The 55,253-nt window shown below is 49.3% G+C and carries 43 protein-coding genes and 8 pseudogenes (1 of these 51 running past the window's edge); 25 read left to right on the top strand and 26 right to left on the bottom strand.

All coding sequences use genetic code 11. From position 1 onward, the window contains the following. Positions 1-48 precede the first annotated feature (48 nt). From FG166_RS09465 to FG166_RS09445, 5 genes and pseudogenes are all read right to left on the bottom strand, one after another. On the bottom strand, positions 49-957 hold the full coding sequence (locus FG166_RS09465) for an IS3 family transposase (RefSeq protein WP_137876776.1): 909 nt from the start codon (positions 955-957) through the stop codon (positions 49-51). Continuing rightward, positions 894-1,594: pseudogene (locus tag FG166_RS09460) on the bottom strand (helix-turn-helix domain-containing protein). Before FG166_RS09460 ends, FG166_RS09465 begins: the two are co-directional and overlap by 64 nt. A 20-nt stretch (positions 1,595-1,614) precedes the next feature. Beyond that, positions 1,615-2,421, bottom strand: a complete 807-nt coding sequence (locus FG166_RS09455) for an IS3 family transposase (protein ID WP_137876777.1) — start codon at positions 2,419-2,421, stop codon at positions 1,615-1,617. Beyond that, complete coding sequence (locus FG166_RS09450) at positions 2,418-3,032, bottom strand: helix-turn-helix domain-containing protein (protein WP_035431426.1); 615 nt, start codon at positions 3,030-3,032, stop codon at positions 2,418-2,420. The genes FG166_RS09455 and FG166_RS09450 overlap by 4 nt, the downstream gene beginning before the upstream one ends. Positions 3,033-3,270: 238 nt before the next feature. Next, positions 3,271-4,340: pseudogene (locus tag FG166_RS09445) on the bottom strand (IS3-like element IS1163 family transposase). Positions 4,341-4,423: 83 nt separating this feature from the next. On the opposite strand from FG166_RS09445, the pseudogene FG166_RS09440 reads away from it, so the two are divergent. After that, a pseudogene (locus FG166_RS09440) lies at positions 4,424-4,660 on the top strand (transposase); the annotation flags it as partial. An 84-nt stretch (positions 4,661-4,744) separates the two neighbouring features. Here FG166_RS09440 and FG166_RS09435 read toward each other — a convergent pair. Beyond that, positions 4,745-5,416, bottom strand: a complete 672-nt coding sequence (locus FG166_RS09435; protein ID WP_003681090.1) for a YczE/YyaS/YitT family protein — start codon at positions 5,414-5,416, stop codon at positions 4,745-4,747. A 247-nt stretch (positions 5,417-5,663) separates the two neighbouring features. Here FG166_RS09435 and FG166_RS09430 point away from each other — a divergent pair, with 247 nt between their 5' ends. Then, the gene (locus FG166_RS09430) at positions 5,664-6,956 is read left to right on the top strand and encodes a dicarboxylate/amino acid:cation symporter (RefSeq protein ID WP_003681091.1); all 1,293 of its coding nucleotides are present in this window, start codon (positions 5,664-5,666) and stop codon (positions 6,954-6,956) included. Between the two features lie 2 nt (positions 6,957-6,958). Further along, complete coding sequence (gene pepF / locus FG166_RS09425; protein ID WP_003681092.1) at positions 6,959-8,767, top strand: oligoendopeptidase F; 1,809 nt, start codon at positions 6,959-6,961, stop codon at positions 8,765-8,767. A 271-nt stretch (positions 8,768-9,038) separates the two neighbouring features. Here pepF and FG166_RS09420 read toward each other — a convergent pair whose 3' ends face one another. From FG166_RS09420 to FG166_RS09410, 3 genes and pseudogenes are all read right to left on the bottom strand, one after another. Then, the gene (locus tag FG166_RS09420; protein ID WP_024501235.1) at positions 9,039-10,040 is read right to left on the bottom strand and encodes a LacI family DNA-binding transcriptional regulator; all 1,002 of its coding nucleotides are present in this window, start codon (positions 10,038-10,040) and stop codon (positions 9,039-9,041) included. Positions 10,041-10,056: 16 nt separating this feature from the next. Continuing rightward, a pseudogene (locus FG166_RS09415) lies at positions 10,057-10,824 on the bottom strand (glucose 1-dehydrogenase). A gap of 158 nt (positions 10,825-10,982) precedes the next feature. Then, a complete protein-coding gene (locus FG166_RS09410; protein WP_021350128.1) occupies positions 10,983-11,438 on the bottom strand; it encodes an Lrp/AsnC family transcriptional regulator in 456 nt (151 codons plus the stop codon). 161 nt (positions 11,439-11,599) lie between these two features. Between FG166_RS09410 and FG166_RS09405 the strand changes: the two genes are divergently transcribed. After that, the gene (locus FG166_RS09405; RefSeq protein ID WP_035430686.1) at positions 11,600-12,073 is read left to right on the top strand and encodes a universal stress protein; all 474 of its coding nucleotides are present in this window, start codon (positions 11,600-11,602) and stop codon (positions 12,071-12,073) included. A gap of 365 nt (positions 12,074-12,438) precedes the next feature. Here the strand turns inward: FG166_RS09405 and gndA are convergent, their stop codons facing one another. The 3 genes from gndA to FG166_RS09390 all read right to left on the bottom strand — a co-directional run bounded on the left by gndA (position 12,439) and on the right by FG166_RS09390 (position 17,204). Continuing rightward, positions 12,439-13,878 carry an NADP-dependent phosphogluconate dehydrogenase gene (gndA, locus tag FG166_RS09400; protein WP_003681101.1) on the bottom strand — a complete coding sequence of 480 codons (1,440 nt, stop codon included), beginning with the start codon at positions 13,876-13,878 and terminating at the stop codon, positions 12,439-12,441. A 184-nt stretch (positions 13,879-14,062) separates the two neighbouring features. Next, positions 14,063-15,544, bottom strand: coding sequence for a glucose-6-phosphate dehydrogenase (zwf, locus tag FG166_RS09395; RefSeq protein WP_003685507.1), 1,482 nt, complete (start codon positions 15,542-15,544; stop codon positions 14,063-14,065). 490 nt (positions 15,545-16,034) lie between these two features. Continuing rightward, the gene (locus FG166_RS09390) at positions 16,035-17,204 is read right to left on the bottom strand and encodes a CynX/NimT family MFS transporter (protein WP_003681103.1); all 1,170 of its coding nucleotides are present in this window, start codon (positions 17,202-17,204) and stop codon (positions 16,035-16,037) included. Positions 17,205-17,396: 192 nt separating this feature from the next. Here FG166_RS09390 and FG166_RS09385 point away from each other — a divergent pair, with 192 nt between their 5' ends. After that, entirely contained in the window at positions 17,397-17,828 is a 432-nt protein-coding gene (locus tag FG166_RS09385; protein WP_035430687.1) for a VOC family protein, read from the top strand. 244 nt (positions 17,829-18,072) lie between these two features. On the opposite strand, the gene nrdI is transcribed toward FG166_RS09385, so the two are convergent. After that, positions 18,073-18,537 (bottom strand): class Ib ribonucleoside-diphosphate reductase assembly flavoprotein NrdI, encoded by a 465-nt coding sequence (gene nrdI / locus FG166_RS09380; protein WP_003681105.1) that lies wholly within the window; start codon positions 18,535-18,537, stop codon positions 18,073-18,075. Positions 18,538-18,623: 86 nt separating this feature from the next. After that, on the bottom strand, positions 18,624-20,009 hold the full coding sequence (locus tag FG166_RS09375; protein WP_003681106.1) for a hemolysin family protein: 1,386 nt from the start codon (positions 20,007-20,009) through the stop codon (positions 18,624-18,626). Positions 20,010-20,169: 160 nt separating this feature from the next. On the opposite strand from FG166_RS09375, the gene FG166_RS09370 reads away from it, so the two are divergent. Together FG166_RS09370 and FG166_RS09365 are read left to right on the top strand one after the other, a co-directional pair. After that, a complete protein-coding gene (locus FG166_RS09370) occupies positions 20,170-20,685 on the top strand; it encodes a hypothetical protein (protein ID WP_238137785.1) in 516 nt (171 codons plus the stop codon). A gap of 9 nt (positions 20,686-20,694) precedes the next feature. Next, a complete protein-coding gene (locus FG166_RS09365) occupies positions 20,695-21,210 on the top strand; it encodes a DUF1836 domain-containing protein (protein ID WP_003681109.1) in 516 nt (171 codons plus the stop codon). Positions 21,211-21,469: 259 nt separating this feature from the next. Here the strand turns inward: FG166_RS09365 and FG166_RS09360 are convergent, their stop codons facing one another. The 4 genes from FG166_RS09360 to ybaK all read right to left on the bottom strand — a co-directional run bounded on the left by FG166_RS09360 (position 21,470) and on the right by ybaK (position 25,261). Continuing rightward, the gene (locus tag FG166_RS09360) at positions 21,470-22,282 is read right to left on the bottom strand and encodes a sugar phosphate isomerase/epimerase family protein (protein ID WP_003681110.1); all 813 of its coding nucleotides are present in this window, start codon (positions 22,280-22,282) and stop codon (positions 21,470-21,472) included. 235 nt (positions 22,283-22,517) lie between these two features. Continuing rightward, the gene (locus tag FG166_RS09355) at positions 22,518-23,954 is read right to left on the bottom strand and encodes a C69 family dipeptidase (RefSeq protein ID WP_003681112.1); all 1,437 of its coding nucleotides are present in this window, start codon (positions 23,952-23,954) and stop codon (positions 22,518-22,520) included. 59 nt (positions 23,955-24,013) lie between these two features. Further along, complete coding sequence (locus FG166_RS09350; RefSeq protein ID WP_003681114.1) at positions 24,014-24,757, bottom strand: hypothetical protein; 744 nt, start codon at positions 24,755-24,757, stop codon at positions 24,014-24,016. Between the two features lie 3 nt (positions 24,758-24,760). After that, complete coding sequence (ybaK, locus tag FG166_RS09345; protein WP_003681115.1) at positions 24,761-25,261, bottom strand: Cys-tRNA(Pro) deacylase; 501 nt, start codon at positions 25,259-25,261, stop codon at positions 24,761-24,763. A gap of 143 nt (positions 25,262-25,404) precedes the next feature. Here ybaK and FG166_RS09340 point away from each other — a divergent pair. The 5 genes and pseudogenes from FG166_RS09340 (at position 25,405) to yjeM (ending at position 32,344) form a co-directional block, all read left to right on the top strand. Next, positions 25,405-26,134, top strand: a pseudogene (locus FG166_RS09340) (GntR family transcriptional regulator). A gap of 6 nt (positions 26,135-26,140) precedes the next feature. Then, on the top strand, positions 26,141-26,938 hold the full coding sequence (locus FG166_RS09335) for a Cof-type HAD-IIB family hydrolase (protein ID WP_003681117.1): 798 nt from the start codon (positions 26,141-26,143) through the stop codon (positions 26,936-26,938). Positions 26,939-27,143: 205 nt separating this feature from the next. Continuing rightward, complete coding sequence (locus FG166_RS09330; protein WP_003681119.1) at positions 27,144-29,543, top strand: phosphoketolase family protein; 2,400 nt, start codon at positions 27,144-27,146, stop codon at positions 29,541-29,543. A gap of 279 nt (positions 29,544-29,822) precedes the next feature. Then, complete coding sequence (locus FG166_RS09325) at positions 29,823-30,257, top strand: cupredoxin domain-containing protein (RefSeq protein ID WP_003681120.1); 435 nt, start codon at positions 29,823-29,825, stop codon at positions 30,255-30,257. A 581-nt stretch (positions 30,258-30,838) separates the two neighbouring features. Further along, positions 30,839-32,344, top strand: coding sequence for a glutamate/gamma-aminobutyrate family transporter YjeM (gene yjeM / locus FG166_RS09320; RefSeq protein WP_003681121.1), 1,506 nt, complete (start codon positions 30,839-30,841; stop codon positions 32,342-32,344). Between the two features lie 553 nt (positions 32,345-32,897). Here yjeM and FG166_RS09315 read toward each other — a convergent pair. Further along, positions 32,898-33,902, bottom strand: coding sequence for a LacI family DNA-binding transcriptional regulator (locus FG166_RS09315; RefSeq protein WP_003681122.1), 1,005 nt, complete (start codon positions 33,900-33,902; stop codon positions 32,898-32,900). A 197-nt stretch (positions 33,903-34,099) separates the two neighbouring features. Here FG166_RS09315 and FG166_RS09310 point away from each other — a divergent pair, with 197 nt between their 5' ends. Continuing rightward, positions 34,100-35,524, top strand: coding sequence for a PTS transporter subunit IIC (locus FG166_RS09310; protein ID WP_003681123.1), 1,425 nt, complete (start codon positions 34,100-34,102; stop codon positions 35,522-35,524). A 59-nt stretch (positions 35,525-35,583) separates the two neighbouring features. On the opposite strand, the gene rbsK (FG166_RS09305) is transcribed toward FG166_RS09310, so the two are convergent. From rbsK (FG166_RS09305) to deoC, 3 genes are read right to left on the bottom strand one after another with little or no spacing between them, the layout of a single operon-like run. Beyond that, positions 35,584-36,531, bottom strand: a complete 948-nt coding sequence (gene rbsK / locus FG166_RS09305; protein ID WP_003681124.1) for a ribokinase — start codon at positions 36,529-36,531, stop codon at positions 35,584-35,586. 33 nt (positions 36,532-36,564) lie between these two features. Further along, positions 36,565-37,581: an aldose 1-epimerase family protein gene (locus FG166_RS09300; protein ID WP_003681125.1), complete on the bottom strand. Its 1,017-nt coding sequence runs from the start codon at positions 37,579-37,581 to the stop codon at positions 36,565-36,567. Positions 37,582-37,594: 13 nt separating this feature from the next. Beyond that, positions 37,595-38,248, bottom strand: a complete 654-nt coding sequence (gene deoC / locus FG166_RS09295) for a deoxyribose-phosphate aldolase (protein WP_003681126.1) — start codon at positions 38,246-38,248, stop codon at positions 37,595-37,597. A 103-nt stretch (positions 38,249-38,351) separates the two neighbouring features. Between deoC and FG166_RS09290 the strand changes: the two genes are divergently transcribed. After that, positions 38,352-39,311, top strand: coding sequence for a sugar-binding transcriptional regulator (locus tag FG166_RS09290; RefSeq protein ID WP_003681127.1), 960 nt, complete (start codon positions 38,352-38,354; stop codon positions 39,309-39,311). A 78-nt stretch (positions 39,312-39,389) separates the two neighbouring features. Here the strand turns inward: FG166_RS09290 and FG166_RS09285 are convergent, their stop codons facing one another. Further along, the gene (locus FG166_RS09285) at positions 39,390-40,313 is read right to left on the bottom strand and encodes an IS30 family transposase (RefSeq protein ID WP_137876778.1); all 924 of its coding nucleotides are present in this window, start codon (positions 40,311-40,313) and stop codon (positions 39,390-39,392) included. 301 nt (positions 40,314-40,614) lie between these two features. On the opposite strand from FG166_RS09285, the gene rbsK (FG166_RS09280) reads away from it, so the two are divergent. The 4 genes from rbsK (FG166_RS09280) (at position 40,615) to ptsP (ending at position 45,203) form a co-directional block, all read left to right on the top strand. Beyond that, entirely contained in the window at positions 40,615-41,532 is a 918-nt protein-coding gene (gene rbsK, locus FG166_RS09280) for a ribokinase (RefSeq protein ID WP_003681133.1), read from the top strand. A 23-nt stretch (positions 41,533-41,555) separates the two neighbouring features. Beyond that, complete coding sequence (rbsD, locus tag FG166_RS09275; protein ID WP_003681135.1) at positions 41,556-41,951, top strand: D-ribose pyranase; 396 nt, start codon at positions 41,556-41,558, stop codon at positions 41,949-41,951. A gap of 14 nt (positions 41,952-41,965) precedes the next feature. Then, a complete protein-coding gene (gene fucP, locus FG166_RS09270; RefSeq protein ID WP_003681137.1) occupies positions 41,966-43,294 on the top strand; it encodes an L-fucose:H+ symporter permease in 1,329 nt (442 codons plus the stop codon). A gap of 187 nt (positions 43,295-43,481) precedes the next feature. Beyond that, on the top strand, positions 43,482-45,203 hold the full coding sequence (ptsP, locus tag FG166_RS09265) for a phosphoenolpyruvate--protein phosphotransferase (RefSeq protein ID WP_003681139.1): 1,722 nt from the start codon (positions 43,482-43,484) through the stop codon (positions 45,201-45,203). 278 nt (positions 45,204-45,481) lie between these two features. On the opposite strand, the pseudogene FG166_RS09260 reads toward ptsP, so the two are convergent. The 3 genes and pseudogenes from FG166_RS09260 to FG166_RS09245 all read right to left on the bottom strand — a co-directional run bounded on the left by FG166_RS09260 (position 45,482) and on the right by FG166_RS09245 (position 48,554). After that, a pseudogene (locus tag FG166_RS09260) lies at positions 45,482-46,171 on the bottom strand (IS1380 family transposase). A 315-nt stretch (positions 46,172-46,486) separates the two neighbouring features. After that, positions 46,487-47,725, bottom strand: a pseudogene (locus FG166_RS09250) (ISL3-like element IS1165 family transposase). Positions 47,726-47,867: 142 nt separating this feature from the next. Further along, positions 47,868-48,554, bottom strand: a complete 687-nt coding sequence (locus FG166_RS09245; RefSeq protein WP_035430688.1) for a Crp/Fnr family transcriptional regulator — start codon at positions 48,552-48,554, stop codon at positions 47,868-47,870. A 205-nt stretch (positions 48,555-48,759) separates the two neighbouring features. Here FG166_RS09245 and larA point away from each other — a divergent pair, with 205 nt between their 5' ends. From larA to FG166_RS09210, 7 genes and pseudogenes are all read left to right on the top strand, one after another. Beyond that, complete coding sequence (larA, locus tag FG166_RS09240) at positions 48,760-50,040, top strand: nickel-dependent lactate racemase (RefSeq protein WP_003681152.1); 1,281 nt, start codon at positions 48,760-48,762, stop codon at positions 50,038-50,040. A gap of 2 nt (positions 50,041-50,042) precedes the next feature. Further along, on the top strand, positions 50,043-50,804 hold the full coding sequence (gene larB / locus FG166_RS09235; RefSeq protein WP_003681154.1) for a nickel pincer cofactor biosynthesis protein LarB: 762 nt from the start codon (positions 50,043-50,045) through the stop codon (positions 50,802-50,804). Continuing rightward, a complete protein-coding gene (gene larC, locus FG166_RS09230) occupies positions 50,801-52,033 on the top strand; it encodes a nickel pincer cofactor biosynthesis protein LarC (protein WP_003681156.1) in 1,233 nt (410 codons plus the stop codon). The genes larB and larC overlap by 4 nt, the downstream gene beginning before the upstream one ends. Before the next feature lie 6 nt (positions 52,034-52,039). Beyond that, on the top strand, positions 52,040-52,876 hold the full coding sequence (gene larE, locus FG166_RS09225) for an ATP-dependent sacrificial sulfur transferase LarE (RefSeq protein ID WP_003681157.1): 837 nt from the start codon (positions 52,040-52,042) through the stop codon (positions 52,874-52,876). A 7-nt stretch (positions 52,877-52,883) separates the two neighbouring features. Then, complete coding sequence (locus FG166_RS09220; protein WP_003681159.1) at positions 52,884-53,606, top strand: MIP/aquaporin family protein; 723 nt, start codon at positions 52,884-52,886, stop codon at positions 53,604-53,606. A gap of 86 nt (positions 53,607-53,692) precedes the next feature. After that, positions 53,693-54,673, top strand: coding sequence for a HoxN/HupN/NixA family nickel/cobalt transporter (locus FG166_RS09215; protein ID WP_003681161.1), 981 nt, complete (start codon positions 53,693-53,695; stop codon positions 54,671-54,673). Positions 54,674-55,114: 441 nt separating this feature from the next. After that, positions 55,115-55,253 (top strand): annotated as a pseudogene (locus FG166_RS09210) (IS256 family transposase); its annotated part runs 827 nt beyond the window's last position; the annotation flags it as partial.

The following is a 55,253-nucleotide window of genomic DNA, read 5'->3' as shown; positions in this document are numbered from 1 at the left end:
CTATCCCCTGTCAAGTTGACACTTATAAAAACGAAAACACAATTTTTCTTATCCAACCAAATCGTGGTAATATTCCGCCACGGTTTGGTCATTTCTTTTAGCGGAAATGAACTGATTCGTGAAGTACATTATTCCAGCACGAACCTGTTCCTGTAACTCTGCTAGAGTTTGCGCCTTTGGACGATGCTCGAGCCAGATGCCTTTAAAATCTGCCCACAAGTGTTCCATTACGGCGTTATCCGCTGGTGTCCCAGGCGACGATAGGCTATGCCTTACCTTCTCCTGACGGAGAGCTTCGTTGTAATTGGTGGACGTATATGCCGCTCCACGATCCGTATGGATCATTTCTGGAGTGGTTCCACTAGCCTTAGCGGCTTGGTTAAAGACTTTGATTGCGGCTTCTCTGGTCTCCGTTGGTGAGATTAACCATGCTGCTGGCCGTTGTCCATATAGATCTAAGATGGCGTGTAGACGGACTTTATTAGCGGTCCCGTAAGTCAGTTCTGTTGTATCTGTTACCCAAACCTGATTCGGCTTTTCTTGCTTAAATTGCCGATTTAGTAGGTTTTCATCTTGATAGGTTTGTTTTGCTCCCTGGCGGTCCTTTTTTGGCTGCCGGTAATCCGCCCGAATTCCATTAATTTTCATAATCCTGCTAACCCGCTTAATCCCCACTCTGTAACTTAATCGGCCCTCTTTATTCAATAGACGAACCATCTTATCGTATCCAACACTATCTTGATGCCGTTTTTCGATTCGCTTGATCTCCTCCAGTACTTCCCGTTCCTGCTGTTCGCGTAGCGATAATCTACGATTTAACCATTTGTAATACGCTTGCCGACTGATTCCCGCAGCTCGGGCCGTTTCACTAACTGTGTACTCGCCACTGCTGGTCATTTCTTGAACCGCTTGATATCGTTTGGCCGCTTCACCTCCCGGTTGCTTATTTCGATCAATTTTTTTGAGAAGGCAATCTGAACCTCTCTTTCACGTAATTTAGCTTTGAGGCCCCGAATCTCTTTGAGTAACTGTTTCTCACGGTCGGCTGGTTGCCTACCCCTGGTCTTGCCACGCCGGTCCTTTAGGGCCGTCCAATCGTTTGCTTGCTCGTATTTCTGTGTCCAGGCATACGCTCTGGAATAGGTAATATCAAACTTTTGCGCTGCTTGCTTGTAGTCATAATTATGCTTCAAGACCCATTTAACGATTTCGATTTTCTCGTCATACGAGACCTTTCGTCCCATCTTCCGCACTCGCTTTCTTACTGGTTCTTTACCATTATTGTAAAGGATGACCCAGTTACGAAGTTGGGATAATCCACGGATATCATACTTTAATAGGATTTCTTTGGTAGGAAGACGGTGATTTCGATAATCACGGACGGCACGAAGCTTAAAAGCTTCTTAGGGTACCGGCGATTGTGTACTGGGCGCTCTAAATTAGCCAATCCGCCAGTTAGATACTGCTGGATCCAACGCTTTAAACTCCCTGCACCTACATTGTGATAATCAGCGAAAACCTTGAGTGACTCGTTAACGTTTTGAAATTGACTTAATAAGCGAAGCTTAGTAGTCGTTGAATAGGTGATTTTCATAAAAATAGCCTCAAAAGTCATCACTTTTTATTTCTTAAAGTGACAACTTTTAAGGCTATTGTACGGCCTTCTGTCACCAGCTGTTCTAAGTCTTCAAACGTTTGTGGTTGTGGTGAGTGTGCTAACCAGATAGATTTAAAATCAGCCCACCAGTGCTCCATCACCGCATTATCAGCTGGTGTTCCTGGGGCTGAGTAACTATGTTGGCTGTTATTACTAGCCAAGTAGTGGTTGAATGCTTTGGAAGTATATGCTGCTCCGCGATCAGTGTGGATTAGCGGTGCCAGACCTCCGGCTTTCTGCTTGGCCATTTGAAATACTTTAATAGCCCCAGTACTCGTTTCTGTAGGCGTAATAATCCAGCTAAGTGGGTATTGACCGTATAGATCCAGGACAACGTGTAGACGGACTTTGTACTTACGAATGTTGTAGGCAATTTCCGTCGTGTCCGTCACCCACACCTGATTTGCGGCAGCTTGTTCGAACTGGCGGTTCAGGGTATTCTGTGCTTCATAAGTTTCCTGCTCCTGCACACGTTTTCTCTTAGGCTGACGATAGTCCGCTTTAATACTGTGTTCCTTCATAATGCGCATGACGCGCTTCTTGTTAACTGTGTATGATAATCTTTCCTGCTTTATCAAACGGGTCATCTTGTCATAACCAACGCAGTGTTTATGTTGTGCTTCTAACTGTTTAACGAGCTTTAGAATTTCTTGATCTTGAATATCATGAACCGTCGGTTCATGGGTAAGCCACTTGTAGTAAGCCTGCCGACTTACCCCGGCTGCTTTAACTAGATCAGATACCTTATACCCACTTTGGCTCATTTCCTGAATCGCTTGATATCGTCCGGCCGTTCCACCTCCCGATTGTGTATTTCGACCAATTTTTTTGCGAAGGCAATCTGTACCTCCCGTTCCTTCGCTTTAGCTTTCAGCTGCCTTACTTCTTGTCGTAATCTTTCCACTTCATTGGTTGGTGTTTTGCCTTTATGGCGACCCCGGTTATCCTGAAGGGATTCCCAATCGTGAGTTCTTTGGTACTTTCGTACCCATGAATAGACCCGTTGATAGCTGACATTAAATTTCTTTGCCGCGGCTTGATAGTTATACTCGTGATCAATTGTCCATTGAGTAATTTGCCGTTTCTCCTCAAAAGTAACTTTTCGGCCCACTTTCCTAGCTCGCTTTCTTGTTGCGTAAGCAACACTTAATTGTCCACTATTGTACCGGACAATCCATTGATGTAGTTGGGAAAGACTACGAATTTGATATCTATTGAGAATTGCTTGGCCTGACAGGGTACCTGAAAGGTAAGCTTTAACGGCTGATCGCTTGGTTTGAAGTGTGTACCTGTGATTGTGTTCAGGGCGAATCAATCCAGCTAAACCAGCCGTTAAAAATTGTTTAATCCATCTGTTAAGGCTAGAGGTCCGCACCTGGTGATAATCCGCGTATACCCCGAGTGAGTAGTCTGAATCTTGGTAATTACTGAGTAACCTTAATTTTTCCGTCGTTGAATATGTTCCTATTCAAAACACCCCCTAGAGATGACACTTTTATTATTTAAAGTGTCAACCCTAAGGGGTATTGTACGAGGGCGTGATGAATTGCCTTTTTTTTGATGCGTATCTGTCTCAAATATTGCTCCTATGTCAATAAATGGCACATCTTTTTCTAAACACTCGTTCTAATTCTGTCGGAATTAAACCAACTGATGTAATTTGAGGTTCGGATTACCAAGTCCTCAAAATCGGAAAAAGTTGTTTGAAAGGCAAACTCTCTCTTCAACAATGAGTGAAAAGCTTCAATTGGCCCATTATCATAAGGATAACCTTGTTTTGAGTATGAGTGGCTAATCTGATGCCGTTCAAGTAAAGTTTCAACTTCGTTGCTGGTGTACTGTGAACCCATGTCAGAGTGAAAATATTGTGGCTTTTGATGACATTCAAGCGCCTGATTAATCGTTTCTACAACTAACGTCGCCTCCATCTGACGACCAATCTTGAAAGCAAGGACTTGATGAACCTTTGGTTCGTAAATAGAACTGAGATAAACCCAGGTTCCTGGACGTAATTCCAAATAAGTAATGTCAGCACGCCATATCCTTGCATTGGGCTGGTGCTTGATTAAATTGGGGCGTTGTGAATGATCCACATGAGTGCCAGGTTTTTTAAATCGCCGATTCATTAAAGAGTGAATCTCCATTTCCCTCATTAATCGTAAAATTCGTTTTGACCCAACACAGATGCCTGACTTGCGAAGCACCATCGTTATTCGTGGATAACCATAGGCACGATAATTATTTTCCCAAATCAATTTAATTTTTTCTTTGAGCTGATTATCAACACGTTCGTGTTGACTAGGCTGATATCTTTTCCAATGGTAATAGGTGCTGCGCGGTAATTTCAGTGCCGAAAGAATAATTGATAAGCGGTGTCGCAATAACTGATCTTCTATGAAGACAAGGCAATTAATTCGTCCTAATGCTTTCCCAGTAACACCGCCGCAACTTTTAAAATTTCAAGTTCCTCTTTTAATCGCTAATTTTCCTTTTGAAGTTGTTTGAATTCTTTGGACGTTACTTCAGTACCGTCTTCTAGCTCAACTGATTTAGCGCCTTTAACCCAGTTATGAATTGCGGCTGGAGAAACACCGTATTCCTCGGAAAGCGAGCGAATAGATCTTTTCTCTTCACGATGCATCTTCACAATGCTGGCTTTAAAATCATCTTGATATCGTTTCATTGGAATGCTCCTATCTTGTTTTATTAATTATGGCACAACTGTTCAGAAATTTATGTACCAAATACTAGGATAGGAGCAATTTGATTGAAGAACAGGCCGGTGTTCCGCTGTACTTTGCGCACGCTTATTCGCCACATGAACGAGGCAGTAATGAAAATCGCAACCGAGTACTACGCCGCTTCATTCCCAAAGGTCAACCGATTGATGAGATTACCGATGATGAATTGATTCAAATTAACTGGTATTAGAATTCCTGACCACTCAAATGTTTAAATTGGCGAACACCGATTGAGATCTTTTTACGTAATCTGCGTTACTAAATTTGTTCAAGTTATTTCTTGCAATCTGCCAAAAGTAAAAAAAGAGGCTGGCAATTGCCAGTCCCTGAGGTTGGGGAGCACTTCCTAATTCTTAAATTCCAAATGGTGGTGTAAGTTCTTGAAGACGTGGCGATCAGCCCAGCCAATCAGGTAACCCTGGGTGGCGATGTTGTAAAAGGTCCCAAAGTTAAAGGCGAATAATTGGCCGGTAAAGAGCCAGGAGAACAAGACGATCAACAGCGGCGGAACGTTGGAGGCCCACTGGGACCAAACTGGTGACCCGTGCATAAAGCGGAAGCGCAGGATGTAGGGAAGGTCGTCGTTGGGGTGCATGATCAAGTTGGCCCGCTGGTAGATTGAAACGGCCACGGCGACCCCAAAGAGGCCAACGACGTCTAAGATTAGCCGCCACCACAGGGGGAGGGTGCCAACCCCCAGGGAAATGAAGAAGTGTTCAAAGCCGGCTAGTAAATAGGAAAAGGGAGTGATGTAAAGGAGGTTGCGAATCAAACGGAAGTAGTCAAAACGCCCCAGTAAAAAGAGGTTGGCCACGGCGACCACGATCCCCTCCAAAAAAAGGGCGTTCCCTAAGGAGAGGTGGACCCAGTGGCTCAAGTTAACGGCCGAGGCGGTCCAGATCGCCGACCCCATGTTGGTGGAAACGGTCAGGGCGTTAGAAAAGGCGTTTAAGAAGATGGAAACGAATAAGAAGAAAAAGCGCCCGGACAGGGTATCGGCGCGGGTAGTGGTTATCATGGTGTAATTCCTTTCATGGCAAATCGATCATGTTTTATGATACAACTTCTAGGGAAATTTTAAAGATTGATTGGGAAAGTTCGGCTTTTAAAATCGGGGCGCCGCTGTTTTAACCGGCAAAGCCCGTCAAGTTAGTAAATCACGAAATTGGTTTATCACCTAATTTGCGGAAAAGCCGAAAGAAATCCTGAAATTGTGATAAAATAATGAGAGTGACTTTTAAGAGATATGAGATGGAGGATTCTTTATGAAGAAGTACCGCTTTTTCCGCCTGAGTCTCGGGTGGCAAATCGTGATCGGACTCGTCCTGGGGATTGTGTGTGGGGCCTTTACCTACCATAACCAGGGCGCCATTACGATCATGAGTAACCTAGGGACGATTTTCCTACGGTTAATTCAAATGATTGTTTTACCAATCGTGGTCTCCTGCCTGACGGTTGGGATTGCCAACATCGGGGACCTACACAAGCTTGGTCGGATTGGTGGTAAGACCATCATTTACTTTGAGGTCTTAACCACGATCGCCATTGTCTTAGGGTTGGTAGTTGGTAACCTTGCCCACCCTGGGACCTTTATTAACATCCATGACCTACAAGGAAGTGATATTTCCAAGTACATGACGACCGCTAAGTCGGCCTCCCATACCGGGATTTGGGATACAATTTTAGCCATTATTCCAACGAACATCTTTAAGTCCCTAGCCGATGGGGAAATGATGCCCGTGATCTTTTTCTCCGTCTTCTTCGGTCTGGGGATCGCCGCGATTGGGGAACGGGGTAAGGTCTTAGTGGACGTCTTAAACGGCGTTTCCGAAGTTATGTTCAAGGTCACCAACTGGGTGATGAAGTTCGCCCCAATTGGGGTTTTTGGCCTGATCGGAATGACGGTTGCCCAAATGGGGTTGTCCGCCCTCCTGCCACTGGGCTACTTCATCCTGATTGCCTACGTAACAATGGTTATCTTTTGTGTCGTGGTCCTCGGGATCGTGGCTAAGATGTTCCACCTGCACTATTGGAAGACGATGCGGGCGGTCTTTGAAGAAATCATGCTGGCCTTTTCGACCGCCAGCTCCGAGGCGACCCTGCCGCGGCTGATGGAAAAGACCCAAAAGATGGGGGTCGACAAGGGGATTGCCTCCTTTGTCATCCCGACTGGTTACACCTTTAACCTCGACGGGTCGGCGATTTACCAATCCTTAGCCGCCCTCTTCTTGGCCCAGGCGTACGGCTTACACCTGACCTGGGAGCACCAGTTTACCCTGCTGGTGGTCTTGATGATCACCTCCAAGGGGATGGCCGGGGTACCGGGGGCCTCCTTCGTGGTCCTCTTAGCCTCGGTTTCTACGATCGGGGTGCCGGTAGCCGGCTTAACCTTTATCGCCGGGATTGACCGGTTTGTCGACATGGGCCGGACCGCCGTCAACGTGGTCGGGAACACCGTTGCCACGTTGGTAATTGGTGAATCTGAAAAGTCGCTAGACCAAGACAAGTACCACCACTACTTAGATAACTACAAAAAAGAAGATTTAAAGGAAGCATAATCATGACCAACACCCGTTTACTGGCGCGCGATGAGGTTCCCACCGAATTAACCTGGGACTTGACGCTTTTGTACCCATCCGATGACGCCATGCGGGCGGACCTTGATGACACCTTACTGCTGGCCGACAAGCTCTCCGGGTTTGCCGGCCATCTTAATGGGGCCAAGGAGCTGCTCGCTGCATTAAACACTCACAAGCAAATCGAAACCGACCTGGAAAAAGAATACGTCTACGCCTTCTTACGCCGGGACAGTGACACCACCGATGCAAACGCCAACGCCCTGTTTGGGACGGCAGCCAAGGCGGCCACGACGATCGCCACCAAGGAATCCTTTTTGGAACCGGAAATTTTAGCGATTGACGAAGGGGCGCTGGACGGTTATTTCAAGCAGGAACCAGGACTCGAAGAATTCCGCTACGAGTTAGAACAGATCCGCCTGCAAAGGGGCCACGTACTGACGACGAGCGAAGAGAAGCTTTTGTCGCGGCTCAACCGGTCGTTGGATAGTGCCGATGAAATCTACAACACCTTAAACGACGCCGACCTCAACTTCGGCCAGGTTCACGACGATGAGGGTAACCTGGTCCAACTGACCCACGGTAACCGTAGCCAGTTCACCGAGTCCTTGAAACGGCCGGTCAGAAAAGAGGCCACCTTGGCCTACGCCAAGCCTTACCACGACCTACGCAACACCTTTGCCCAGACCCTCAACTCCTTTGTCGGGGCCCAAAATGCGGTCGCCGAACTGCGCCACTATCAATCGGGGCGCCAGGCCGCCTTGGCCCCGCACCAGATTGACGAGCAAGTGTACGACACCCTGGTAAAAACGGTCAATGACCACCTGGATTTGGCCCACCGCTGGTACCGGATTAAAAAGGATTATCTGGGGTTGGCCGACTTTAACCAGGCCGATATCAACACCCCGCTGGCCGGCGATGACGTGTTGAAGACGACCTTTGCGGAGGGTAAGCAGCTGACCTTAGATGCCCTGAGCGTGCTGGGTGGTGAGTACACGGCCGGGCTGAAAGAGGAGTTTGACCACCGCTGGATTGACGCCGCCGAAAACGCCGGTAAGCGCTCAGGGGGTTACCAAATCAGCGTTTACAAGGCCAACCCTTTCATCTTGCTAAACTGGACCGATAAGCTGTATTCGACCTACGTCTTGGCTCACGAGTCCGGCCACGCCATGCACTCCTGGTTTAGCCAGCACCACCAGCCGGCCCAGTACGCCGACGCCCCGATCTTCTTAGCCGAGGTGGCTTCGACCTTTAACGAGCAGATCCTGACCAGCTACCTGCTGGAAAAGTACCAAGCTGATAAAAAGGTGCAACTTTACGTCTTAGAACAAGCGATCGATGGCTTTATTGGCACGATCTATCGGCAGACCCAGTTTGCCGAGTTTGAGCACACCGCCTACCAAACCGAACAGGCGGGGCAGGCGTTAACGGCCGACTTTTTGGACCAAACCAGCAGCGCCCTGCTGAAGAAGTATTACGGGCCGGACGTGGCCCTGTTAGACGGCACGGCGACCCAGTCTTGGGCCTACGTCCCGCACTTTTACATGAATTACTACGTCTACCAGTACGCCACCTCCTGGGCGGCCTCGACCAGCTTAGCTAGCGCCGTTTGGCAACACAAGCCGGGGGCCAAGGAAGCCTACCTGAACTTCCTTTCTGCTGGGGGCTCGGCGGCGCCGCTCGAAATCCTCAAGCGAGCCGGTGTGGACGCCACCACCAGCCAATACCTAGAGGAAGCCTTGGCGGTCTTTGAACGGTACCTAGACAGAATTGAAGTGCTACTTAAGAACTAAACAGTAAGCCCAGCCGTGCGGAATCCCGCGTGACTGGGCTTTTATAGTGCCTTTAACAATCCGGCTTGCCAAGGAGGTTGGGTCGCACTTCCAAAGATAACGTGCTCCCAACCACGGGCCTAGTGCCTAAGTATGGGTAAAGAACGGTGCGTGCCACACCAACCGTTCGCCCTAGCTTAGCCATACGGTCTGTTGAGAAGGTCATTTCCCACTTCCAAGATAACGTGCTCCCCAACCGCAAGCCTAGTGGTTGGTCCGCACTCACTTTTAGCTATAGCGACTTTCGAACCATAATCTGGGAATCGACCAGGGTCGTAGCCGGGACCTCCTGGTGGTCGAGCAGGGCGAGGAGGTTTTTTGCGGCGACTTGACCTAGTTGTTGCGGGTCCTGTTGGATGGTGGTGATCTGTGGCGACATCAGTTTGGCCCAGTCCCAGTCGTCAAAGGCCATCACGCCGACCTCCTTGGGGATCTGGACGTTAAACTCGGCCAGAGTCTCCATTAAGCGGGTTAACAAGGTGCCCTTAAAGGCGTAAATAACGGTGCGCCCGTTCAACCAGTCCGGTACCTGAGCTAGCTTAGCGTAAATGCTGCCGGTCGGCTCATCGTGGGTGATTTCGACTTGGTGGACCGTTAAATCGTGCTCTTTGGCGGCCGCTTGCACCCCGGCCAACCGTTCCAGCCGGGCCGAATTGGCGTTGATCGCCTCGCTTAAAACGACTACCTGCTGAAACCCTTGGCGCGCGGCGTAGTCAACCAGGAGCTTAGAGTAGCCCTGGTTGTCGGTGATGACTTGGGACCACTTAGCGGGGGTGACTTTACGGTCGACGATGATCGTTGGTACCTGGGCGTCTGCTAAGAGCTGGTAGGTGTCGGCATTCATCAGGCTGGGCTGAAGGATCACCCCGTCGACCCGGAGTTTAATCAAGCGTTCTAATTGCCGGCGCTCGAGCGTGGCGGAGTTGTTGGCGTTCATCAGCATGATTGAGTAATCGGTGGCCGCTAGTACCTGGTCGGCCCCCTTAAAGAGCAGGGAGGAAAAGATGTTTTCGATGTCGGCTACCACCATCCCGATCAGGTGGCTTTGCCGGTGGGAGAGGGCCTGGGCCTGCGAATTGGCTTGGTAGCCCGCCTCTTCGATGATCTGTGCAATTTTTTGCCGGGTTTGCTCAGACATGCGCTCAAAGTGCCCGTTTAAGTAGCGCGAAACGGTGGTCTTGGAAACCCCGGCGGCGTGGGCAATGTCATTAATGGTTGTGTATTGTTTGGCCAATCTGGTCACCTGCTTACTAACGCAGTAGGTAGCCACCGTCAACCGGGATCGTCACCCCGGTGACGTAGTTAGAAGCTGCGCTGGCCAAGAAGACAACGGTGCCCATTAGTTCAGCCGGTTCGGCCCAGTGTCCGGCCGGGATGTGTTCCAAGATTTCCTTGCTTCTAACCGGGTCTTCTTGTAGCGCTTTGGTCATCGGGGTGTTGATGTAACCCGGCGCCAGGGCGTTGACCTGGATGTTGTCAGCGGCCAATGCGTCGGCGTAAGCCTTGGTTAAACCGACAACGCCGTGCTTGCTAGCGGTGTAAGGGAAGATGAACTTGCCGGCCCGGTAGGATTGCATCGAACCAATGTTGATGATCTTACCGCCGTCCTGTCGTTTCATTACCTTGGCCACTTCTTGGGAAAGGTAGTAAACCGAATTGAGGTTTAAATCGAGCACCTTTTGCCAGTCTTCCTTGGGGAATTCATCCTAGGGGTGGCGAATTTGGCGGCCGGCGTTGTTGACTAAGATGTCGATGCGGCCGTATTGGTCCAAGGTGGCGTTAACAATCTTTTGCGGGGCGTCTTCTGCGGTGACGTTTTGGGCGAAGAAGGCGACCTGGCCACCAAGCTCTGCGGCGACGGCCTTAATCTTGTCCCAGTCCCGCTCGGAGTGGCTAACCACCATCACCTTAGCGCCGACCGTCAGCATGGCCCGGGTGTAGTATTCACCTAGCCCCGAGACCCCGCCGGTGATGATGGCGACCTTGTCAGTTAACTTGAAGCTGTTGATGTTGAACATGAAACGACACTCCCTTTTAGTTTACCGGTTTCCTGAAAAATTAACGCTTAAAGTTTGATCCAATCGGTGTAAAGAAGTCAACTATTATTTAATTTTGGGTTACCGGTAACCTAAACAGCTAAAAAAATCCCCCACCTGGGTAAGGGTGGGGGATGTGCTTAGTCTTCCTTGTCTTCAGTGGCGAGGTGTAATCCACGGTGCTCAACACTGGTGGAGAAAACGATTTGGGTACTGGTCTTGCCAAAGCGGCTTTGGATGTCGTTGATGAATTCATCTAAAGCGGCGGTGGTTTCAAAGACCACTTCCATCACTTCGGAGTAGTCACCGGTGACGCAGTTGCATTCAACCACGTTGGGAATCGAGTCCACGTACGGGTAGAATTCCTTTTTTTGGCTGGGTTCGAGTTGAACCTGAATGAAGGCCTTGACGTGGTAATTGAGCTTTTCTAGGTTCACCGTGGTGTGGTAGCCGGTGATGATACCGGCCTTTTCCAGCTTGTTAATCCGGGCGGCGATGGCGGGGGAAGAAATAAAGCAGGCCGCCGAAAGTTCCTTTAAGGAGACCCGAGCGTTTTTTTGCAGCATGTTGATGATTTTTTGATCGATGGTATCCATAAGTGAGCGTCCCTTCATATGAACCAATAACGTTTGTGAGAATTTTAGGCGTTTTGGATTCAAAAGTCAATTTTGTTGCAGCTCCGAGTGATCCCGCCTTTTGAAAGCCTTTTATCAATGGTATAATGAGTGAAAGAGTTGAGTGAATGGAGGTTACTTTTATGAGTCAAGAATACGAAAACATCCTGGTTCCGGTTGACGGATCCAAGCAAGCAGAACTGGCCTTCAACAAGGCGGTGGCAACGGCCAAACGTAACGGCGCCCACCTTGATTTACTAAACGTGGTCGACACCCGGGCGATATCTTACAACTTCGCCGGCATGTCTGACGGAAGCATTGCCTACCAATTGGTTGATAAGTCCAAGGAGTACTTAGATGAACTGCTGGAACGGGCCAAGAATGAAGAAGGCTTTGACAACATCGACATTCACATCCGGTTGGGGAACCCTAAGACGGTGGTTTCCTTTGATTTCCCACGCGACCACCACAATGACTTGATCATGATGGGGGCGAGTGGCCTTTCCCGGGTTCAACGGGCGATGGTTGGCTCAGTGACCTCCTTTGTAAAGCGGAACGCCCAAGTGGACGTGCTGGTGGTGCGGACCGACGTTAACAATAAGTTGCCGGAAAAGTAAAATTTGATACTAGATGATAGAAAAAACGGACGTCCTAGTTGGGCGCCCGTTTTTTGATGCTTGGATGCAACACAGATAACGTGCTCCCGACCACGGGCCTAGTGTCTAAGTACGGACGGAGAACGATGCGTGCCGCATCAACCACCGCCCTAGCTTAGCCCAACGGCCGTTAAGGAAGGTCGGGTCGCACTCCCAATAACGTGCTCCCAACCGCAGGCCTAGTGGCTAAGTCTGGCCGAAGAACGGTGTGTTCCGCACCAACCATTCGCCCTATCCTTAGCCCACGGCCTGCTTGATGGGTTGGTCCGCACTTCCCATAAAAAAAGAACCTCCCGCAGGAGGCTCTTGAACTGAGTAAACAGTTTTTATTGTTCTTCGTACCAGGAGTAGTGGAAGTTCCCCGGACGGTCGGTACGTTCGTAAGTGTGGGCACCGAAGTAGTCGCGTTGTGCTTGCAAGAGGTTAGCAGGCAGAACTTCTGCACGGTAGGAGTCATAGTAGTTGATGGCTGCGGCGAGGGAAGGAACCGGAATCCCAGCCTTAACGGAGAGGGCAACCACTTCACGAATGGCCTTTTGGTACTTCTTAGCAATGTCCTTGAAGTAGTCGTCAAGAAGCAAGTTCTTGAGGGCCGGGTTCTTTTCAAAGGCATCAGTAATCTTTTGAAGGAATTGGGCACGGATGATGCAACCTTCACGCCAGATTTGAGCTAATTCACCGTATTGCAGGTTCCAGTCGTAGCGTTCGGAGTCGATCCGCATTTGTTCGAACCCTTGGGCGTAAGACATCACCTTACCGAAGTAAAGGGCTTGGCGAACCTTTTCGATGTATTCCTTCTTTTCGTCGTCGGAAAAGGTAACCTTTTCAACGTCTTCAGGAAGTTCCTTGCTTGCGGCAACCCGTTCGTCCTTCAGCATGGAGATGTAACGAGCGTAAACGGCTTCCGTGATCACGGATTGTGGTGCACCACCATCGAGGGCGGTTTCAGAAGACCACTTACCAGTACCCTTGTTAGCACCACGGTCCAAGATAGCGTCAACAATTGGTAAGTTCTTGTCGTCACCTAAGTCGTCCTTACGGGTCAGAATATCAGCAGTGATTTCAACGAGGTAGGAATCAAGTTCACCCTTGTTCCATTCGGCGAAGATGTCAGCCATTTCGTCAACGGAAAGGCCAAGAACGTTACGCATAACGTTGTAGCTTTCGTCGATTAATTCTTCGTCCCCGTATTCGATCCCGTTGTGGACCATCTTTACGTAGTGACCTGCACCGTTCGGACCGATGTAGGAAACACATGGCTTGCCGTCTTCAGCCTTAGCGGCGATTTGGGTCAGGATTGGGGCAACCAGGTCGTAAGCTTCCTTTTGACCACCTGGCATCAGGGAAGGACCTTGGAGGGCACCCAATTCACCACCGGAAACACCCATTCCGATGAAGTTGATCCCAGATTCGTCCAGCTTAGCGTTGCGGGCCATGGTGTCGTGGAAGTTAGTGTTCCCACCGTCGATTAAGACATCACCCTTGTCCAGCAGCGGAAGCAGTTCGTTGATAACAGCGTCAGTACCCTTACCGGCTTGAACCATCATCAGGATTCGACGAGGCTTTTCCAGGGAGTTAACGAAGTCTTCAATCGTGTATGAAGGAACGAGCTTCTTTTCGCTGTGGTCGCGCATCATTTCGTCAGTCCGTTCACGGTGACGGTTGTATACCCCAACCGTGAAACCGCGACTTTCAATGTTCAGCGCCAGGTTCTTACCCATGACGGCAAGACCGATTACACCAATTTGTGCCGTTTGATCAGCCATTGTGTTGTCACACTCCTTAAATAAACAATTACTTACATACAAGTGACATTATAACAGATTGAACCGGGTGGGGAAATACCTTTGCGTAACTTTGAACAAGGCCGCGATGGCGCCCATGCCGGTCCTTTTTAGGTGATTAGTCAGCTACCAATTTTTACCAAAAGCGCTACCATCACCGTAAGGTCTAGTGGTTTAAGTTGTAGACCCATGCCCGGCCATCGCGAGCCAGTAGTTCATCAGAAGCGGCTGGGCCCATCGTACCTGGCGTGTAGTTCGGGAATTGAGGTTCTTCAATGTCCCAGAGCTTACGAACGACGTCAACGAACTTCCATGCGTAGGCAATTTCAGACCAGGACGCGAAGTTGGTGTGGTTACCTTCTAAGGCGTCGTGGAAGAGACGTTCGTACGGTTCTGGAGCTTCCTTCTTGCTGGAGTCGTTTTGCATGTACTCCAGGTCAACCGGTTCAGTTTGGAAACCTTGGCCGGCCGTCTTGGCGTTAACCCGCAAGGCAAAACCAGATTGCGGTTCAACGTAGATGGTCAAGACGTTGCTCTTCAGGGATTGTTCAGAAGCCATCCGTGGGTTAGCGAAGATGTCGATTAACGGCTTACGGAAGACCACGTCGATGCGGGTGAACTTGTCAGCCAGCTTCTTCCCGGTCCGCACGTAGAACGGCACCCCGGACCAGCGGTAGTTGTCAAACATCAGCTTGGCAGCCACGAAGGTTTCGGTGTTGGATTGTGGGTCAACCCCGTCTTCATGACGGTAGTCTGGGTTGTCAGCGCCGGCGTCGTATTGGCCACGCACGAAGTTAGAAGCGGCTTCTGACGGTGTGTACAAGCGCAGGGAACGCAGGGCCTTGATCTTTTCAACCCGGACGTCGGAGTCGGTGAAGGCAACGGGTTGTTCCATCGCTAATTGGGCAACGACTTGCATGATGTGGTTTTGCACCATGTCACGCAAAGCACCGGAGTGGTCGTAGTAACCGGCCCGTTCTTCAACCCCGAGCTTTTCGGACAGGGTTACCTGGATGTTGTCGATGTAACGGTTGTTCCAAAGGGATTCAATGATCGTGTTCCCAAAGCGCAGGGCTTCGATGTTTTGGATCATTTCCTTACCCAGGTAGTGGTCAATCCGGAAGATTTGGTCTTCCTTAAACGTTTGGGAAAGTTCATCGTTTAAGGCCTTGGCAGACGCAAAGTCGCGACCAAATGGCTTTTCGATGACCAGACGGTTGAACCCATCGTCAGTCAGCAGGGCTTGCTTCTTTAAGTTCAAAGCGATCGTCCCGAAGAATTGTGGGGCCATCGACATGTAGAAGAGGCGGTTGCCTTCCGTTTCGAATTGTTCGTCCAACTTTTCAAGCCGTTCCTTTAACACTTCGTAGTGTTCCGGCTTAGTGACGTCGTGAGATTGGTAGAAGAAGTGCTTAGCGAACGCCTGTGCGTTACCAGCTTGCACTTCGTCAATGCCAGAGATCGACTTTTCCACCATTGCTTGGAATTCTTCGTCGGAAACCGGCCGACGGGACGTCCCGAGCAGGGCAAAGTGTTCCGCAAGGTAACCCTTTTGATACAGGTTAAACAAAGATGGGTAGAGCTTGCGTTGGGCCAAGTCACCGGTGGCCCCGAATAATGTGATGACAGCTTTATTTTCCTTAGCCAAAATGTTCACTCCTCTAAGAATGATCAAAGAATACAACCTTAACGAACTAATTATATACTTTCTGGAAATTGATTGCACGGGCGCCCAGTAGTGGTGGTGCCACTTTCGTGAAATGGATCACCAACCTTGTTAGCGGCGAACAGCCTACTAACCGGTTTTCGTGTCAATTGGTCTAGATTGAAATAAATTTTTCAAACTCTTAGTAACCGTCCGGCCACAGAACACCGCTGGCGCGCTAACCCGTGGTCATTTCCCATAACGTGCTCCTAACCACGGACCTAGTGTTTAAGTACGGCTGAAGAACGATGTGTACCGCATCAACCTTCAGCCTAGCTTAGCCATACGGCCCGTCGAGAAGGTTAGTCGCACTTCCCATAACGTGCTCCTAACCACGGACCTAGTGTCTAAGTACGGCCGGAGAACGATGCGTGTCGCATCAACCCTCGTCCGATCCTTAGTCCACGGCTTGCCAATGGTTAGGTCGCACTTCCTAATTCACGTACTGATTGCGTTCACTCAGGGTTCCAAAGAGGGTGAACAAGCAGATCACAATCAGGGTGACGATGATCGGGCCGTGCCAAGAACCGGAAGCGGCCTTGAGGTTCCCGGTCACGGTCGGACCAAAGGCGGCCAGTAGGTAACCCAGCGATTGAACCATTCCGGACAGGTTCCGGGTGTCACCAGCCGTGCGGGTCTTTAAGCCCAGCAGGGTCATGATTAAGGAGAAGGTGGCTGCCGTCCCTAACCCAAGTAAGAGGGCGATTAGGACGTAGTACCAGAACTGGTGGATGGGAAGTAACATCGCCAAAAAGCCCAGTGCCGTTGAGATCCCGGCCGCCAGGACTAGGGAAATCCGGTTGCTCATCCGAGTGGCTAACACCGGGGTGGCAAAGGCAGTGGGGATCGAGAAGAGCTGGAAGAGCCCGGCAATCAGGCTAGCGGTGTTGGTGGTCATCCCGTTAGCCATCGCAATTGACGGTAGCCAGGCAACGATCGTGTAAAAGACGAAGGAGGAACCGGCAAAGTAGAACAATAAGAACCAGGCCCGTGGGTTCTTCCACATGTTGGCGCCGGTTTCTTTGGTATCCGTCCCAGATGTTCGGTAGTTAAAGCGTAGGTTAGGCAACCACACCAGGGCGGTGAAGAGGACTAACCCGGACAATAAGACGATGGCAAATTGCCAACTGGAGGCGGCGCTGATCGGGGCGATCGCGTAGGCCCCGACGGCTGAAAAGAGGGTTATCGCCACGTTATAGGTCCCGGTGACCGGGCCAATCTTCGTTGGTAGGTTCTCGGTGATGACGGCCGGAATTAAGACGTTAATGAAGGTGGTCGCCACCCCGATGATTAAGGTCCCGGTCAAAAGGGCGCTGAAGCCAAAGATCCGCAGGTAAGAACCGGCGGCTAACAACAATAGGGCGATGAAAAGGGCCAGTTCGTTCCCTAAACGGCGGGCAATCCCGGGCACCAGGGTGGAACAAAGGCCAAAGCAAATTAGGGGGATGGTAGTTAAGATCCCCAGCGAGGTGGCCGGGGTGTGGAAGCTAGCGGCGATTTCGTTGATCACCGAAGGGATTGAGGTGAATGGGGTGCGCATGCTAGCCCCGAGCAAGAAGATCCCGATGATCAAAAAGGCGCTGTGCTGACGAGTAGTTTTCATGAAGGGCGTTCCTTTCTTTAATGATTTCGTAAAAATTAAGCTAGTCTAGTATAACATGGTTTACAAAATGTTAAACCGTTTTACGTCCCGGTTAATCAATGTTAATTCGGTTTCATGGGGTGGGGCAGTTTGACGAATGGCCCGATCGCCCCTATAATTTTATTTGATACTGTAAAAAAACGGAGGAACATAATGGCAGACATATACCCCTACTTGGTCTTTGAAAACGCCAAGGAGGCCATGGCCTACTACGCTGAGCAGTTCGATGCTGACATAGTGGCGCGGCGCCCCTTAACTAAGGCTCAGGTAGATAGCTACGGTCTGGAACTAACGGACTTAGACGAAACAACTGCCTACGGTGAATTTACGATCGCTGGGCAGACCTTCATCTGTGCTGACGCCATGATGGCAATGCCCCAGACGTCTTCGTTGGTTTCGATCATGCTCGATTTTGCCGATGATAACGTTGCGGCGGCCGACTTTTTTGACCACTTGGCCGCTTCCGATGATCAGCGCGTAACGTTACCCTTTAGCCCCCAACCAGCGGGGGGCCAGGCGGGTCAGATTGTGGACCGCTATGGCATTACCTGGCTGATTTCGGCTGGGTTTGTAAAGCATGAATAAAGAAGTGAGTGTTCCCAACCTCCTCTTTAGACTTCAATTAAATAAAATCCCGAACCGGATCAATCGAGTGTTGATTGATCCGGTTCGGGATTTTTCATTCGGGGATTCTTTTTAACTATTATACAGATAACGTGCTCCCCAACCGCAGGCCTAGTGCCTAAGTACGGGCAAAGAACGCCGCCAGGGCGGCAACCCTTGCCCTAGCTTAGTCATACGGCCTGCCAAGAAGGTTGGTGAGCACTTCTTAGCCTTGTTTCTCCGCCACATCCTTTAGGCGCCGGTAGACCACTTCCAAGTCTTCGTTGGTGCCGCGCAGTTCATAATCGGCTACAAACGGGGCGTCAAAGGCCTTGGCGTACATCCGGGCGGTCAGGCAGTATTGCTCGTTGAAGTTTTTGTTGCCGCTACCGACCACGCCGATCAAGTTGTCGGCGTTCTTGCCCTCGGCGATGTATTCACCCAGCGGGTTGGTCATCATTTCGGTATAACCAGAGGTAAAGCCGTCGCCCCCATCCAGGTAGGTGGGCACGAAGGCGAAGAAGGGCTCTTCTTCGTGGGCCGGGATCGTTTGGGCGGTGATTTCCTTGAGGTTGATGGTCGGATTAGCGGGGTTGATGCTGTTCATTTGGTTAGCGTAGGTTTGCAGCCGCTTTAAAAAGGAGCGGGTGTTCCCCTCGATGGAAATGTATAAGACGTTAATGGTTGTCATGCGACAAGGCCTCCTGATTATTCTATAAATTCTATTTTACCTGGGGAAGGGGGGATTTAAAAGGGCGACTTTGGTGACCTAGCGCGCTAAGAAGCGGCAGAACCGGGGTTGGGTGACTCCGGCGAGTCCGGTTCTTTTTCCAGGCGTTGAACTACAAAGCGATCAATGTATGAGTTTTGGTAGTCGGCCACCGTTAACTGAAAGTCGCCTAGTTCAATCGTCTGGCCCTCGTGAACGTGGGGAACCGTGTCCATTACAAACCCGGCTAAGGTAACGGCGTTGGAGTGGTCAAAGGCCTTGATGTCGGTGTGGAAGTAGCGTTCAAAATCGTAGGTGGTCGTTTTGCCATCGACTTGGTATTGACCGTGTTCACCCTTTTGGATCAGGTTATCGGCGACGTTATCAATTTCATCGCGGACGGTCCCGAAGAGCTCTTCGTAAATGTCCTTGTCGGTGATGATCCCGGCGGTACCGCCGTATTCGTCCATCACCACCACCATCGGTACCCGGGTCCGGATCATCATTTGCAAGACCTCGGTGATCGGGGTGGCTTCCGGTGTTGTTGACAGGTGGCGTAAGATTTTGGCTAAGGAAACGGTGGGGTCGACACGCTGTTGGCGGATCAAGTCGTAGTTAAAGACGTAGCCCAAGATCTTATCCTTATCACCGTCGGCCACGACCGGCAGGCGCGAGTACTTGGAGGTGATGTACAGGTCGAGGGCGTCGCCAACGCTTTGTGTGATGTCAATGACGGTTAGTTGGGTCCGGTCAATCATGATGTCTTTGGCGACCTTGTCGTTGAAGTCAAAGGCCCGTTCCATGTAGACCAAGTCGTTGCGCCCTAATTGCCCGCCGCGGACGGCATTGCGTGACAAGGAGATGATTTCACTTTGCGACAGCACCTCGTCGGCTTCGTTGGCCGGTTTCATCCCAACCAGGCGGACAAGCCCGTTGGCCGAGGTGTTAAGCAACCACACGAAGGGGTAAAATAGCAGGTGGAAGTAGTGCAAGGGGGTGACGGTGAAGAGTAGCATCTTAACCGGGATGTCGATCGAGATGTTTTTCGGTACAATCTCGGTTAAGACGACTTCAAAGTAGGTTAACAAGAGGACCCCGATGACGGCGGCAATTGCGTGGGCACCGGTGGTCGACAGGGCTAGGGCGGGGAGGTTCAAAAAGTTGATCAGGAGTTCTTCGATCGTTTGCTCCCCGATCCAACCGAGGATGATCCCGCACACCGAGGTCCCAACCTGGGTGGTCGATAGGTACTCGGTTAAGTTAGAAACCATCGTGAGCGCCCGTTCGATCTTGAGGCTCTTTTTACCCCGGCGCTCCTCGAAGTTTTCTTGGGCCTCTTCTAGGGCGGTAATCCGGGTTTGCACCAGGGCAAACTCGGCGGCCACGAAGAAGGCGGCGAAAATAAAGGTGATTAAAATAATGCTGATGTTAGTCATAATTTGCTGGCTGTCCAAAATAACGAATCCCTCGCTTTAAAATGGTGCGCTTATTCGGCGGTCTGGTAAAGTTAGTACTAATTATTATAACATTGATAACCAGTTCCGAACGGCAAGTTGGTCCCGTCCCCGTTACCGGCCAGTTTGCGGTACAATAAAGGGAAAAATGGTGATTAAAATGCAAGTACGGATAATTGGTGGGGAGAAGTTAGTTGCCCCCGTGGCCCAAGCCTTAACCGAGCAAGGGGCGGCGGTCACCACGACGGCAGACTTTTCCGGTACCCTGGCCCCGGAGACGACCTTGGTATGGTTGCCGAACCCCTTGGACCCGGTTGGTGACTTGGTGGCGGACCTGGTGGCCTTAGTCGATCGGTCGCCGGCGCCGAAGCGGATCGTGATGCACGGGGTCCCCGGCACCGCGGATGACGCGAGCCCAGAACAGGTCGGCGCCTGGTTTCAAACGGCGGGGACGTCATTAGTAATGGAGCACTTGTACGCCGTCAAGATGATTGATGAACTAGAGTACCCTTACGTAATCGTGCGAACGCCCCCGGTTACCGGGCGGGGCGGCAACGTCAAGGGTGAGGGTGAACCGATTCAACAAGCAACGGTTGGCCAAGAAGAAACCGTCGCCCTCATCACCACCGCCGTTACCACCGAACAGTACGTCAACCAGTCAGTGGGACTGGGTTAGGAGGCAGAGATGACAGCAACACAATTAGAACACTTCGCCACCCAGGTTAGTAAGGTTCAACTTCCCCACTGGGCGGACTTTCCGGAGATGGGCCTGTACGCCGACCAGGTAATCGGCCTGGTTAACGACCGCCTGCGCCCGCTCGGCGTTCCCCCGTTGACCAAGGCGATGATTAACAACTACGTCAAAAAGGGGATCGTGATCGCCCCGGTCAAAAAGAAGTATTCCCAAAACCAGTTGGCCGCCATGACCGTAATTTCGTTATTAAAGGGTTCCTTTGCCCTGCCGACGATCCGGGCGGCGATTGACCAGGTGACCGTCAATAACTACCCGATGGCCGCCTACGACCGCTTCGTTGACCTCTTCAATGCCGCCTTGCGCAACGAGGAGGCCAACAAAACCACCTTGGATCCGGCGATTGAAGAACTGCTGAACCTAGCGGTGGTCACGACGATTGCGCGCTTGAAGACCACCGCCTTGTTGGCCGTTTTACAAGAACAGCTGCCGCCGACTAAGATTAAGTAGGGAAGTGGGAAATGACCTTCTCGACAGGCCGTATAGCTAAGCTAGGGCGAACGGTTGGTGCGTCAGCACCGTTCTTCGCCCGTACTCTAGGTCTGTGGTCATTTTCCACGTTAGGGGAAGTGCGGACCAACCTTCTCGACAGACCGTTTGGCTAAGCTAGGGCGGGGGTTGGTGCGGCACAATATTTGTTTAACATTCGAAGATAAAGTAATAGGCTGGAAGAAAAACGCCCCTTCTTCCAGCCTATTTTTAGTTTGCGTTAGCCGATCAAGCCCGTTAGGTAACGGTGACTAGCCAACTGTTCTTGGCAGTCGGTTTGGTCGGCTAAGTTGATCTCGTAAATGTTGGTGGCCCGTGGGTTTAACAGGGGCCAGACGCGCGCCCAGTCAATCTTACCAGTGCCAAGCGGCAGGGAATCGTGACTTTGGCCCATCGAGTCCACCAAGTGGTAGTGGACGACCCGGTCCTTGAGCTTAGCCAGGGAGGCGCACAAGGCGTCGTTAGCGCCGTGCAGGTAGATAAAGCAGTGTGAGGTGTCAAAGGCCAAGCGGTAGCCGTGGTCTAAGATGGCCCGTTCGGTGACCGGATTACCATAGGCGAAAAATTCCGAAATCGAATTTTCAAACATGATGTGCGTACCACCCAGTTCTTGGAACCGATCCAGCCGGTTTAGCACCGCTGCTTGGGCCGCTTCTAAGCTCTGATAAAAGGGGATCACCCGCGGGAAATCGCCCGAGTAACCACCGTGGATTAGGATTTGAAGGTCAAATTCGCTGGCCAACTCCAGGAGGGTAGTGGTGGAGCGTTCGATAAAGTCGTACAGGTCGGGGAAGGCGGTTTGTGGCGCCGCCAATTCGCTGTGGATGTCACCGAACTTCATCGGTTGGTGGATGACGATTTGGTCAATTCCGGCGCCCTGCACACTCCGGATGCCGGCCTTTAACTCGGCCAGGCCGGCGGGGGTGAAGTTGTGAACGTCGGTGAAGAACTCAAAGGTTTGCGGGTGGTACTTTAGGCGATCCTCAATTTGGGCCGGATCGCTGGAGGCCTTTAACCCTAGTTGGGGAAACATTGTTAAAACCTCTTTTCTAAAAGGGACCGGGAAAAGATGCCCTTCCCCAATCCCTTATCTAATTACATACTTAGTGTGGGCGCCTATTTCAGTCAGTGGCCTGCCCAATGGTTGGGCCCATAATAACGTGCTTCCAACCACGGGCCTAGTATCTAAGTACGGGCGAAGAACGGTACTGGCGCACCAACCCTCGCCCTAGCTTAGCTATACGGCCCGTCGAGGAGGTTGGTCGCACTCACAGATTTTTATCCATCGTAAAGGTCAGCTTGGATAACTCGAGCCCCTTCATCATCAGCTTAGCCATCAAGTCCTTGGTGCGCTTGGCCATTTCGGCTACCAGTTCTTGGTTCTTAGCGCTTAAAATGGCGGTGGCTTCCTGGTTAGTCATCCCGTCAACGAGCGGCGCCACTTCGTCAACGAAGCGGTGGAAGTATTCGCGGGCGTCCTTTAAATAGTCGAGGTCGTCTTGCAAGAACTCGGCGTGGTGGGCTTCCACCAGCATCGACAGGGCCCGGTACATCCAGTAAGCCGACTTGAAGTCGACGTTCATTTCCTTAGGCGTGTTGCGGTAGGAGGCGTCAACTTCGTCGGCGTTACCAAAGAACGGCACGTACGGGGTGAAAGTCGGGATCCCAAAGCTCATCCACATGATCGTAGAAGCGGCTTCGGGGAGGTCATTGCGGACCTGCAGGACGTGGGAGTTTTGGGTTCGGTTCAAAGAGATTGGCCGGAAGAGGCGCTTTTCTTGTTCGGTGCCCTCGTGGCCCAGTGGGTCGTAAACCGTGCCCTGGTAGTGGCTAGATAGGACTTGTTCGACCTCTTCTAGGGTGATCTTGTGGTCGGCCTTTAATACGAAGGGCAGGTCGAAGTCCAGCGGGTCGAGCTTAACGTCCGGGGATAAGACCAGGTGACCGTACCACTGGCGCGGGGTGTTGTAGTGTTGGTCAAAGACGGTGGCGGTCCCGAAGATGCGGCGGAAGTTCCAGCCGGACAGGTCCGGGTTCAAATGGTGGTCAGCTACGAATTCTTGGATCCCGTCTGACCACATGAAGTTGGCTGGGTCGTCAAAGTCCACCTCTTGGATTGCCACCCGGTTACCGGTTACGGCGTAGGCGTCATCGGGAATTCGCTGGGCAACCCAGTGGTGGCCGGTGACAATTTCCATGTACCAGACGTCGTTTTTGTCGGAGAAGATCACCCCGTTACCTTCCGCGGAGCCGTACTTAGCGACGAGGTCCCCCAGGTAGGCAACCCCTTCCTGGGCCGACTTAATGAAGGGCAGGACCATTGCCACAATCACGTCTTCGTTGAGGCCGGATTCGAGGTTGAGTGGGTCAAAGGCCAGCACCCGTTCGTTGGCGTAGACGCTTTCGGTTGCCGACATGCCGACGTTATATTCGTTAAAGCCGTTTTCGTCGTAGACCCCCTCGGTGGTCAAATTGACGTTGGGTACCCCCTGGTAGCGGGCGCCGTTGGCCGGCCGGTCGCCGACGAAGTGGTTGAGGTAGGACTTAACTTGGTTGGGGTGGTCCTTATAAGTCGGGTAGACCACGAAGCGTTGCGGGGTCAGCGGACCGTAAGTGTCGTCGTTTCTGGCCGCCATCGTCGAGCCATCAATGGTGGCCTGTTTGCCGACGAGAACGGTGGTGCAAGCGGAGAGTTTCTTTTCCATGATTGAAAATCCTTCCTTATATGGTGATGGTTACATTGTAGGCGTGCGGTAAGGTGGGGTCAAACGTGGGCCCTGCCGAGTAGCTTTAAGACGGTTAGGGTGATCAGGTTGATCAAAAGGGCCAGGCCTAGTGCCCAGTAGACCGGGATCATAAATGAAAGCAGGGCGCCCTTAATTTGAGTCGGGGTAAAGAAGAGGCTGGCGATGATTAAGACTAGTAGGTAAAAGGCCACCAGAATGAAGAGGCCGTGGCTACTGTTTTCCAGGTCGGCGGTCGACAGGTCAAAACCGCCGACGCTGATGTTGATTAAGAGGACCACCCAGATTAAAACCTTCCACCAGACCAGGTCGCCGGTGGCGGTGGTAGAGACCCCGGTTGCCAGGCTCTGCCACCAAGCAAAGATTGGTGGAACCAGCCAGCGGGTCAAAGCCACCAGGGCGACCGTACCGCCGATCAAGGGGGCGACGCCGATAAAGAAGTTACCACTGCGCTGGTATAAGGAAGTGGTTTGCCAGGCGTGCTGGACGTAGCCGAGGCTAGTGTCACCGTCGTTTGGACGGGGAATGCGTAACAAGGCAACGCCCTTAATTTGGTGGCGGAAGAGCAGGGCGACGATCAAGTGGCTTAGCTCGTGGATGATGATGCCGATCCCGCCCCCGATGACCTGGGCAAAGAAGCCAAAGTAGATGACCACCAATGACTTGTTACGGTGGGAAACCAGGGACAGGGCGCTCCCAAACAAAAGGGGGATCAACAGCAGGTAGAGGCTGGCGTCTAAAAAGATCTGTAAGAACTTGGTCATCGGCTACTTGGTTTGCAGGTCGGCGAAGGTGGCGTTCACCAACTTGGCGAGGTCCTCGGCGTTTAACTGCACCGAGCGGCCCAGTTGCCCGGAGGAAACGAAGATCGTTGGCGTCTCCTTGGCTTCGTTATCAATGAAAATTGGGTAATGGTGCTTTTCGTAAATCCCAACCGGGGTGTTGGCGCCGTGGACATAACCGGTCGTCTTCAAGAGGTCCTTTAGGGGGACCATGTCGACCTTTTTGTTGCCCGACACCCGGGCGAGCGCCTTTTCGTCTAAGTGGCGGTCGACGGGGACCACCCCCACTAAGGGGCCGGTGACGTTACCGGTCAAGACCAGGGTCTTATAGATCAGGTGCTCATCAACGTCGCCGTGGTCAACCACCATCGTTTGGACATCGCCATCTTGTTTAGTCGGGAAGTGGGCCTGCTGGTAGGCGATCCCGTTTTTATCGAGGATTTGTTCCACCTGGGTCTTTTTTAACTTGCTTTTTTTCTTGCTCATAAATTGGACTCCTTTTCGCTGGCCGCTTCCGAATTTGGAACGGTCCAATAATTTAAATGCAGGTAACCAAATTTTCAAAGGTATGGTATCCTAAATACGATAAGCATAGCATACACGAACAGGTAAGGACGGGGAAGATTGATATGGCAGACCTAGTATACCGCGCCGTCATGCGCGACTTAAAACAGAAGATCCTGGCCCACCAGTACCCCAAGATGAAACTCCCCGATGAACGGACGCTGAGCGCCGATTACGAGGTGAGCCGGAGTACGATTAAGCGGGCCCTAGACGTCCTGGTCCAACAGGGGATCATCTTCAAAAAGCGGGGGTCGGGGACCTTCATCAACCCGCTTTACTTAAAGAACCAGGCGATGTTTTCTTACGAGGGGAGCAACCTGGGGATCACCGATAGTTTTAAGTTTGACGGCCGCAAGCAGGCGATCAAGCTTTTGAATTACCAGGTGATTCCGGCCGACGAAGAAATCCAACAGGACCTCTTCTTGAGTGAGGACGACTTCGTTTACCGGATTGAACGCTTGCGTTTGATTGACGACCAACCCTTCATGATCGAAACGGGCTACATCCCGATTAAGATCAACCCGACCCTGTCGTCGTCGGTGGTCGAAGGGTCGATTTTTAACTACTTAGAAGAAGTGATGAACAAGACCGTCACCCGTTCTTACATGACCTTGACCGTCGGCCCCGTCCACGGAAAACGACCAAAAGCTCTTAAACTTGACCCCCACCGAACCAGTGGGGATCATGGAAGGGGTGTTCTTTTTAGACGATGGGACGCCCTTTGAAGTTTCCAACATGCGCGTCCACTATAAGTACATGCGCTACAACACCTTTGTTTCAATTAATAAGGAGTAATAACTGATGACAATTAAGGCAATTGCCGTCGACATGGACGGAACCTTTTTGAATTCCCAAAGCGACTACGATCACGATTACTTCGCCAAAGTGTACGACCTGATGGTGGCCAAGGGGGTTCAGTTCGTGGTGGCGTCGGGTAACCCCCATTACCAACTAGAAGATCGGTTTCCAACTGTCAAGGACCAGCTAGCCTTCGTGGCCGAAAACGGGGTTGAGTTAATGGATCACGGCGAGTTGGTGTACTGCGGTGAAGTGGCCATGGAGACGGTGGAAAGGGTGAACGCCTTACACCAAGCAATCGTCGGGAGCCACTTCATCATTTCGGCTTACGATACGGCCTACACCTTCAAGGATGAGGACCCGGCCTTCGTGGAGCACGCCATTAAGCACTACCCCCACATGAAGCGGATCGACAGCCTGAGTGAGGTAGACGACAAGGTCACCAAGATGATGATGGATGTGCCTAAGGAGCGGACCCACGAACTGCAGGCTAAAATCAACGCGGACTTTGCCGGGGTGCTCGAGGCCGTTTCGTCTGGCTACGGCAACCTCGATATCATCGTGGCTGGGATGGATAAAGCAACCGGTTTAAAGAAATTAGTCAAGCGCCACGGGTGGGACCCGGCCGACCTGGTCGCCTTTGGTGACGGTCAAAACGACCTGTCGATGCTCAATTACGTCGGTCAAAGTTACGGGATGGCCAACGGGGACCCGCGGGTACTAGCAGTAACCAAATTTACCGCCCCGACTAATGATGAAAATGGGGTTTTTAAAACGATGGAAAAGCTCTTAACTGACTAGGAGTTCCGGGTCTCAATTGACAAGATTGGTTTAAAGCGCCCGGGAAAAGTTAAAATTGGGTGAAATTGATACGGTCCAATTTTTAAAAAGGTTGACTTTGACGCCAAATCGGTTATCATAGAAAGCGTAAATTGATCTGCGATTTACAATGCGTTATACAAGTCAAACGTAGTTATCTTTTATTGAATTGAAGGAGTGTATATTGATGGCAGTAGATTACAATTCCAAGGAATACTTGGAAACTGTTGATGCTTACTGGCGCGCCGCCAACTACCTTAGTGTTGGTACGCTGTTCTTGATGCACAACCCACTGTTACGCCAAGAACTCAAGGCTTCTGACGTTAAGCCGAAGCCAATTGGTCACTGGGGGACGATTGTTCCGCAAAACTTCATTTACGCCCACTTAAACCGGGTTATCAAGAAGTACGACCTGAAGATGTTCTACATTGAAGGTTCTGGTCACGGTGGCCAAGTGATGGTTAACAACTCTTACTTGGACGGTTCTTACACCGAAATTTACCCGGAAATCACCCAAGACGAAGCCGGGATGGCTAAGTTGTTCAAGCACTTCTCCTTCCCAGGTGGAACTGCTTCTCACGCCGCACCGGAAACGCCAGGTTCCCTTCACGAAGGTGGGGAATTAGGTTACTCCCTTTCCCACGGTGTTGGGGCAATCCTTGACAACCCAGACCAAATTGCTGCGGTTGAAATTGGTGACGGGGAAGCCGAAACTGGCCCATTGGCTGCTTCATGGTTCTCTGACAAGTTCATCAACCCAATCACTGACGGTGCGGTTCTGCCAATCCTTCAAATCAACGGGTTCAAGATCTCTAACCCAACCATCCTTTCCCGGATGTCCGACGAAGAACTGACTAAGTACTTCGAAGGGATGGGCTGGAAGCCTTACTTCGTATCTGCATACGCAGGTGGCGAATTTGATGGCCTCAAGGAACACATGGAAGTTCACGAAGAAATGGCTAAGGTTATGGATGCCGCTGTTGAAGACATCCTGGCTATCCAAAAGCACGCTCGTGAAAACAATGACGACTCCATGCCACAATGGCCAATGATCGTCTTCCGTGTACCGAAGGGTTGGACTGGTCCGGTTAAGGACTTGAACGGCGACCCGATCGAAAACTCCTTCCGTGCACACCAAATTCCGATTCCGGTGACCCTAGACGACATGGAACACAAGGACATGCTCGTTGACTGGATGAAGTCTTACAAGCCAGAAGAACTGTTCGACGAAAACGGTGCTCCGGTTGAAAAGGTTGTTGCTAACACTCCAGAAGGCGACCGCCGGATGGCTGTTAACCCGATCACTAACGGTGGGGTTAACCCGAAGGAACTCGTGATGCCTAACTACCGTGACTTCGCCGTTGACGTGAAGAACCACGGTACTGAAATGCACCAAGACATGCTCGAATGGGGTAAGTACATCGCTAAGATGATCGAACTTAACCCAACTACTTTCCGTGGCTTCGGGCCGGACGAATCTAAGTCTAACCGTCTTTACGCTGCCCTTGACAGCGGGAAGCGGACTTGGATGGAAGACATCCACGAACCAAACGACGAAGATCTGAGCCACACTGGTCGGATCATCGACTCCCAACTTTCCGAACACCAAGCTGAAGGTTGGCTCGAAGGTTACACCCTGACTGGTCGTCACGGGTTCTTCGCAACTTACGAATCATTTGGTCGTGTTGTTGACTCCATGCTGACTCAACACATGAAGTGGTTACGTAAGGCCAAGGAACAATACTGGCGTCACGACTACCCAGCATTGACTTTCGTGGATACTTCCACGGTCTTCCAACAAGACCACAACGGTTACACTCACCAAGATCCAGGTCTGTTGACGCACCTTTACGAAAAGGAACGTCCAGACATGATCAAGGAATACCTGCCAGCCGACACGAACTCCCTGCTCGCTGTCTCTGACGTGGCTTTCCGTGACCGTGAATGCATCAACGTGCTGGTTACTTCCAAGCACCCACGTCTCCAATGGTTCTCCATCGATGAAGCAACTGAACTCGTTGCTAACGGCCTCGGCTACATCGACTGGGCATCCACTGACCAAGGCGCAGAACCAGATGTTGTCTTTGCTTCCGCTGGTACTGAACCAACTGAAGAAGCTCTGGCCGCTATCGACCTGCTTCACGACAACTTCCCAGAACTGAAGATCCGTTACATCAACGTGATCAACATCATGAAGTTGATGACGATTGCTAAGAACCCAGAAGGCCTTAGCGACGAAGAATTCGACCGTTACTTCACTGCTGACAAGCCAGTGATCTTTGCATGGCACGGCTTCCGTGACATGATCCAAAGTCTCTTCTTCCCACGTCACAACCGCAACCTTCATGTACACTGCTACGAAGAAAATGGTGACATTACCACTCCATTCGACATGCGTGTCCTGAACAAACTTGACCGGTTCCACTTGGCCAAGGACGCTATCTTGAGCGTACCTGGTTACGAACAAAAGGCCGTTGCCTTCGCACAAAAGATGGACGACATGGTTGCTCGTCACAACCACTTCATCCGGACTGAAGGTAAGGACTTACCAGAAGTTGAAGCTTGGACTTGGAAGGGCCTCAAGTAACAACGATTGACTTAACAGCATTGTAAAAAATGTGAAAAAGACCATCCCGCCTCGGGGTGGTCTTTTTTTGTTTTCAAAATGAAATACTACGCAAAACAAAATAATAATTTTGATTATTTAATGTGGAGGGGTTGAAACTTTTATTATTAATTTTATCTTATAAGTAAGATAAATAAAATTATCAAAAGGTGTTTTAGTAGGTTAAAGTCACTATTTTGTGTGTTAGGTCAATTAAGGATTGGGGATCTGGACTAACGCAGGGAAAAGGGGGAGAACACCATGAAAATTAATGTTAAAGAGGACCTCAAGGAACTGGTTAACTTCGAAAGCAACAAGGACGACATTAAGATGGTCAACGCTGCCGGTGACGTAAAAGAGGATAAGTACGACGGACCAACCTACTTAGCGATCTTTACTTGGATTTATGCTTTGTGTACGTCCCGTTATAAAACACCCCGCCTCTTTGGTGAAATCTTCAAATACACGCTTTACGTTTGGGTAGTAGGACTTGTCTTGATGTTCTTATTGGGTAGTTTTGGGAACGGTCTTGCTACTCTACTGGACATTTATTTTTGTGTTTGGTGCGTCATTTCTTGGCACCGCCTGTACGTCAAGGTACTGACCGAAGAGGGCTACAAGCCGGTAGCTACGTCCACCGTCTCCGCCACATCTAACACTAACTCGCATCCAACGGCGCCCCACGCACACGCTTAATGTACTTAACAGTGTAAAAAATGTGAAAAAGACCATTCCGCCTCGGGATGGTCTTTTTCACTATTACACAGATAACGTACCTCGCTTAGTCATACAGCCTGTCGAGAAGGTTAGGTCATACTTCTTGGATAACGTGCTCCCCAACCGCAGGCCTAGTGGCTAAGTCTGGCCATAGAACACCGCTGGCGCGCTAACCTGTGCCCTATCCTTAGCCCACGGCCTGCCAATGGTTGGTCCGCACTTCCAAAGATAACGTGCTCCCCAACCGCAGGCCTAGTGGCTAAGTCTGGCCATAGAACACCGCTGGCGCGCTAACCTGTGCCCTATCCTTAGCCCACGGCCTGCCAATGGTTGGTCCGCACTTCCAAAGATAACGTGCTCCCCAACCGCAGACCTAGTGGCTAAGCCTGGCCACAGAACATCGCTGACGCGCTAACCTGTAGCCTATCCTTAGCCCACGGCCTGCCCAATGGTTGGGTCGTACTCAATCATAAATGCATAATTATTCGTTTAAATCTAGTCAAATAGGACTATAATAGGGGTGTATGTTTATTTTTTAAAATCGATTGGAGGATATTTTGATGGATAACAATGGTTCCAGCAAGAAGATTACGACCTTCGGGCTGGTTACGATGATCATCACCGCCATCTTTGGCTTTGGGAATGTGTCCAACGCCTACTTGCAGATGGGGTACGGCAGTATCATCTGGTACGCTTTGGCCGGGATCTTGTTCTTCTTCCCGTGCGGCTTAATGATGGCCGAGTACGGGTCCGCCTTTAAGGAAGCTAAGGGGGGGATTTACTCCTGGCTGGCCGGTTCGATTGGGGAACGGTGGGCCTTTGTCGGGACCTTCGTTTGGCTGGCGTCCTGGATCGTGTGGATGGTTTCGACGTCCTCGCGGATCTGGATTACCTTCTCGGCCCTGATCTTTGGAAAGGACACCACCCAGTCTTGGCGGGTGATGGGCCTCTCGTCGACGGAAACGATCGGGATCTTGGGGATCATTTTAATCCTGGCGATCACCTTCTTATCGTCGCGGGGGATGAACGCGATCGCCCGGATCGGGTCGCTCGGTGGGATCTTCACAATTGCCGTTAACATTATCTTCATCGTGGTGTCCTTCACCGTCTTGTTTGCCAACCACTTCCAGTTGGCCGAACCGATTCATGGCCTCAAGACCTTTATCACTTCGCCCAACCCGCAGTTCCAAACCCCGATCGCCATTGTTTCCTTCGTGGTTTACGCCATCTTCGCTTACGGGGGGATGGAATCGCTGGGGTCGGTAACCGACAGCATGGATAACCCGCAAAAGACCTTTCCGCGTGGGTTGATCATTGCTTCGGTCTTTACGATCGGCGCCTACGTTTTGATGATCTTCATGGTCGGCTGGTCGGTTAACTACCACGATAACCTGGGGACCAACGCCACCAACCTGGGGAACGTTACCTACGCCATTTTCAATGATATTGGGGTTGAAACGGGGACCGCCCTCGGCTGGTCGCACGCCGCGGCCTTAGGCTTTGGGGTAACGATGACCCGGATCGTGGCGATCGCTCAGACGGTCGGCTTCTTAGGTGCCCTGTTTATCCTAATGTACTCGCCAATTAAGGCCTTTATCCTGGGGTCCGACCCGAAGCTTTGGCCAGCTAAGTTGACCAAGCTAAATAAGGCTGGGATGCCCGCTAACGCCATGTGGCTACAGGCGATCGTCGTGTGCGTAATCGTCTTCTTAGTGGCCTTCGGGGGTAATGCCGCTCAGGGCTTTTACACGATTTTAACCGACATGGCCAACGTTTCCACTTGCTTCCCGTACCTCTTCTTGGTCGGGGCGTTCCCGTTTTTCAAAAAGAAGAACCTGGACTACCCGTTCGTGGTCTTTAAGAACCGACTGTGGACCAATATTTTAGTCGTGGTGGTGGAAATTATCCTGATCGTCGGGATTCTCTTTACCTTCGTTCAACCGCTGCTGGAACACGACTACCAGACCGCCTTTTGGACGATCGCTGGACCGTTCTTCTTTGCTATCGTGGCACTGGTCTTTTACCAAATTTCAGCCCGTCGCCACAACGTTGACCCGAATGAATAAGAGCGTGGCAGCCAACCCCGCCATGTTTGCTAACTAAATCAATTGCCGTGCCAGACCGATCAGATGTTGATTGGTCTGGTTTTTTGGTTAGGTTTGAATGGACTCCAACGGAAAATACCTGGGTGTTATACTGGCGTGAAAAATGAGGACAGGACAAATCTGCAAATTTACGCAAGATTACGCGGTCTTAACCACGGGCCTAGTGGTTAAGTACGGGCAAGGAACGGTGTTGGCGCACCAACCATTTGATCTAGCCTAGCCCACGGCGTTGGTACGCACTTTCGTTTTGCGCAAATCTAAATATTTGTCGTGTCACCAAATCTGGGGGGGATGCAAATTTTAGCGGTGGAGGAATTTTTGTCCCATCAAAAAAGCTGAGAGAAAATCGAGCTTTCTCCCAGCTTGTTACAGTATTGATGAAGGTTAGACGGATAACGTGCTCCCCAACCACAGGCCTAGTGGCTAAGTACGGGCAGAGAACGATGCTTAACCGCATCAACCCCTGCCCTAGCTTAGCCCAACGGCCTGTTGAGGAGGTTGGTTCGCACTTCCATCAAAAGCTATCGCGAATAATCAGGGTCGTTGGAATGATGTGGGTGGTTGGAACGCCACCTTCTTTAGTTTCTAACTTCTTTTTCAAGAGTTTCGCGGCGTCAGTCCCAATTCGCCGGGAGTCCTGACGGATGCAAGAGATCCCGGGACGCATGACGGTCATCCAGTCAAACTCTTCGTAGGTGGCGACCCCGTAATCGGTCGGGTAGGTGTAGTTGTTGTGTTGCATGGTTTGCAGTAGTTGGACAAAGACGCTAGCGTTCATCGTAAAGAAACCCACTTTCTTATTCCCGCGCTGCTCCATGATCCGTTTGATTTGGGTTTGGAAAGTTACTAGCGATTCTGATTGACCAGGGTAAGGGACCGGAATTAGATGGGTACCGTCAGGGTAACGTATGGCACGTAAAAAGCCCTGGTACCGTTTGATACGGGTACTGACCTTTTCTAGTGGCCAAGAGACAAAGTAGAGTTCGTCGTAGCCTGCAATTATCATCCGCTTGGTCATTTCTTCAACTGCCTCCGTATTATTGGTGGCGACGGAATCAAAGGTTAGAGTCTCCATCTGGCGGTCGAACATCACGATGTCGTTATTGGAGAGAGTCTGGTAAATTGGATTGTCGGGATTAACTGGATCAATGATGATACCAGCCACGTTTTGAGCTTGGAGCCGTAGGATATTGCTAGTTTCGGTATCCTGATCATTATCAGCATTGGTGAAGATCATCCGGTAACCCGCTTGATTAAAAACCGCCGAGATTCCAGAAAGGACGGTGGCGGAGAAGGGATTGGTGATGTCAGCAATTGAAACCCCAATTGTTTTATTGTCGTTTTTTGCGAGATCGCGGGCGACGCTATTGGGGTGGTAGTTATGTTCAGTGATAATTTTAGCCACGTGGGCACGAGTTTTGGCAGACATCTTGCCGTAATTGTGGTTTAGAAAGTTGGAGACGGTGGCCGTTGAAACCCCCGCTAGTTTGGCAATGTCGTTAATTGTTAGTTTTTCCACGATGCTGCCCCCTCGAGTGCATAAAATTTAGAGAGTTGAATTAAATATGTTAAATTAGTTAGCGTCTTATCCGGTAAAATAACGGCTTTTAGTTGGGAAACGCTTTCTTCTAGAGTTAGAATAACATTAGCACTAATGATTTATCGAGGGATTTATATATTTATTTTCAATGTACACTAGCAGATGGGGTGGAAAATATGTTTCAAGATGTCAATGCCTTTTTTACGGCGTTTGGGGCTAGCGTTGTCGTCCCGGTGATGATTTTTATCATCGCCCTTTTCTTAAAGGTTCAACCCAAAATGGCAATGATGAGCGCCCTTTACGCCGGGGTGGGGCTGACGGGTTTTGGTTGGATCATTTCAGAATTCACACCGGTGGTCACTAAGATTATTAAGCAGATGGTGAGTACTACCGGAATTAAACTCCCGGTGGTCGACATTGGCTGGCAAGCCGGGTCTCTAGCTAGCTTTGGGTCAACTGTAGGCCTGGCTTTCTTTGTGTTCGGGCTTCTGTTTGAATTGCTGATCTTTGCCTTGGGAATCACTAAAGTCTTTATGGCCTCTAACTTATGGAACAACTTTGGTTTCATGATTTGGGGGACGATGGCCTACTATGTTACCCACAACTTTTGGTTGTCGATGGGGTTGTCCTTTTTTATGCTCCTGTATTCCTTAGTGTTGGCGGAAGTTCAGGCAGATCGATGGTCAGATTACTATGGGGTCAAAAACGCTACGGTGGCGGCCCCGCATAACATTGAGCAGACCATCCCGGCAATTCTTTTGGATCCACTGTGGAACCTACTCGGCTTCAACAAGGTTAAGGTGACTCCGGAATACTTTAAGAATAAGTTAGGCGTGTTTGGGGAACCGACGACCTTAGGGGCGTTGTTAGGGTTAATTATCGGTATCCTAGGGAATCTCCATAGTTTAGGAACTATCAAAGCTTGGGGACAAATCCTCCAGTTTGCCGTGCAGCTAGCTGCCGTAATGACAATTTTCCCGCTGGTGACCGGAGTCTTTGCCAAAGCCTTCGCGCCATTGGCTGAAGAGATTGACAAGAATCGCAAAAAGGAAGTGGCTGAGCAAGGAAAAGAAATCGATGCTATTCACGATAAAAAACGGTGGTTCCTTGGTGTTGATGATGGGGTTGGTTACGGGGAGCCAGCTACAATCATTGCCGGGGTGATTCTAATACCGATTATTGTGGTAATCGCCTTCATCTTACCGGGGAATCGGACTCTACCGGTAGTTGATTTAATATCGTTGCCCTTCATGGTTGAATCGATCGTCGCCGTTACTCGTGGCAATATTTTAAAGGTGATTGCCAACGGAATTGTTTGGTTCTCATTGGGGCTGTACGCCTCCAGTTGGTTAGGAACTATCTACACCGGTACGGTTTCTCACAATGGGGTGGCGATTCCAGCCGGGGTAGTCTTGATTACTAGCTTCAATCTAATTGCCCGGCCGGTAAACGCCCTTATATTTGCGGCCTTTATTTCCCAGAATCCGGTTTGGATTGGGCTTTGTATCGTTATCTACTTGGTAGCGTTGTATGGGCTTCGCCGGTATCGACCACAAATTTGGTCTTATTTGAACCGGATGGCGGAAAAGAATGCAAAATAAGATTATGACACAAAAAGACCAGTGGTTCGCAGATTTGAACCACTGGTCTTTTGTTTCAGTTAAGCAAGTTGAGTCGGGTCGACGGTGATGCCCAGTTGCTCTTGTAGCTGAGGTAATTCGGCTGCGGATGGGTACGAGGTTTGGCTTCCGGACATCGTTACGGTAACGGCGGCGTAGGCGTTGGCGTGCCTTAAAGTAGTTGGGATGTCTTCACCATTCGTGTAGTAGTGGGCAAAGGCCCCCACGAATGAGTCGCCAGCCCCGATGGAGTCGACGGCATTGACTTTGTAAGAGGGGATGAGCTCTTCATGATCCGCACAAACCCAGAGTGCTCCTCGACTTCCGATTGTGACGATTACGTTTTTAACCCCTTGGTCAACAAGGGAATGGGCAGCGTCTTTAATTTGGTCGATAGATTCTACCGGCAGGTGGGTGAGACGACCGAGTTCCGTTTCGTTTGGAGAGTAAAACTCGCACTTGGTGATGTGTTCTAAGTCAACGTTATCATTCGCGGGAGCTGGGTTTAGCATCACCGGAACATGGAATTGTTCAGCTAGGTCAATGGCTCGGTAGTCCGTTGCCAGCGAAATCTCTTGTTGCAAGATAACCATTTTGGAGCTTTTGATGAGATCGGTGTATTGATCAAGAACGTCTGGCGTTAACTCACTGTTAGCCCCTTGAACCACGATGATACTGTTCATATTGCCTTGGATGAAGCATGGCGCCACTCCATTACTTTGGTTACCGACGCTAACGCCCGTAATGTCAATGCCGCTCTGTTGGAAGTGTTCCAAGTAGGCTTGACCAAGACTGTCGGAGCCCACCTTTGAAATCATGGCCACTGAGGAGCCTAGTTGAGCGGCGGCGTAAGCTTGGTTAGCCCCCTTTCCCCCAAAGGCCATGTGAAAACTTGGGGCGCTAACAGTTTCCCCTAACTTAGGCATGCGGTCAATATCGGTCGTTAATTCCATCATGTTGGAGCCAATTACAGTAATATCGTGGGTCATGTTCTTCACTCCTTTTTAAAACAAGCGAGGTGGTTAGTTTTCTAAACCAGTAACAACGTGGAAGTGACGTTCTTCTTGCGGCTTGAGTGTGATAAGAGTGCCGGCGTTTTTAGCGGCTAATTGGCCTTCCGGGGTGCAAGTTCCTGGTAGGGCAAAAGCGTTGACTTGTTGATCACCGTTATAAAGAATCCAACGGGTAACGATTGGTAGCTCGGCGGTCTTGTAAGTGGTTAAGAAGTTATGACCATTTCCAAGGTCAACCCGGAATTCTGCGGTGTCAGTGTATTTAGTTAAGTCGGAGGAGAAGAAGACGATTTCTGGATCGTAGTGACTTGGGTCATCGAGCTTGTCAATTAACTTGCCACTCTCCTCTAATTCCTTAGTGAAGGCCGTCCATTCTGGAGTTGGGTGAACGTGGGCCGGGACGGAGGTCCGTAGCTGGAAGGCTTCATCAGGAATGTTGGACGTCATTGTTGCGTTATCAACGTAGGCGTAGCAAAGGTGACACATGTATTGCAAGGTCATTGGGGCACAGTTAGACAGGTTCTTGACGTGCTGCTCAATATCAAAGAGGCCACTGTCCTTGCGCATCGTAACTGATGGGGTGGCTAGGTAGTGGTCACCAAAACCCTTGATGTACTCGTAATCGCTAGTAACAGTGATGGTATCATCATCAACAACTAGTGCTGCGTGATCCATGCGTGCCGTTGCAAACTCCCCGTGTTGAACGTGGTTATCCTCGGGGCTGGGGTTCCCGTTTGCCAGTAAGCCGGAGGTAAATTCAAAGGCGCCGTAAGTGTCAGAGATCTGCTTACCGAAAAGTGGCTGACTGAAACCATCTTTTTCCTTCAAGGTGATGCCATCAAAAACAGCGTCCCAAACCATCAAACCATAGAACGGTAAGAGAGTGAGGTAACCCCGGCTGTTGGACACCTTCAGAGCTTCAACACCAGAGGGGTACTTGAAGGTTGATACCCTAAAGTTGTCGTCTTCGTAAAGGTCAAACGTAGCGGCGGAAAACATTTCATGGCTCAGGTTAAATTTCTTCATGTTACGACTCCTCCTATGCTTTACCGATGATGGCAAGACTGTGACTGACTCCTAAACGGGTAGCACCCGCATCAATCATTGCTTGGGCGTCCTCAGGGGTGTGGATACCGCCAGAGGCTTTAACGGCCGTGGAAGTCCCCTTGACCGCTTGGGCCATAATCTCGACAGCGTGGACGGTGGCGCCTTGGGTGGAGAAACCAGTCGAGGTTTTAACAAAGTCAGCCCCCGTCTTAGCAACGATCTTAGCGGCCGCTTCAATTTCGTCATCAGTTAGGAGACAAGTTTCGATGATGACCTTAATAACACGCTTATTTTGGTGGCAGACATCAACGACTGCTTGGATATCCTGCTCCACTTTATCCAAGTGACCAGATTTCATTTCGCCGATGTTCATGACCATGTCCAACTCATCAGCACCATTCTCAATGGCATCTGTAGCTTCAGCAACCTTGATTTTGGTGGTGTTGGCCCCGAGGGGAAATCCAATTACACAAGCCGTTTTGACAGAAGAACCCTTCAGAAGTAGGTGGACTTTTTCAACCCAGTAGGGGTTAATCATTACCGTGTGAAAGTTATTGTCCATCGCCTCTTTGGCGATGCGTTCAATTTGCTCTTCAGTTGCCTCTGGGGCGAGAAGGGTGTGGTCAATGTAGTTATTAAATTCCATTATTTCTAGCTCCCTTTTTATTTGAATACGCTTTCATTATATTTATTGTTTTTTCAATTGTAAATAATTAAAATGGAAATATGAAAACGACAAGGAGGGTTGAATGGTGATGCGAAGTGAAAAATTAACGGAAACACAACTCAAGCTGGCACTACGGATTGCTAGCTCTTACTATCTAGATAAAGTTAGTCAAACTGATATTGCAAAAAATTTAGAAATCTCCCGACCAACGGTTTCTAGGTACTTACAGTATGCCGTTGATACGGGAATGGTTGATATTCGAATCCAGGACCCTTTTGAAAACGTTGGTAGTTTAGAGCAGGATTTACGAACCAAGTACGGTTTGAAAAGGGCGATTGTTGTTGACCAAGTGGGTGAATCATATCCCCAGATTCTTGAACAACTGGGGCAAGCAACGGCAAACTACCTCCAAGAAATTGTCCAAGATGGTGACACAATTGGGTTAAGTTGGGGGAGGACAATGGCTGCCGTGGCAGATTACTTGCAACCAAGTAATAAAAAAGATGTTCAAACGGTATATCTGAAGGGGACGGTCGCAAATTCATCGCGAAATAACTACGCCAGCTACATTGCCGAAAAATTCAACCAAGCTTTTAGCACCCAAACCTTAATTCTTCCGGTTCCTGTCATCTTTGATAACCAAGAGACCCGGGATGCTGTTTTAAGGGACCGGTTTATTCACCAAATCATGGAAACAGCGGCTACTGCTGAGATTGCCCTCTTTACGGTTGGAACAACGATGGATGATGCAATGCTGTTTCAATTGGGGTATTTAACTGCGGAGCAGATTGCCTATTTAAAGCAACATGCGGTTGGTGATGCAATTTCCCAATTTATTGATCGTAAAGGCCAAGTGGCTGATCCGCAATTATCGAAGCAAACAATGGCGCTGCCCATTGAGCAGTTAAAATTGAAACGCCATTCAATCCTCGTGGCGGGCGGGAGTACGAAGCTAGCAGCACTTCACGCCGCCTTAGTTGGTGGGTACGCAAGCGAGTTAATTACCGATTTAGAAGATGCAAAACAACTCATAGAGATGTAAAAAATTAAAAAGAATTTTAGTGCTTTTGCTAAAATTCTTTTTTTATTTGGCAGATTGCAAGAAATAACTTGAACGAATTTAGTGACGTAGATTAAGCAAGAAGATCTCGATTGGTGTATGCCAATTAAGACATTTAAGTGGCCGTGAATTCAGATACCAATTGATTTGAACCAGTTGGTAATCACTTAGTTCTTCAATGGCTTGTCCCTTGGGAATAAACCGTCGCAAAACTCGGTTACGGTTTTCATTACTACCGCGTTCATGTGGTGAATAAGCATGGGCAAAATAAACCTGAGTACCTGTTAGCTGTTCAATTGTCTGGTAGTTAGCGAACTCTTTACCATGATCCACGGTAAGCGTCTTGAGCTTGCCTTGAAGTTGACTAGCTAGTTCAAGTACGGCTTGAGTCATGGACCGACTATCGCGACCATGGAGCCGTTTAACAATTGTCAGGCGACTTTTACGCTCCACAAAAGTAGCCACAGCTTGACCTTTACGTTTACCAGAAAGTACGGTATCAGCTTCAAAGTGGCCGAATTCCTGGCGAGTTTCGACTTTATGAGGACGCTCCTCAATGGAGCGGCCGTGATTGAACGTACCACGCTTTTCTTTAGCACGATGACGACGAATTCCATGATCAGGTAAATCGGGCAACTGTATATCAAGCCAGCCTTGATCAATCCAGTTATAGACCGTCTTGTAGGCAACCCCCACCACATGGGCAACTTGTTCAGGGGACCACTTCTGGACTTGAATCTTTTCCTCGATTAAGTGTTTAAGGTTTTTAGTGAGCGAAGACTTCCGCCCCCGTTGACTAACCTTGCGTTCAAAGTCAGTTTGCGCTAGCTCAGCCCGGTACTCACTATTTAGCCGGTGAAGTTCGTTAAAGATGGTGGCCTTACTAAAGCCTAAGTAGTTAGCGATGTATCGCAAGGAACGTCCTTCATTATGGAGCGTTTCAATGACAACACGGTTCTGGAATGATAAAATAGTGGTGCTCATCAGGGTCCTTCTTTCTAATGGAATGTTGTGGTAACACCATTAAAGACCTTGATGGGTTTTTCTGTCCACTTAAATGTTCAACTTAAATTTTACAATCTGCCATTTTGATTGTTGTAATGATAGGTATTTGCGAATAAATTATTTAGCAAACGCTTGCATAACGAGTGATAATCAGGATTTTGAAGACGCTATTTTTTGTTGCAACCGCTTTCTTGTGATGATAAACTAAACGGGTCGATTGGTACGTAAAAGGTTTTAACAAAACGTTTTACGTGGATGCGTTGTAACAGGAGGAAATTATATGTCAAACAAAGTTGCTGTTCTTGGAAGCATCAATGTTGATACGACTTATCACGTTCACCGTTTCCCAGAACCTGGTGAAACGCTAGCTGCAACGGATAAGAGTTCAGCGCCTGGTGGTAAGGGAGCGAACCAAGCAGTCGCTGCAGTCCGTTCTGGGTCAGAGACGTACTTCATTGGAATGGTTGGCGCAGACTCCGAAGGGAAGTTCATGCGTGATGCCTTACAAGAAGATCACATTGACACGACGAACGTGGGGAATGACCCGCGCCACGGTACGGGGACTGCGCTAGTTACTTTAGATGAAAATGGCCAAAATGACATCATGGTTTATGGTGGGGCTAACCAAGCGATGACTAAGGACGTTCTTAGTAAGAGCGAGGAAGTGATGAAGAAGGTCGACTTTTTGATCACCCAATTTGAAACACCACAGACTGTTGCCTTAGAAGCATTTAAGATGGCGAAGGCAAATGGTGTTATTACAGTTTTGAATCCAGCACCGGCAACGGAAATCCTGCCGGAGTTGCTGGAATACACGGACATCATTGCTCCTAACGAAACGGAAAGTGCTTTGCTGACTGGGATTGAGATCACGGATGATGCATCACTGGATCAAACTGCTGAGTACTTCCGTGCCAAAGGGGTTGGCGTAACCCTAGTAACCCTAGGTTCAAAGGGGGCCTACTACTCAACTAAGGATGGTTCCGGAACGGTACCAGCCTTCAAGGTAAAGGCAATTGATACTACCGCAGCAGGGGATACTTTTATTGGGGCGTTAATTTCACAATTGTTACCGGACTTCTCGAACTTGGCAGACGCCATTACCTACGCTCAGCGCGCATCGAGTTTGACGGTTCAAGGGATGGGGGCAATGCCATCAATCCCAACGTTTGACCAAGTTCAAGAAGCATTGAAGTAGAGTCGTTTTGGAGGTTATTAGTCATGAAGAAGAGTGGAATTTTAAATTCAGAAGTAGCATCTGTCGTTGCTGGCATGGGACACATGGACTGGTTATCAATTGGTGATGCCGGGATGCCAGTTCCGATGGGGACGAAGAAGATTGACCTGTGCGTAGACAAGGAATTGCCTACGTTCATGCAAATCTTGGAAAACGTTCTGAAGGAAATGAAGGTTCAAAAGATCTACTTAGCAGATGAAATCAAGGACCAAAACCCAGAACAATTAGAAAACATCAAGCAGGCACTGCCAGATGTTGAAATTGAGTTTATGCCACACACGGATTTGAAGAAGAACTTAGCTAAGACGCATGCATTTATTCGGACGGGTGAGATGACGCCGTACTCAAACATCATTCTTGAGTCCGGGGTAACCTTCTAAGGAGGAGTAAGGACATGGATAACTTAAAGAAGCAGTCGTGGGTTCAATATGACGACGGCTACCTCAGCAAGACGCCGGTTTGGCAATACATTTTAGTTTCGTTGATCTTCCCAATGTGGGGGATGGCAGCGTCACTTAACGATATTTTGATCACGCAGTTCAAGACGGTCTTTACGTTGAGCGATACGGCAACTGCCTTCGTTCAATCGGCCTTTTACGGTGGGTACTTCTTGATCGCCCTTCCTGCGTCATACATTATTCGGAAGAACACGTACAAGACAGCTATTATGACCGGTTTGACATTCTTCATTATTGGTTGTGCGCTGTTCTTCCCGGCTTCTCACATGGCAACCTACGGGATGTTCTTAGCGGCCATCTTCGTTATCGCCATTGGTTTGAGTTTTTTGGAAACTTCTTGTGACACTTACTCAACGATGATGGGGCCGCGTGAGTTTGCCAACCGGCGGATTAACATCTCCCAAACTTTGATTCCGTTCGGGGATGCCATGGGGATCATCTTAGGGAAGTACCTGATCTTTAGCGGTCACAGTAACTTGCAAAATGAGTCTGCTGGTTTGAACGCTGCACAAAAGATGGCACTAAACAAGGAAGTCCTTGCCCTGACGCTTCGTCCGTACAAGTACATCTTGTTTGTTCTGTTGATCCTGTTAGTATTGGTAGCAATTACGAAGATGCCATACGGGAAGGCGAAGGCGGACGCTAAGACTGCTAACCAACCAAGTATGGGTGAATCCTTAAACTACCTGTTCCACAACTGGCGCTTCATGAAGGCGGTTGGGGCCCAATTCCTTTACGTTGGGATCCAGACCTGTGTATGGTCCTTCACCATTCGTTTGGCACTGCGGATTGTTCCGGGGATTTCTGACCATGCCGCAACTAACTACATGATCATTAGCTACATGGTATGGTTTGTTGGGAAGCTCTTTGCCAACTGGTTCATGAACCGTTACTCCATTACCAAGACGATGATTTGGTACTGTGTATTAGGGACGATTGTTCTTCTGCTGACTTGCTCAATTCACTCACCATTGGCAATCTGGGGTGCCGTTGCGACTAGTTTCTTCTTCGGCCCAGTTTACCCAACGGTTTACGCTCACGGGTTGGACCAGATCGAAGAAAAGCAACACACCGAAACTGGTGGTGCCCTGATGGTTATGTCCCTCGTTGGTGGGGCAGCCCTTCCGGTTATCATGGGTCGTGTTTCTGACCTGACTGGTTCCATGCAATTCTCCTTCATCGTTCCGGCAATTGGTTTTGCCCTGATCCTGTGGTTCTTCCTTTCTGAACACAAGATCGCTAAGAAGGAAGCTCAAAAGGCTTAATTATAAATTTACAAAAAACAGGGTGATTCTCTTGCAGAATCAGCCTGTTTTTTATAGGATAACAACGTGTTGAACCGGTTACATGCAACCGCTTAATATACGGTAGAATTCACAATGATAACGGTTTATAATTAGACGTATTGAGCAGTGTCACACGGTTGACACCCAGATTTAGGAGGAACATATAATGGCAAAAGACGTGAAGGGAATTGCAGCTAGTGATGGGATCGGGATTGCCCCGGCATACCTGTTGGTTGACCCAGATCTGTCCTACGACAAGGTAAAGGTTGATGACACGGCGGCGGAATACGCTCGGGTTGAAAAAGCCTTCCAAGACTCAATTGAAGAATTGACGCAAATCAAGGAGAACGCTAAGGATCGCCTTGGGGAAGAAGAGCTGGGCGTGTTTGACGCTCACATCGCCATCTTATCTGACCCGGAAATGCTGGGCCAAATTAAGGATAACATCGAAAACAACCACACCGGTGCCGAAGAAGCCGTTGACAAGGTAACGACCGCCTTTGCTGACATGTTGGCCGCCATGACCGACAACGCCTACATGCAAGAACGGGCTGCCGACGTTAAGGACGTTGCTAAGCGGGCAATGAGCCACCTGTTGGGTAAGCAATTGCCAAACATCGCCGGCATCAACAGCCCGGTGGTGATCGTGGCCCACGAAATTACCCCATCCGATACTTCTCAGATGGACGCTAAGTTCGTCAAGGGGATCGTAACCGACCTGGGGGGCCGGACGAGCCACGCCGCCATCATGTCCCGGACCTTACGGATTCCAGCCATCGTTGGTTCTAACAAAATCACGACTTCCGTTGAACACGGTCAAATGATGATCGTGGATGGTTTGAACGGGGACGCCATCATTGACCCGAGTGACGACCAAGTGAAGGAATACGAAGCTAAGGCCGAAGCCTTCGAAGCCGAACGGGCAGAATGGGCTAAGTTAGTCGATGCCCCATCCGTTTCTAAGGACGGCAAGGAATTTGAAATTGCGGCCAACATCGGGACGCCGGATGACACGGAAGACGCCGTTAAGCAAGGTGCTGACGGGGTGGGTCTCTTCCGGAGCGAATTCTTGTACATGGACAACGACCACATGCCAAGCGAAGACGAACAGTTTGAAGCTTACAAGAAGGCCGTAGTGGGCATGAATGGTAAGCCAGTCGTGGTTCGGACGATGGACATCGGTGGGGACAAGCCGCTCGATTACATGCCACTGCCAAAGGAAGAAAACCCATTCTTGGGCTACCGGGCCATCCGGATCTGCTTGGACCGGCCAGAACTCTTCAAGACCCAATTACGGGCCCTGGTGCGCGCCTCTGAATTCGGACCTGTTTCAATCATGTTCCCAATGATTGCGACGGTGGCCGAACTTCGTCAAGCCAAGGCGATCTTTGAAGAAGCCAAGGCTGAAGTTCAAAAGGATCACCCAGGTCTGGGCGACGACGTTAAGATCGGGATGATGATTGAAATCCCGCTGGCCGCTTTAAACGCCGCTCAACTGGCTAAGGAAGTGGACTTCTTCTCCATTGGGACCAACGATTTGATCCAATACAGCTTCGCCGCTGACCGTGGGAACGAAGCCGTTTCCTACCTTTACCAACCGCTGAACCCAGCCTTCTTATCCCTAGTTAAGCACGTCATCACCTCCGCTCACGAAAACGGCGCTAAGGCCGCCATGTGTGGGGAAATGGCCGGTGACGAAATGGCACTGCCACTCTTGATGGGGATGGGCCTGGATGAATACTCCATGTCCGCTACTTCCATCCTCCGTACCCGGAGCATGATGAAGAAGCTCGACACCAAGGAATGGGCCGGCTACGTTGACGAAATCATCGCCAACTACGCCACTGTTGAAGAAGTTCAAGACTTCGTGAAGAGCAAGTTGGGCTAAAAAATTGAACCAATTAATTAAACACTAACTAAAACTGCTAATTTTACCTAACAATAGGTAGCGTTAGCAGTTTTTATATACACCTGAATTATTCATAGTTCATAAAAATCCCGCCAGTTTTCGTATTTTTTCGAAAACTGACGGGTATGTCTTTATCTTTTGCTGAAATACGATGTTTATCAGTTCTAGCTAGTGAGATCTTTCAACTAACTCAGAATTGCTTTGAACTTTTGGATACACTTGTCCCTTGGTTGTACAGATTTTTTTAATTTTACCGGTTATTCAATAGCCTGGATACGCTGTAGAGCCTGGTAGGACAGCCGATGGTAAACATGATACGAGCTCAGCCGCAACTGAATTCGTCGGTCAGTATGCACAACACGTGCCGCAACTTTGAATAAACGAATCCGCAATGTGCTAACGCACAAGCCGGAATCATGTTTTGTCAGTGCTAGCTGCTTTAAAAAGTTGACAATATTGTAAGCCAGTACACTAACCATCATCGGGGCAGCATTGGCATTAAACGTTGAACTATCAGTCTTATCGAAAAAGAAACCTGTTTTAGCTTCTTTGATGTAATTTTCCATTTGGCTGCGTTTGTGATACAGTTCGAAGGCAGTTTCAGCCGTTAAATTAGTCAGATTAGTGACGATAAATTCATGTGAAAAGATCAGTTCACCAGCTACTCGAGTTGATTTAATATAAATCTGCCGTGGCTTAGGCCACGATGCTGATTGATAGATTTCAGAGTAGTAATGGGTCTCTTCCTCTTACCACTGGGTTTGATCACTGATCTTGACGAACTTTTCAGCTAGATTCTGTAATTTTCGATTGCGTTTGAGTCGAATAATGTAAAACACATCGTTGGCTTCACAGACATCGTAAACTTCTGGCGTGGCGAAGCCACTATCACCACGAATCAGAATGTCAGTCGTGGGCAGCTGAGTTTGATAATTCGCCGCCCTCAAAACCAAAAAATCCTGTCAACGAATCACCACTATGGTAATCCATCAACAAGATTTAGTGTAGAGCCAATTTAATTCAACTTTTGGCATAATGAAGTTCCTTTCAGATTTCACAAAGTCCTATTTAGAATTTACACCAATTATACGGACATAACCCGCAATTTATATCTATCGGGGAAGTAAGTCTAAGAAGCTCGTGTGGGAGATCTTTTTTGTTGTTTTATTAGTTGCGGCGTTTAATCTGGTGTGTTGTCTGAATATCGTACTTGAAGGCATAACAAATAAGCCTACCATCGTGACGTTATTGTGGTAGCTAATCTAGGCAATCAGCTGGTAGACGCGTGTGAACATATTGGCCTGATTGGAGAAGCCATAACAAGCACGTTTGAGCTCCTTGATCTTACGGTTGATACCCTCTATCGGTCCGTTAGAGTAGGACGATTTGGCGGCGTTAATTACTCCATTAAGATTCTTTCGTAGGGTATGCATGGCCGTATCTAGGGGCGTGCCGTTAGGCTGATAGTTAGTGATGATATTCTTGAGTTCATCAGCGTGACGCCCCATCAAAACATCGTGGAGATCGATGTAGGTTTCATAAGCTGTTTTGAAGGCCGGAAACGTATCGGTTCCAATATCAATGGCGTTCTGTTCGGTCGAGTACTCATTCAGGCCGAAGAGGTAGCGGCTCTTTTGTGCGTCAGGGTTGGCCTTGTGGAATAGGCGCCATAGTGATTTCAGTACTTTATATTCCCGCGAATGCTTGTCGAGTTACTTTAAACATTGAGTGCGAATGGTACCCATCGTCCGGCCCATTAATTGAATAATGTGGAACCGATCAATAATGAGTTCGGCGTTAGGGAATAGTTCGTGCACGAATGCCTGATAGGAGGCGTTCATGTCCATGATGACGCGTTGAACCGCGGCCCGTTCTGCGGTGCTGTACTGACTAAGAAAGAACTGTTTGATGGTTCTATTAAGGCGGTCGCTAAGTACTTTAACTGATTTGTGAGTGTCGGCGTCAATGCAAATAAACGACATGGAGCCGTGCGTGGAACGGAATTCATCAAAGCATAGATTAATCGGTAACCGGCGGCTCGCGTGTGGATGAATATTAGCCGTCAAAATACGCTGAACTGAGTTTGTCGAAATACCGGTGAGACTGGCGATAGTCTTAGCCGGGAGTGATTTACTGGCTAGCTTCAGCACATGAGTCGCTAGTCCGTGACCGATGGCGTGGTTGGTTGATACCACTGGAGTGGTGGCCGTACAAGTGCTATGGCAGTTACTACAACGCCAGCGTTGCTTGTTTAGCTCTAGAATTACGGGCCGGTCCATGGGTCCTGCAATGTGGACATGAGTGAGCTTGTGTCCGTTAGGGTGCAACGTATTGTATCCACAGCTGGGACAGCGCCTGAGTGTGTAGGTAAGCTCTGCCTGGATGACCAAATACTTTTTGCGACCCGAGCCCCGACCATGAAATTCCTCACGAGTACCGAACACCTGAATGTTTGTGTCTGTAATTCCCAGTAATTTAAGTGTATTATCTAGTTGAGACATCTATTCCTACCCCGCTTATCTTGAGTTTCGTCGCTTAAAGCATAGCACTAGGGAGGCTTAGATGCCTTTTTTTGTTATCAAAAAGGGCCTAGTACTTTTGGAATGGAAATACTTTCCAACACCAAAAATTCTAGACCCAAAATTAATAGGCAATGTAGTCGTCTAATTTTTTCATATTGGTAATGATAATTCGGCGTTTACGATCATTGCTCATGCCAAAGTCAATGATATCTTCAAGCTTAAGTTTACGCATCATACGGCTAACACTGGTTTGATTAGCAATGCCACAGAACCCAGCAATATCTTCATTCGTCACGTTAAAGTCAATCAACACGCCGGCCCCATCGGGAAGATCCCGACCAAACTTCTCAGCAATGTCATGTAAGAAATTAGCCAGTGCCCCCATCTTACCGTTCATGGTGAGTCGTTGAATCCGGGCAAAGGTTTCTGATAATCGGTGTCGATAATACTGTTTAACGTAGTTCTGTAACTCTGAATTGGCATTCACGTACTGCCAAAATTCTACCCGATTAACCTGATAAAAGGTTGCCGTCTCCGATTCAATGCGGACGTTAAAAGGTTGCTCATCATATTGCAAAGCTTCGTCATGTAACAGTGAAATAACGTCAGGTTGGTTGATATAAGAAATGTTAAATTCACGTCCGTCTTGCAAGATAACGGACGTCTTAATGATGCCTTCTTTCAAAATAAAGACATTAGCGTCCTTCAGACCGTGGAAGGTTAAATAACTGTGATACTTCTTCGTGATCGTCGAAATCTGTTTGTCCTTTAAGAAGCGGACCAGATCATCAATATCTTTATTCGGCAAAAGCGGTACTCCTTCCAAAATTAATTATCGTTAGCAAAGTCCTATCTTAGCGAAAAAGGATATCCCTTCGCATTAACATTTGGTAATGACACTGGCTATTGATATCCGATTATTCACTTTCATAGTGAGGATTGTCAATGAAAACGAAAATGAAACGTTTATAATTGCTAACTGTACCTTTGAAAGAAAGAAGATTGATTAGATTATGGCAGACATTAAGCTCCCTTATGACCACGGATCGGTCACGGCACACATCAACGATGCCAACCTAGCCGGCATCTTGGTCTCCAAAGCGGCGACCTATCAAGCCAGCCTCTCTGAAAAAGACTTGGTTGAACAGTCGTTAGACAACCCTATCGGTAGTCCTTCCCTAGAAGAATTGGCTACGGGAAAGAAAAATATCGTGATTATCAGCTCTGATCACACCCGGCCCGTTCCTTCACACATCATTACGCCAATCTTACTTCGGCGCTTGCGCTCAGTAGCACCAGAGGCGCGGATTCGCATTCTCGTAGCAACTGGATTCCACCGACCTTCAACGCATGCCGAATTAGTCGCCAAATATGGCGAAGAGATTGTGGCCAATGAAGAAATTGTTATGCATAAATCTCAAGTTGATGAAGACATGGTGAAAATTGGTAAGCTTCCTTCTGGCGGTGACCTCATTATCAACAAGGTGGCCGAAGAAGCCGATCTATTGATCTCCGAAGGCTTCATTGAATCCCACTTTTTCGCTGGGTTCTCTGGTGGGCGCAAGTCCGTCTTGCCGGGTATTTCTTCTTACAAGACAATCATGGCTAACCACTCCGGTGAGTTTATCAACGACAAGCACTCTCGAACCGGGAATCTTCACCACAACATGGTGCACCATGATATGGTCTACGCCGCCAGAAAAGCTGGTTTAAAGTTTATTTTGAACGTGGTTTTGGATGAAGACAAGCACATCATTGGCTCCTTTGCCGGTGACCTTGAAGCGGCTCATAAACAAGGAACGGATTTTGTTAGTGAGTTAGCTGGTGTTAAGGCCATCAAGAGCGACATTGCCATCACCACTAATGGTGGTTATCCACTCGATCAAAATATCTATCAAGCAGTTAAAGGCATGACGGCCGCTGAAGCCACCAATAAGCAAAACGGGACGATTATCATCGTAGCTGGCTGTCGTGATGGTCATGGTGGTGACGGCTTTTATCACAACATTGCTGACGTCGCCGATCCCCAAGAATTCTTGGATAAGGCGATTAACACACCGCGCTTAGAAACGGTGCCTGACCAATGGACTTCACAAATTTTGGCCCGGATCTTGGTTAACCACCACGTGATTGTGGTTTCTGACTTGGTTGAACCCAGTCTCATCACAAACATGCATATGGAACTGGCAACCTCAATCGATGACGCACTCGCCAGCGCCTTCAACCGTGAAGGACCTGCAGCCCAAGTGACGGTCATTCCCGATGGTCTTGGCGTAATCGTAAAGGATGAATAATAATGGCATCAACTGATTTATTAACTTGTCTCCAACAAGTTGCTAACCACCAACTCACACCAGAACAAGCTGCCAAACAGGTCAGCGATACCGGGTTTGATGACCTAGCCTACGCCAAGATTGATACGGCGCGGACGCAACGAACTGGTTATCCTGAAGTGATCTATGGCGCTGGTAAAACCGCGCAACAGATTGTGGGCATTGTTCAAGCTATGGAGAAACGCCAACAACCCATCCTCGTGACACGAGTCGATCTTGAAAAATCAGCGGCGGTCCAAGAAATACTACCTGAATTGGCCTATGACCAAACCTCACAGACGTTAGTCCGAACTGCCCACGCCTTACCTGCGGTCGGAAATATTGCCATTGTCACGGCCGGTACTTCCGACATGCGAGTGGCTGAAGAAGCTGCTGTGACTGCAGAACTTTTCGGCAACCAGGTAACACGCGTCTATGATGTTGGCGTAGCCGGAATTCATCGGTTATTTGCCAAATTACCCCTCATTCGCCAAGCCAACGTTGTGATCGTCATCGCCGGCATGGAGGGCGCTTTAACTAGTGTCGTCGGTGGCCTAGTCGATCGGCCAGTGATTGCCGTGCCAACCAGTGTCGGTTATGGCACCCATCTGAACGGTCTCACACCACTTTTGTCAATGCTCAATAGCTGTTCGGCCGGTATCAGTGTCGTTAACATCGATAATGGCTTCGGCGCGGCTTACAATGCCAGTATGATTAATCATCTCGTGAAGGAGGAGCAGCCATGAAAACATTAGTGTTAGATGCTTTTTCGGGCATCAGTGGTGACATGTTCCTAGGGGCGCTATTTGATCTCGGATTATCTCAAACAGACTTTGAAACCGAATTGAAGAAACTACCAGTGACCGGTTACCATTTGACCGTCACCCCTAGTAGTCGCTCAAGCATTCAAGGCACTGACTTCGATGTCATCTTAGACGACCACCAGGTTAAAGACAATGGCATTACAGAACATGGTCACCATCACGGCCGGAGCTTTGCAACAATCAAGCAACTCATTGCGCAAAGTACATTAGCCCCCACCGTTAAGCGGCGGGCCACTGCGCTGTTTGAACAGGTCGCAATTGCTGAAGGCCACGTTCACCATAAGTCTTTAGAAGACGTTCACTTTCATGAGGTGGGCGCTATTGATTCCATCGTCGATATGGTCGGCGCGGCGATTGCCTTGGAACTGATGGGCATTGACCGCGTTATTGTGAATAATCTGGCTGACGGGAGCGGTACCATCGAGATTGCTCACGGCACCGTTCCCGTCCCAGTACCGGCTGTCATGCAGATGCGGATTGGAACTGCCATTCCGATTCATCAACGTTTCGATGTGCATACGGAGCTGATTACCCCCACCGGTATGGCCATTGTCAAATGCTGTGCCACGGCCTTTGACACGACCAGTGACGGCGTTATTGAACGGACCGGCTACGGTTTTGGTAAACGTGAGACTGGCAGCCTAAATGCATTACGGGCCACACTGGTAAATTCCCAGTTAAGCCAGCAAACGGTCAATCAAGAACAGGATCACGTCACGCTGTTAGCAACTAACCTTGACGATATCACCGGCCAACAACTAGCCGATACGATTGCGGGACTGTTAGATCGCGGCGCAAAGGATGCTTGGAGTGAACCCATTGTCATGAAAAAAGGTCGCCCGGCTTACAAACTTTGTTGTTTGATTACTCCCCAACAACAAGCCGCCATTGTGACCTATCTGCTAACAACCACCCCAGCGATCGGAATTCGTTACCACCACGTTCACCGTGCCATCATGGATCGCCAGGTTAAGTTAGTCACGACTAGCTACGGACCGATTCATGTCAAATATCTGCGCTACCATAACACAACCAAGCGTACCTTAGAACATGATGATTTGCGACAATTGGCAACCACTCATCAGCTGACTATGGCTGACTTACAGGCCAAGATTTTAAATGAACTTACCACTATGGAACAGAAAGGATAATCAATTATGATGACTTTAGCTGATAAAGAAACAACTTTACAAAATACCTTAAAAGCTTACAACCGGGTCGTAGTCGGTTTCTCTGGCGGAATTGACTCGACCGTTGTTTTGAAAGAGGCTTTAGATGTTTTAGGCCACGATAATGTCCTCGCAGTCGTTGCCAACTCCGAACTCTTCTTAGATGCAGAATACGAAATGGCTGGTCAACTAGCCAAGGACATGGGCGCACAAGTTACCGGTATTCAATTAGACTACTTGGCTAATGATCAGATCAAGCACAATACCCCTGAATCTTGGTACGCCATGAAGCAGATGTTCTACCAAGCCATGACACAAGTAGCGACCCAATTCAATGCTGATGCCGTATTAGATGGCATGATTATGGATGATAATGCTGACTTCCGGCCCGGTCTGCGTGCACGTGACGAAGCCGGTGCCGTCTCCCCACTTCAAACAGCCGACCTCTATAAACGCGAGGTTCGCGAATTGGCTCAAAGCTTAGGGCTAACTAATTGGAACAAAGTGGCCTCTTGCTCTGTTTCTTCCCGCTTCCCATACAACACAGACTTAACGAGTGAAAAGCTCCAACGCGTCATGGCCGCTGAAACTTATTTACGCAGCTTAGGCTTTGCTACCGTTCGGGTTCGGGTCCACGATCAAATTGCCCGTATTGAAGTCCCAGTTAACCAACTTTCACAATTAGTTGCTCAAAATGAAAAAGTTTCTGAACACTTGCGTCAGTTGGGGTATAATTATATTACTGTTGATTTACAAGGGTTCTCCAGTGGTCGGATGAATCAAACGCTTTCGGTAGCACAAAAGGAGAAAGTTTTAGTGGGGTAGAATTTACATGCATTATTCTTTATTGGTTCGTTGTATCGCAGAATTTATTGGGACGGCTATCATGGTTGCCTTGGGTAACGGTTCCGTCGCTAACGTTGAATTAAAGGGTACCAAAGGTTATCACGGTGGTTGGGTCTTAATTGGCTTTGGCTACGGTATTGGGGTCATGATCCCCGCCTTAATGTTTGCCACCGTATCGGGTGCGCAAATTAATCCTGCCATGACGCTGGCTATGGCCGTTACGGGTAATTTCCCTTGGGGCGAAGTAGCGCCCTACATCGTGGCGCAAGTCTTGGGGGCCATCATTGGTCAACTCACTTTGGTATTGGCTTACAAGCCTTACTACGACAAAACAACCGATGCAGAAGCCATCCTGGGAACCTTTTCCACGATTGATGCCGCTGACAGCAAGTTAAATGGGTTCATTAACGAATTTATTGGAACCTTTTTACTTGTGTTGGGGGCCATCAGTATGACGGCAGATAAACTTGATCCACGGGCGGATTTTATCGGCTTAGGCTTCTTAGTCATGTGTTTAGTCATTTCCTTTGGGGGACCAACTGGTCCAGCGTTGAATCCCGCCAGAGATATTGGCCCACGGTTACTCCACGCCATTTGGCCATTTGAGCATAAAGGTAGCTCCCAATTTGGGTATAGCTGGGTGCCAATCATCGCGCCAATTGCTGGTGCGATTGCGGCAGCCGTCCTCTATCAGGGCGTCTTCCAATAAGCTCTAACTCGTTATTTTTGAAAAAGTAAGTTGCCCGGCTTTATCAGGCAACCTGCTTTTTGTTTTTAGAAAGGACGTTCCTTTCAATGAAAAAGCTGATCTTTACCGCAGCGCTTCCCTACTATCTTCTCTCTTTTTTGCTACATGCCATCGCGCTTCTTTGTCTGTGGCTCGCCGCTAGCCAACAACCAACTTTCTGGGGACTCGGCTTACTGGCTTACACACTGGGCCTCCGTCACGCCTTTGACGCCGATCACATTGCCGCCATTGACAATACCGTTCGCAAGCTGGTGAATCAGCGCCAACCCGCAACGGGAGTGGGCTTTTACTTCTCGCTGGGCCATTCCACGGTAGTGTGTCTCTTAATCCTAGTCGTCAGCATCTCGATGTCTTTAGTTAAGCAACACCTACCGATTTTAGAAAGTCTGGGTGGTCGAATCGGTGGCTTGGTATCTGGGAGCTTTTTGTTAATCTTAGCTTTTGCGAACTTGTTAATCTTTATCAACTTGTATCGAACAACTCGTCAATCGGCTACCACCACGGACGAGCTCTTACAACAACGGGGCTTCCTAACGCGAATTTTAGCGCCACTCCTCCGCTTGATTAATCATAGCTGGCAAATGTATCCAATTGGCTTTCTTTTTGGCCTCGGCTTTGATACGGCCACGGAGATTGCCTTGATTGCCCTCTCGGCAGGCCATGCGCAAACGGCGGGTTGGGGCGTGGCTGCCTTTCCGCTGCTCTTCGCTGCCGGAATGAACCTCATGGATACCACGGACTCTGTTATGATGACTGGTGCTTACCAGTGGGCATTTGCCACACCGGAACGCAAACGACATTATAACTTGACCGTTACCGCGATTTCGGTCATTGCCGCCTTTATGATTGGCAGCATCGAATTGCTCCAAGTGGGCGTCAGCCTCATGAAGAAAGCCAGTGGGATGTGGCTATGGCTGGGAAACTTGGAATTCGGTCAGGTGGGTTATTATCTGGTCGCCCTACTGCTGATCGTGTGGGCCGCAGCCTACTTGGGTTGGCATCGTAAAACGCATAAACTAGAAGAATAGAACTGGAAGACGCTACTCGGTAAGTTAAGACCGAGTGGCGTTTTTTGGAAGTTCGTCAAACATCCTAAAGTAAGAGGTATCAAGATTGTGACGACAATCTTGATACCTCTTTTACTATACTTAAATTAAGGTTGAGGTCGTCAACATCAGTGGAATATACATTCCGAGTGTCAAACTGGCCCAACAACACGTAGTGAACAGTTAGATTTAGGATGTGGGTCCTTGAGATCGAATTTAGAAAATGAACGAATCTGCGAAGTTGTTACCTCAAAAATATATGGAAGGCGATAAAGTGCACGTTTTAGGTATTGATGTGAGTCGTGGAAAGGGGAGTGTAAAATATTTTGTGTAAATTGATACCTTGAGGGTATTGAAAAAGGGAAAGCCTTCCCCGTATGATTGAAATCGCTAAAAACCAATCAGAATACGGAGGCTTTCCCCATGAACCAGTTTAACAAAGATATTATCGCAGCGCTATCTTCAGACAAAGATATTACCCTGAATGAAGTCTTACGTCGTCAAATCGAAGTGGCCGCTAATCAGTTCCTTCAAAATGAACTGACTGCGGTGCTAGGCTACG

This window comes from Limosilactobacillus fermentum (assembly GCF_013394085.1).
GTDB lineage: Bacteria > Bacillota > Bacilli > Lactobacillales > Lactobacillaceae > Limosilactobacillus > Limosilactobacillus fermentum.
The sequence above is the reverse complement of the archived record's forward strand: the minus strand, read 5'-3'. Positions and strand labels throughout refer to the sequence as shown.

Coding starts and splice junctions, on each gene's coding strand:
- FG166_RS09455 (WP_137876777.1), bottom strand. CDS start 2,421: ATGAGCCAAAGTGGGTATAAGGTATCTGATCTAGTTAAAGCAGCCGGG.
- FG166_RS09435 (WP_003681090.1), bottom strand. CDS start 5,416: ATGATAACCACTACCCGCGCCGATACCCTGTCCGGGCGCTTTTTCTTC.
- FG166_RS09430 (WP_003681091.1), top strand. CDS start 5,664: ATGAAGAAGTACCGCTTTTTCCGCCTGAGTCTCGGGTGGCAAATCGTG.
- pepF (WP_003681092.1), top strand. CDS start 6,959: ATGACCAACACCCGTTTACTGGCGCGCGATGAGGTTCCCACCGAATTA.
- FG166_RS09410 (WP_021350128.1), bottom strand. CDS start 11,438: ATGGATACCATCGATCAAAAAATCATCAACATGCTGCAAAAAAACGCT.
- FG166_RS09405 (WP_035430686.1), top strand. CDS start 11,600: ATGAGTCAAGAATACGAAAACATCCTGGTTCCGGTTGACGGATCCAAG.
- gndA (WP_003681101.1), bottom strand. CDS start 13,878: ATGGCTGATCAAACGGCACAAATTGGTGTAATCGGTCTTGCCGTCATG.
- FG166_RS09390 (WP_003681103.1), bottom strand. CDS start 17,204: ATGAAAACTACTCGTCAGCACAGCGCCTTTTTGATCATCGGGATCTTC.
- FG166_RS09385 (WP_035430687.1), top strand. CDS start 17,397: ATGGCAGACATATACCCCTACTTGGTCTTTGAAAACGCCAAGGAGGCC.
- nrdI (WP_003681105.1), bottom strand. CDS start 18,537: ATGACAACCATTAACGTCTTATACATTTCCATCGAGGGGAACACCCGC.
- FG166_RS09370 (WP_238137785.1), top strand. CDS start 20,170: ATGCAAGTACGGATAATTGGTGGGGAGAAGTTAGTTGCCCCCGTGGCC.
- FG166_RS09365 (WP_003681109.1), top strand. CDS start 20,695: ATGACAGCAACACAATTAGAACACTTCGCCACCCAGGTTAGTAAGGTT.
- FG166_RS09360 (WP_003681110.1), bottom strand. CDS start 22,282: ATGTTTCCCCAACTAGGGTTAAAGGCCTCCAGCGATCCGGCCCAAATT.
- FG166_RS09355 (WP_003681112.1), bottom strand. CDS start 23,954: ATGGAAAAGAAACTCTCCGCTTGCACCACCGTTCTCGTCGGCAAACAG.
- FG166_RS09350 (WP_003681114.1), bottom strand. CDS start 24,757: ATGACCAAGTTCTTACAGATCTTTTTAGACGCCAGCCTCTACCTGCTG.
- ybaK (WP_003681115.1), bottom strand. CDS start 25,261: ATGAGCAAGAAAAAAAGCAAGTTAAAAAAGACCCAGGTGGAACAAATC.
- FG166_RS09335 (WP_003681117.1), top strand. CDS start 26,141: ATGACAATTAAGGCAATTGCCGTCGACATGGACGGAACCTTTTTGAAT.
- FG166_RS09330 (WP_003681119.1), top strand. CDS start 27,144: ATGGCAGTAGATTACAATTCCAAGGAATACTTGGAAACTGTTGATGCT.
- FG166_RS09325 (WP_003681120.1), top strand. CDS start 29,823: ATGAAAATTAATGTTAAAGAGGACCTCAAGGAACTGGTTAACTTCGAA.
- yjeM (WP_003681121.1), top strand. CDS start 30,839: ATGGATAACAATGGTTCCAGCAAGAAGATTACGACCTTCGGGCTGGTT.
- FG166_RS09310 (WP_003681123.1), top strand. CDS start 34,100: ATGTTTCAAGATGTCAATGCCTTTTTTACGGCGTTTGGGGCTAGCGTT.
- rbsK (WP_003681124.1), bottom strand. CDS start 36,531: ATGACCCACGATATTACTGTAATTGGCTCCAACATGATGGAATTAACG.
- FG166_RS09300 (WP_003681125.1), bottom strand. CDS start 37,581: ATGAAGAAATTTAACCTGAGCCATGAAATGTTTTCCGCCGCTACGTTT.
- deoC (WP_003681126.1), bottom strand. CDS start 38,248: ATGGAATTTAATAACTACATTGACCACACCCTTCTCGCCCCAGAGGCA.
- FG166_RS09290 (WP_003681127.1), top strand. CDS start 38,352: ATGGTGATGCGAAGTGAAAAATTAACGGAAACACAACTCAAGCTGGCA.
- FG166_RS09285 (WP_137876778.1), bottom strand. CDS start 40,313: ATGAGCACCACTATTTTATCATTCCAGAACCGTGTTGTCATTGAAACG.
- rbsK (WP_003681133.1), top strand. CDS start 40,615: ATGTCAAACAAAGTTGCTGTTCTTGGAAGCATCAATGTTGATACGACT.
- rbsD (WP_003681135.1), top strand. CDS start 41,556: ATGAAGAAGAGTGGAATTTTAAATTCAGAAGTAGCATCTGTCGTTGCT.
- fucP (WP_003681137.1), top strand. CDS start 41,966: ATGGATAACTTAAAGAAGCAGTCGTGGGTTCAATATGACGACGGCTAC.
- ptsP (WP_003681139.1), top strand. CDS start 43,482: ATGGCAAAAGACGTGAAGGGAATTGCAGCTAGTGATGGGATCGGGATT.
- larA (WP_003681152.1), top strand. CDS start 48,760: ATGGCAGACATTAAGCTCCCTTATGACCACGGATCGGTCACGGCACAC.
- larB (WP_003681154.1), top strand. CDS start 50,043: ATGGCATCAACTGATTTATTAACTTGTCTCCAACAAGTTGCTAACCAC.
- larC (WP_003681156.1), top strand. CDS start 50,801: ATGAAAACATTAGTGTTAGATGCTTTTTCGGGCATCAGTGGTGACATG.
- larE (WP_003681157.1), top strand. CDS start 52,040: ATGATGACTTTAGCTGATAAAGAAACAACTTTACAAAATACCTTAAAA.
- FG166_RS09220 (WP_003681159.1), top strand. CDS start 52,884: ATGCATTATTCTTTATTGGTTCGTTGTATCGCAGAATTTATTGGGACG.
- FG166_RS09215 (WP_003681161.1), top strand. CDS start 53,693: ATGAAAAAGCTGATCTTTACCGCAGCGCTTCCCTACTATCTTCTCTCT.